At 71.2% G+C, this 51,040-nt stretch carries 55 protein-coding genes and 1 riboswitch (1 of these 56 only partly in view); of the genes, 28 read left to right on the forward strand and 27 right to left on the reverse strand.

Going from position 1 to position 51,040, the window contains the following annotated elements; genetic code table 11:
* Positions 1–68, reverse strand: the start of a protein-coding gene (gene metF / locus DAE25_RS21125; protein WP_107768086.1) for a methylenetetrahydrofolate reductase [NAD(P)H]. Its footprint begins 823 nt before the window's first position; only the first 68 of its 891 coding nucleotides appear in the window; the start codon lies at positions 66–68; its stop codon lies off the left edge, out of view.
* A 62-nt stretch (positions 69–130) separates the two neighbouring features.
* Here metF and DAE25_RS21130 point away from each other — a divergent pair, with 62 nt between their 5' ends.
* On the forward strand, positions 131–1,210 hold the full coding sequence (locus DAE25_RS21130; protein WP_234411185.1) for a polyprenyl synthetase family protein: 1,080 nt from the start codon (positions 131–133) through the stop codon (positions 1,208–1,210).
* A gap of 27 nt (positions 1,211–1,237) precedes the next feature.
* On the opposite strand, the gene DAE25_RS21135 is transcribed toward DAE25_RS21130, so the two are convergent.
* From DAE25_RS21135 to DAE25_RS21145, 3 genes are read right to left on the reverse strand one after another with little or no spacing between them, the layout of a single operon-like run.
* Entirely contained in the window at positions 1,238–1,669 is a 432-nt protein-coding gene (locus tag DAE25_RS21135; protein ID WP_107768087.1) for a barstar family protein, read from the reverse strand.
* Positions 1,666–2,190: a ribonuclease domain-containing protein gene (locus DAE25_RS21140; protein ID WP_234411186.1), complete on the reverse strand. Its 525-nt coding sequence runs from the start codon at positions 2,188–2,190 to the stop codon at positions 1,666–1,668. Before DAE25_RS21140 ends, DAE25_RS21135 begins: the two co-directional genes overlap by 4 nt.
* Positions 2,191–2,209: 19 nt before the next feature.
* A complete protein-coding gene (locus tag DAE25_RS21145; protein ID WP_107768088.1) occupies positions 2,210–2,581 on the reverse strand; it encodes an Rv2175c family DNA-binding protein in 372 nt (123 codons plus the stop codon).
* Positions 2,582–2,773: 192 nt separating this feature from the next.
* On the opposite strand from DAE25_RS21145, the gene DAE25_RS21150 reads away from it, so the two are divergent.
* The 5 genes from DAE25_RS21150 (at position 2,774) to DAE25_RS21170 (ending at position 8,469) form a co-directional block, all read left to right on the forward strand.
* Positions 2,774–3,568, forward strand: coding sequence for a transglycosylase SLT domain-containing protein (locus tag DAE25_RS21150; RefSeq protein WP_159083879.1), 795 nt, complete (start codon positions 2,774–2,776; stop codon positions 3,566–3,568).
* 118 nt (positions 3,569–3,686) lie between these two features.
* Positions 3,687–5,819, forward strand: a complete 2,133-nt coding sequence (gene pknB, locus DAE25_RS21155) for a Stk1 family PASTA domain-containing Ser/Thr kinase (RefSeq protein ID WP_234411187.1) — start codon at positions 3,687–3,689, stop codon at positions 5,817–5,819.
* 17 nt (positions 5,820–5,836) lie between these two features.
* Positions 5,837–6,724 carry a deoxyribonuclease IV gene (locus DAE25_RS21160; RefSeq protein ID WP_199907709.1) on the forward strand — a complete coding sequence of 296 codons (888 nt, stop codon included), beginning with the start codon at positions 5,837–5,839 and terminating at the stop codon, positions 6,722–6,724.
* Positions 6,721–7,611: a DMT family transporter gene (locus tag DAE25_RS21165; RefSeq protein ID WP_107768091.1), complete on the forward strand. Its 891-nt coding sequence runs from the start codon at positions 6,721–6,723 to the stop codon at positions 7,609–7,611. The genes DAE25_RS21160 and DAE25_RS21165 overlap by 4 nt, the downstream gene beginning before the upstream one ends.
* A 48-nt stretch (positions 7,612–7,659) precedes the next feature.
* Positions 7,660–8,469 carry an NADase-type glycan-binding domain-containing protein gene (locus DAE25_RS21170; protein ID WP_159083880.1) on the forward strand — a complete coding sequence of 270 codons (810 nt, stop codon included), beginning with the start codon at positions 7,660–7,662 and terminating at the stop codon, positions 8,467–8,469.
* A gap of 63 nt (positions 8,470–8,532) precedes the next feature.
* Here the strand turns inward: DAE25_RS21170 and DAE25_RS21175 are convergent, their stop codons facing one another.
* Both DAE25_RS21175 and DAE25_RS21180 read right to left on the reverse strand, forming a co-directional pair.
* Complete coding sequence (locus DAE25_RS21175) at positions 8,533–9,351, reverse strand: ABC transporter permease subunit (RefSeq protein WP_107768093.1); 819 nt, start codon at positions 9,349–9,351, stop codon at positions 8,533–8,535.
* A complete protein-coding gene (locus DAE25_RS21180; RefSeq protein ID WP_199907710.1) occupies positions 9,348–10,244 on the reverse strand; it encodes an ABC transporter ATP-binding protein in 897 nt (298 codons plus the stop codon). The genes DAE25_RS21175 and DAE25_RS21180 overlap by 4 nt, the downstream gene beginning before the upstream one ends.
* Before the next feature lie 118 nt (positions 10,245–10,362).
* Here DAE25_RS21180 and DAE25_RS21185 point away from each other — a divergent pair, with 118 nt between their 5' ends.
* Complete coding sequence (locus DAE25_RS21185; protein ID WP_107768095.1) at positions 10,363–10,845, forward strand: GNAT family N-acetyltransferase; 483 nt, start codon at positions 10,363–10,365, stop codon at positions 10,843–10,845.
* Here DAE25_RS21185 and DAE25_RS21190 read toward each other — a convergent pair.
* The 6 genes from DAE25_RS21190 to DAE25_RS21215 all read right to left on the reverse strand — a co-directional run bounded on the left by DAE25_RS21190 (position 10,814) and on the right by DAE25_RS21215 (position 18,113).
* On the reverse strand, positions 10,814–11,824 hold the full coding sequence (locus tag DAE25_RS21190) for a threonine aldolase family protein (protein ID WP_107768096.1): 1,011 nt from the start codon (positions 11,822–11,824) through the stop codon (positions 10,814–10,816). The two genes, DAE25_RS21185 and DAE25_RS21190, sit on opposite strands and share 32 nt — an antisense overlap.
* Positions 11,825–11,849: 25 nt before the next feature.
* Complete coding sequence (locus DAE25_RS23640; RefSeq protein WP_199907711.1) at positions 11,850–13,028, reverse strand: hypothetical protein; 1,179 nt, start codon at positions 13,026–13,028, stop codon at positions 11,850–11,852.
* 164 nt (positions 13,029–13,192) lie between these two features.
* The gene (locus DAE25_RS21200; RefSeq protein ID WP_107768097.1) at positions 13,193–14,533 is read right to left on the reverse strand and encodes a class II 3-deoxy-7-phosphoheptulonate synthase; all 1,341 of its coding nucleotides are present in this window, start codon (positions 14,531–14,533) and stop codon (positions 13,193–13,195) included.
* 78 nt (positions 14,534–14,611) lie between these two features.
* Positions 14,612–16,072 (reverse strand): APC family permease, encoded by a 1,461-nt coding sequence (locus DAE25_RS21205; protein ID WP_107768098.1) that lies wholly within the window; start codon positions 16,070–16,072, stop codon positions 14,612–14,614.
* Positions 16,073–16,155: 83 nt separating this feature from the next.
* Positions 16,156–17,184: a 6-phosphofructokinase gene (locus DAE25_RS21210; protein WP_107768099.1), complete on the reverse strand. Its 1,029-nt coding sequence runs from the start codon at positions 17,182–17,184 to the stop codon at positions 16,156–16,158.
* A 95-nt stretch (positions 17,185–17,279) separates the two neighbouring features.
* Positions 17,280–18,113 (reverse strand): HAD-IIA family hydrolase, encoded by an 834-nt coding sequence (locus tag DAE25_RS21215; protein WP_456093770.1) that lies wholly within the window; start codon positions 18,111–18,113, stop codon positions 17,280–17,282.
* Positions 18,114–18,146: 33 nt separating this feature from the next.
* Here DAE25_RS21215 and DAE25_RS21220 point away from each other — a divergent pair, with 33 nt between their 5' ends.
* The gene (locus DAE25_RS21220) at positions 18,147–18,962 is read left to right on the forward strand and encodes a DUF1028 domain-containing protein (protein WP_107768101.1); all 816 of its coding nucleotides are present in this window, start codon (positions 18,147–18,149) and stop codon (positions 18,960–18,962) included.
* A complete protein-coding gene (glpK, locus tag DAE25_RS21225) occupies positions 18,959–20,431 on the forward strand; it encodes a glycerol kinase GlpK (protein ID WP_107768102.1) in 1,473 nt (490 codons plus the stop codon). Before DAE25_RS21220 ends, glpK begins: the two co-directional genes overlap by 4 nt.
* Here glpK and DAE25_RS21230 read toward each other — a convergent pair.
* From DAE25_RS21230 to DAE25_RS21240, 3 genes are read right to left on the reverse strand one after another with little or no spacing between them, the layout of a single operon-like run.
* Entirely contained in the window at positions 20,421–21,311 is an 891-nt protein-coding gene (locus DAE25_RS21230; RefSeq protein ID WP_107768103.1) for a hypothetical protein, read from the reverse strand. The genes glpK and DAE25_RS21230 overlap by 11 nt on opposite strands.
* Positions 21,308–21,775, reverse strand: a complete 468-nt coding sequence (locus DAE25_RS21235; RefSeq protein ID WP_107768104.1) for a GNAT family N-acetyltransferase — start codon at positions 21,773–21,775, stop codon at positions 21,308–21,310. The genes DAE25_RS21230 and DAE25_RS21235 overlap by 4 nt, the downstream gene beginning before the upstream one ends.
* Positions 21,768–22,445, reverse strand: coding sequence for a response regulator (locus DAE25_RS21240; protein ID WP_107768105.1), 678 nt, complete (start codon positions 22,443–22,445; stop codon positions 21,768–21,770). Before DAE25_RS21240 ends, DAE25_RS21235 begins: the two co-directional genes overlap by 8 nt.
* A 154-nt stretch (positions 22,446–22,599) precedes the next feature.
* Here DAE25_RS21240 and DAE25_RS21245 point away from each other — a divergent pair, with 154 nt between their 5' ends.
* From DAE25_RS21245 to DAE25_RS21255, 3 genes are read left to right on the forward strand one after another with little or no spacing between them, the layout of a single operon-like run.
* Positions 22,600–23,340, forward strand: a complete 741-nt coding sequence (locus tag DAE25_RS21245; protein ID WP_159083881.1) for a DUF4397 domain-containing protein — start codon at positions 22,600–22,602, stop codon at positions 23,338–23,340.
* Positions 23,337–24,026, forward strand: a complete 690-nt coding sequence (locus DAE25_RS21250; RefSeq protein ID WP_107768107.1) for a class F sortase — start codon at positions 23,337–23,339, stop codon at positions 24,024–24,026. The genes DAE25_RS21245 and DAE25_RS21250 overlap by 4 nt, the downstream gene beginning before the upstream one ends.
* Positions 24,023–24,718: a hypothetical protein gene (locus DAE25_RS21255; RefSeq protein ID WP_107768108.1), complete on the forward strand. Its 696-nt coding sequence runs from the start codon at positions 24,023–24,025 to the stop codon at positions 24,716–24,718. Before DAE25_RS21250 ends, DAE25_RS21255 begins: the two co-directional genes overlap by 4 nt.
* 4 nt (positions 24,719–24,722) lie before the next feature.
* On the opposite strand, the gene DAE25_RS21260 is transcribed toward DAE25_RS21255, so the two are convergent.
* From DAE25_RS21260 to DAE25_RS21275, 4 genes are read right to left on the reverse strand one after another with little or no spacing between them, the layout of a single operon-like run.
* On the reverse strand, positions 24,723–25,244 hold the full coding sequence (locus DAE25_RS21260) for a flavin reductase family protein (RefSeq protein ID WP_107768109.1): 522 nt from the start codon (positions 25,242–25,244) through the stop codon (positions 24,723–24,725).
* Positions 25,241–25,624 (reverse strand): thiol-disulfide oxidoreductase DCC family protein, encoded by a 384-nt coding sequence (locus DAE25_RS21265; protein WP_107768110.1) that lies wholly within the window; start codon positions 25,622–25,624, stop codon positions 25,241–25,243. The genes DAE25_RS21260 and DAE25_RS21265 overlap by 4 nt, the downstream gene beginning before the upstream one ends.
* The gene (gene macS / locus DAE25_RS21270; protein ID WP_199907716.1) at positions 25,621–26,784 is read right to left on the reverse strand and encodes a MacS family sensor histidine kinase; all 1,164 of its coding nucleotides are present in this window, start codon (positions 26,782–26,784) and stop codon (positions 25,621–25,623) included. The genes DAE25_RS21265 and macS overlap by 4 nt, the downstream gene beginning before the upstream one ends.
* On the reverse strand, positions 26,781–27,521 hold the full coding sequence (locus tag DAE25_RS21275) for a lysophospholipid acyltransferase family protein (protein ID WP_107768112.1): 741 nt from the start codon (positions 27,519–27,521) through the stop codon (positions 26,781–26,783). The genes macS and DAE25_RS21275 overlap by 4 nt, the downstream gene beginning before the upstream one ends.
* Positions 27,522–27,582: 61 nt before the next feature.
* Between DAE25_RS21275 and DAE25_RS21280 the strand changes: the two genes are divergently transcribed.
* From DAE25_RS21280 to DAE25_RS21290, 3 genes are read left to right on the forward strand one after another with little or no spacing between them, the layout of a single operon-like run.
* Positions 27,583–28,410 carry an alpha/beta hydrolase gene (locus DAE25_RS21280; protein WP_234411188.1) on the forward strand — a complete coding sequence of 276 codons (828 nt, stop codon included), beginning with the start codon at positions 27,583–27,585 and terminating at the stop codon, positions 28,408–28,410.
* A gap of 56 nt (positions 28,411–28,466) precedes the next feature.
* Positions 28,467–28,880: a hypothetical protein gene (locus DAE25_RS21285; protein ID WP_107768113.1), complete on the forward strand. Its 414-nt coding sequence runs from the start codon at positions 28,467–28,469 to the stop codon at positions 28,878–28,880.
* A 28-nt stretch (positions 28,881–28,908) separates the two neighbouring features.
* Positions 28,909–30,135, forward strand: coding sequence for an ornithine cyclodeaminase, nickel-pincer nucleotide-dependent (locus DAE25_RS21290; RefSeq protein WP_107768114.1), 1,227 nt, complete (start codon positions 28,909–28,911; stop codon positions 30,133–30,135).
* Here the strand turns inward: DAE25_RS21290 and DAE25_RS21295 are convergent.
* Positions 30,120–31,091 (reverse strand): ROK family protein, encoded by a 972-nt coding sequence (locus tag DAE25_RS21295; RefSeq protein ID WP_234411189.1) that lies wholly within the window; start codon positions 31,089–31,091, stop codon positions 30,120–30,122. The two genes, DAE25_RS21290 and DAE25_RS21295, sit on opposite strands and share 16 nt — an antisense overlap.
* A 223-nt stretch (positions 31,092–31,314) precedes the next feature.
* On the opposite strand from DAE25_RS21295, the gene DAE25_RS21300 reads away from it, so the two are divergent.
* On the forward strand, positions 31,315–31,701 hold the full coding sequence (locus DAE25_RS21300; protein WP_159083882.1) for a TadE/TadG family type IV pilus assembly protein: 387 nt from the start codon (positions 31,315–31,317) through the stop codon (positions 31,699–31,701).
* Positions 31,701–32,885, forward strand: coding sequence for a TadE/TadG family type IV pilus assembly protein (locus DAE25_RS21305; protein WP_234411193.1), 1,185 nt, complete (start codon positions 31,701–31,703; stop codon positions 32,883–32,885). Before DAE25_RS21300 ends, DAE25_RS21305 begins: the two co-directional genes overlap by 1 nt.
* Before the next feature lie 19 nt (positions 32,886–32,904).
* Here DAE25_RS21305 and DAE25_RS21310 read toward each other — a convergent pair whose 3' ends face one another.
* The 4 genes from DAE25_RS21310 to DAE25_RS21325 are packed head-to-tail and all read right to left on the reverse strand — an operon-like array spanning position 32,905 to position 35,958.
* Complete coding sequence (locus DAE25_RS21310; RefSeq protein WP_234411190.1) at positions 32,905–33,855, reverse strand: ROK family glucokinase; 951 nt, start codon at positions 33,853–33,855, stop codon at positions 32,905–32,907.
* Positions 33,852–34,322: a hypothetical protein gene (locus tag DAE25_RS23320; RefSeq protein WP_159083884.1), complete on the reverse strand. Its 471-nt coding sequence runs from the start codon at positions 34,320–34,322 to the stop codon at positions 33,852–33,854. The genes DAE25_RS21310 and DAE25_RS23320 overlap by 4 nt, the downstream gene beginning before the upstream one ends.
* Positions 34,319–35,488, reverse strand: a complete 1,170-nt coding sequence (locus DAE25_RS21320; RefSeq protein WP_107768119.1) for an ArsA family ATPase — start codon at positions 35,486–35,488, stop codon at positions 34,319–34,321. Before DAE25_RS21320 ends, DAE25_RS23320 begins: the two co-directional genes overlap by 4 nt.
* 26 nt (positions 35,489–35,514) lie before the next feature.
* On the reverse strand, positions 35,515–35,958 hold the full coding sequence (locus tag DAE25_RS21325; RefSeq protein ID WP_107768123.1) for an SRPBCC family protein: 444 nt from the start codon (positions 35,956–35,958) through the stop codon (positions 35,515–35,517).
* Between the two features lie 104 nt (positions 35,959–36,062).
* On the opposite strand from DAE25_RS21325, the gene DAE25_RS21330 reads away from it, so the two are divergent.
* The 11 genes from DAE25_RS21330 to DAE25_RS21380 all read left to right on the forward strand — a co-directional run bounded on the left by DAE25_RS21330 (position 36,063) and on the right by DAE25_RS21380 (position 47,965).
* The gene (locus DAE25_RS21330; RefSeq protein ID WP_107768125.1) at positions 36,063–36,725 is read left to right on the forward strand and encodes a methyltransferase family protein; all 663 of its coding nucleotides are present in this window, start codon (positions 36,063–36,065) and stop codon (positions 36,723–36,725) included.
* Between the two features lie 10 nt (positions 36,726–36,735).
* Positions 36,736–38,532: an AMP-dependent synthetase/ligase gene (locus DAE25_RS21335; RefSeq protein ID WP_107768127.1), complete on the forward strand. Its 1,797-nt coding sequence runs from the start codon at positions 36,736–36,738 to the stop codon at positions 38,530–38,532.
* Between the two features lie 252 nt (positions 38,533–38,784).
* A complete protein-coding gene (cpaB, locus tag DAE25_RS21340) occupies positions 38,785–39,561 on the forward strand; it encodes a Flp pilus assembly protein CpaB (protein ID WP_107768129.1) in 777 nt (258 codons plus the stop codon).
* Complete coding sequence (locus tag DAE25_RS21345; protein WP_107768131.1) at positions 39,558–40,778, forward strand: AAA family ATPase; 1,221 nt, start codon at positions 39,558–39,560, stop codon at positions 40,776–40,778. Before cpaB ends, DAE25_RS21345 begins: the two co-directional genes overlap by 4 nt.
* A 1-nt stretch (position 40,779) precedes the next feature.
* Positions 40,780–42,246 (forward strand): CpaF family protein, encoded by a 1,467-nt coding sequence (locus DAE25_RS21350; RefSeq protein WP_107768133.1) that lies wholly within the window; start codon positions 40,780–40,782, stop codon positions 42,244–42,246.
* Positions 42,246–44,144, forward strand: a complete 1,899-nt coding sequence (locus DAE25_RS21355; protein ID WP_107768135.1) for a type II secretion system F family protein — start codon at positions 42,246–42,248, stop codon at positions 44,142–44,144. The genes DAE25_RS21350 and DAE25_RS21355 overlap by 1 nt, the downstream gene beginning before the upstream one ends.
* A 2-nt stretch (positions 44,145–44,146) precedes the next feature.
* Entirely contained in the window at positions 44,147–45,085 is a 939-nt protein-coding gene (locus DAE25_RS21360; protein ID WP_107768137.1) for a type II secretion system F family protein, read from the forward strand.
* A 68-nt stretch (positions 45,086–45,153) separates the two neighbouring features.
* Positions 45,154–46,668: a histidine kinase gene (locus tag DAE25_RS21365; RefSeq protein ID WP_159083886.1), complete on the forward strand. Its 1,515-nt coding sequence runs from the start codon at positions 45,154–45,156 to the stop codon at positions 46,666–46,668.
* On the forward strand, positions 46,640–47,287 hold the full coding sequence (locus DAE25_RS21370) for a response regulator transcription factor (RefSeq protein WP_107768141.1): 648 nt from the start codon (positions 46,640–46,642) through the stop codon (positions 47,285–47,287). Before DAE25_RS21365 ends, DAE25_RS21370 begins: the two co-directional genes overlap by 29 nt.
* Positions 47,288–47,563: 276 nt before the next feature.
* Positions 47,564–47,737 (forward strand): Flp family type IVb pilin, encoded by a 174-nt coding sequence (locus tag DAE25_RS21375; RefSeq protein ID WP_199907712.1) that lies wholly within the window; start codon positions 47,564–47,566, stop codon positions 47,735–47,737.
* Between the two features lie 81 nt (positions 47,738–47,818).
* Complete coding sequence (locus DAE25_RS21380) at positions 47,819–47,965, forward strand: Flp family type IVb pilin (protein ID WP_107768143.1); 147 nt, start codon at positions 47,819–47,821, stop codon at positions 47,963–47,965.
* Between the two features lie 176 nt (positions 47,966–48,141).
* On the opposite strand, the gene DAE25_RS21385 is transcribed toward DAE25_RS21380, so the two are convergent.
* The 3 genes from DAE25_RS21385 to DAE25_RS21395 form a co-directional block, all read right to left on the reverse strand.
* Positions 48,142–49,305, reverse strand: a complete 1,164-nt coding sequence (locus DAE25_RS21385; RefSeq protein WP_159083887.1) for a hypothetical protein — start codon at positions 49,303–49,305, stop codon at positions 48,142–48,144.
* A gap of 94 nt (positions 49,306–49,399) precedes the next feature.
* Positions 49,400–50,410, reverse strand: coding sequence for a C40 family peptidase (locus tag DAE25_RS21390; protein WP_107768147.1), 1,011 nt, complete (start codon positions 50,408–50,410; stop codon positions 49,400–49,402).
* 26 nt (positions 50,411–50,436) lie between these two features.
* A riboswitch (cyclic di-AMP (ydaO/yuaA leader) is annotated at positions 50,437–50,589 on the reverse strand.
* A 132-nt stretch (positions 50,590–50,721) separates the two neighbouring features.
* Positions 50,722–50,925 (reverse strand): hypothetical protein, encoded by a 204-nt coding sequence (locus tag DAE25_RS21395; protein WP_199907713.1) that lies wholly within the window; start codon positions 50,923–50,925, stop codon positions 50,722–50,724.
* Between the last annotated feature and the right edge of the window lie 115 nt (positions 50,926–51,040).

A 51,040-nucleotide genomic window follows, 5' to 3' on the forward strand; every position in this document is an offset into this window, starting at 1 on the left:
TCGAACGAGAACGAGCGCTCGCCGTCCTCGATGCGCTGGCGCATGCTCCGTCCGCGTCCCTGGATCATGCCCCCAGCCTAGGTTTGCGGCGGGTGCGGGACCGCATCCGTCCACTGGTTAGGCTCCCGGAGTGACCAGCCCGGTGAGCATGCAGTGGGACCCCGCCGACTTCCGCGAGCGGATCCAGAAGGTGCTCGACGCCTTCCTCGACGAGCAGGCCGCCCGCCTCGCGCCCCTCGGGGAGGACGCGTCCCGGCTCATCGCCGAGGCCCGCACCAGCGTCCGCGGCGGCAAGCGCTTCCGGGCGGCGTTCTGCTACTGGGGCTACCGCGCGATCCGGCCCGAGGTGCCCGACGAGGAGGCGCTCGCCCGCGCCTGCGCGGCCCTCGAGCTGCTGCACGCCAGCGCCCTGGTCCACGACGACTACATGGACGCCTCCGACACCCGGCGGGGCCGGCCGGCGGCCCACCGGGCGTTCGAGGCCGAGCACCGAGCCGCCGGCTGGCGCGGTCGTCCCGATCAGTACGGCGCGGCCGCGGCGATCCTGCTCGGCGACCTGCTGCTGGGCTGGGCCGAGGAGCTGCTGCGCCGCTGCGGGCTGCCCGTCGCGTCCGTCGTACCCGCGCTCGAGGTCTTCGACCTGTGCCGCACGGAGGTGATCGCCGGTCAGTTCCTCGACGTGTCCGTGCAGGCCCGGGCACATGCCGACGTCGACACGGCGATGACCGTGCTGCGCTACAAGTCCGCCAAGTACTCCATCGAGCGGCCGCTGCACGTGGGAGCGGCCCTGGCCGGGGCCACGCCCGACCAGCTCGAGGACCTGAGCCGCTTCGGCCTGCCTCTCGGCGAGGCCTTCCAGCTGCGCGACGACCTGCTCGGGGTGTACGGCGACCCGGCGACGACGGGCAAGCCCGCGGGCGACGATCTCGTCGAGGGCAAGCGCACCGTGCTCGTCGCCCTGGCGCTCGACGGCACCGACCGCGAGGCCGCCCGCCGCCTCGACGCCGCGCTCGGCACCAGCCTCGACGAGGCCGCGGTGGCCGACCTGCGCGACATCATCGACCGCTCGGGTGCGCACGCCCAGGTCGAGGAGGTGATCGGGGCCCTCGCCGAGCGCGCGGTCGCGGCCCTCGACACCCCGACCGTCGACGACGCGGCGCGCGGCGTGCTGCGCGACCTGGCTGCCGCCGCGACGCAGCGCACGGTCTGACGCGGGCGCACGGTCCGGGGCTGGCCTTCAGTCCAGGCTGGGCAGGCCGACCACCTCGGGGCCCTCACCGCGCAGGAGCACGGCGAACGGCACGCCCCGGTCGGCGTTGACCCGCGACCCGAGCACGCTCAGGGCGATGCTGAAGGCCTTCTCGTCGTCGCGGGCCAGCGTGGCCCAGCCGTCCCACAGCAGCACCACGCCCTCGGTCCCGTCACCGATGTCGTGGAGGCAGTCGGCCAGGGCGTCGAAGTTCTGGCCGTACCAGTCGGGGAAGCCGAGCGCGTCGCCCACCCCGGCGAGGAAGTCGGCCTTGCCGCCCTCCACCCAGCCGTCGACGTGGCCGAAGCCCCAGCCCGCGTGCTCGACCCCGTGCCGCACGTCCTCGACGTCGAAGGCGCCGTGCCACAGGTAGATGCCGGGGTCGACCCGGCCGGACAGCAGTGCGGCGAGACCGCTCATCGGGCGATCCTCTCGAAGGAGCGGTAGTGGTCCTCGGTCCAGTAGAGCTCGCCCTCGTCGCCGGCCACGATGCGCCGGGCGCCGCGGTCCTGGGAGCCCGGGGTGGGGACGGTGTACTCGGCGTAGTAGCCCATCTGCTCGTCGGGCAGGAGGTCCTCCCGGTTGCCGAACGTGCCGCCGTCCTCGTCCTCCGGGAACGGACCGCCGGCGTCGATCAGCTCCACCGTCTCCGCCGCCTCGGGCGGGAGCTGGGCGAGCAGCACGAACGGCAGCCCGCTCACTGGGTCGGTGCCGGGCTGCTGGCTGGGCTCGGTGACCGGGGTGTTGGTCTCGGTGAAGTCGTGCGTCGGGGAGTCGCTGCGCGACGGGGACGGCGTCCCGGTCGGCGACGGCGTCTGGGACGAAGCGCCGGGGTCGGCCTGGCTGCCGGGGGTGCTGCCGTCGCCCTGGGTCCACCACACGACGGCGGCCATCACCAGCGCGAGCAGCAGTCCGACGATGCTCCGCTGGGGTGTCCGCACGAGAAGTCAGGCTAGTCGGTCAGTAGCCCAGGACCTGGGCACGCCGCTTGACCTCGGAGCCGCGGTTCTCGCGCAGCGCGTCGATCGGGCGGCCCGGCAGGTCGTCGTCGGTGAAGATCCAGGCGATGCACTCGCGGTCGTCGAAGTGGCGGTCGTGGAGCAGGGTCAGCAGGCCGGGCAGGCCCTTGACCACGAGCCCGTCCTGGATGAAGTCCGCCGGCACCCGCGGCCCGGCCCCGGGCTTCGGGACGGCCCCGGCGAGCTCGTGGTCCTTGATCATGGTGCGCACCTTGGCGGGGGTGACGCCGAGGGCCTCCGCGGCCTGGTCCCAGGTGAACCAGTCGTGGACGAGGGTGTCGAGGTCGGCCTCGGACAGGGGTACGTCGCTCATGGGACGCAGTTTTCCACGCACAGGCTCCCCGAGCCGATTCACGCCGTCCCCCGCATCCCGCGCCGACACGCCCGGGGCGGCCGCAACTGGTCTGGACCGGTCGACCTGCGTACCGTCGAGCGCTCGTCGCGACGCCTTCCCCTCGGTCTCCCCGTGAGTCCGGGCGTCGCCACGAGGACGAGGAGAACCCACGTGCGACCACCCCTGCCCGGTGCCCGGGTGCGCCGCGTCATCAGCGCCGCCGCTGCGCCCACCGCCCTCGCGGTCGCCCTGGCGCTGACCCCCGTCACCCCCGCGGCCGCCGACCACGAGCGCCTCCCGCAGGGACGCGACCTGCGGACCTACACCGTCAAGGCCGGGGACACCGTGACCGGCCTCGCAGTGCGCTTCCACGCCTGGACCGCGGAGCTGATCTCCCACAACCACCTCGACTCCTCCGGGAGCCTGCGCGTCGGCCAGCGGATCGAGATCCCGGTGGTCACCAAGGCCCGGGACAAGGACCGTGGCAAGGACAAGGACAAGAACAAGGACGAGGGCGGACAGGGCGCCGGCTCGACCTCCTCGTCGGCCGGTCACCCCTCGCGCGACCGGGTGCGGCGCACGATCACCCGGGCCGCCAACCACCGCGGCGTCGACCCGCAGCTCGCGCTGGCCATCGCCTGGCAGGAGTCGGGGTGGCAGATGCACCACGTGTCCAGCGCCGGGGCGATCGGCGCGATGCAGGTCCTCCCCGGCACCGCACGGTGGATGGAGTACTACGCCGGCCGCGACCTGCGCCTGCGGGTCCTCAAGGACAACGCCACCGCAGGCGTGCTGCTCCTCGGCGTCCTCGACGACCACACCCGCTCGCGCCGGCACATGATCGGCGCCTACTACCAGGGCCTCGGCGCCCTCCGGGAGCACGGCCTGTACGACGAGACCAAGGCCTACGTCGCCAACGTGCTGGCCATCCGCGAGCGCCTCGAGGCCGGGCGCCCGCCGGCCTGAGCGGCGTACCGGAGCAGGCTGCGCCACGCCGGGACCGGGCTCGGGGCCCGGGTACGGCCACCTGATTCGTACGATGGGGCCACCGGATCCTTCCCCGTCCGGCGATGGAGGTCGAGCTGTGGAGCCGAGAGTCGAGCCCCGCGACGAGCCGACCGGGCCCTCCCGCGGCCCGGCGCGCGGTGCTGAAGCGCGGCGCGGTGCTGCCGACGCGCTCGTCGGTCGCCTCCTCGACGGCCGCTACCGCATCGGCGGTCGCATCGCCCGCGGCGGCATGGCCAGTGTCTACGAGGCCACCGACATCCGCCTGGACCGCACCGTCGCCGTCAAGGTGATGCACCCCGGCCTCGGCGACGACGACGACTTCGCCCAGCGCTTCGTGCGCGAGGCCCGCGCGGCCGCCCGGCTCAACCACCCCCACGTGGTGGGTGTCTACGACCAGGGCGACGACGACGGCACGGTCTTCCTCGCCATGGAGTACGTCCCCGGGCACACCCTGCGCGACGTCATCCGCAAGGAGTCGCCGATGGGCCCGGTCCGGGCGCTCGCGCTCCTGGAGCCGGTGGTCTCGGCGCTGGCCGCGGCCCACCGCGCCGGACTCATCCACCGCGACGTCAAGCCGGAGAACGTGCTGATCGCCGACGAGGCGCACGGCGGCGGCGTCAAGGTCGCCGACTTCGGGCTGGCCAAGGCCGTCAGCGCCGACACCCAGCACACCGCCACCGGCGGCGTCCTGATCGGCACCGTGTCCTACCTCGCCCCCGAGCTCGTCGTCGACGGTCGCGCCGACGCCCGCGCCGACGTGTACGCCGCGGGCGTCGTCCTCTACGAGCTGCTCACCGGCCGCAAGCCGCACGAGGGCGAGAGCCCCATCCAGGTCGCCTACCGCCACGTCCACGAGGACGTCCCCGCGCCGTCCGCGCTGCACCCGGACCTCCCGGCGTACGTCGACGCGCTCGTCGCCCGCGCCACCAGCCGCGACCGCACCCAGCGTCCCGCCGACGCGAGCGTGCTCCTCCACCAGATCCACCGCGTCTCCCAGGCCCTGCGCGAGGGCGTCACCGACGACCCCGAGCTCACCGCCGACCTCGCGCCCGTCGCGCCGTACGTCCACGACGAGGACGAGGAGACCGGCGAGGACACCACGCCGGAGCCCTTCGACCCGGTCGAGATGGCCAACCTCAGCGCGCGGCTCCAGCCGCCGCCCGGCGACCCGCGGGCGGAGATCGTCGACGACGGCCACACGACCGCCTTCGACCGCACGGCGGTCACCGCGGTCGCGGCACCGCCCGCGCCGCCGGTCGCCGGTCCGCCCGCCGTACGCCGCCCCAGCGCACCGGCCCCGGTGGTCACCAACGCCCGCAAGCGGTCCGTCAAGGGGCCCCTCGCGCTGCTGCTCACCGTGCTGCTCGTCGCAGCCCTCGGCGGCGGCGCCTGGTGGCTGGGCTGGGAGCGCTACACCGTCACCCCCGGGGTGCTGGGTGTCGACGCCGCGACCGCCACCGCCGAGCTCGACAAGGCCGGCCTGGACGCCGAGGAGGGCGACCCGCGCTACTCAGAGACCGTGGCCGCGGGGCTGGTGCTCGGCACCGACCCCGAGCCCGGCGACCGGGTGCTCGACGGCGGCACCGTCACGCTGGTCCTGTCACTGGGTCCCGAGCGCTACGAGGTGCCCGCCCTCGCCGGGATGACCGAGGACGAGGCCCAGGACGCACTGGCCCAGGGCAACCTCGGCTTCGGCGAGAGCACCGAGAAGTTCTCCGACACGGTGCCGGCCGGCCAGGTCCTGAGGACCCAGCCCAAGGCTGGGGAGGTCCTCAAGCCCGACGCCCCGGTCGACCTGGTCGTCAGCAAGGGCCGCCGGCCGATCGAGATCCGCGACTGGACCGGCGAGGACGCCGAGGAGGCGACCGCCGCGCTCGAGAGGCGCAAGCTGGTCGTCGAGGTCACCGGCGAGGAGTACAGCGACACCGTCGCCGAGGGCGACGTCATCTCGCAGAACCCGACCGTCGGTCCGCTCTACAAGGGCGACACCGTGCAGCTCGTCGTCTCCCAGGGACCCGAGCTCGTCGAGGTCCCCCGGGTCGTCGCGATGGGCGTCGACGCTGCCACCGAGCGGCTCGAGTCGCTGGGCTTCCAGGTCGACGTGGAGAACAGCGACAACTACATCGGCGTCGGCTTCGTGTTCAGCTCCGACCCCTCCGCCGGGACGATGGCGCCCAAGGGCTCCACGATCACGCTCTACCTCATCTGAGCCCCTACCCTCCTCACGTGACACCCGAGCTCCGCAACCCGATCGGCACGCACGTCACCGTCGGCAAGGGGCTCGTCGCGGGTGCCCTGGCGCGGGTCGACGAGGTCGGCTACGAGACCCTCCAGGTCTTCACCGGCAACCCGCGCGGCTGGGCACACTCCCCGGGCCACCCGGCGGAGGACGAGCGCTTCCGCGAGGAGTGCGCGCGACGCGGTCTGCGCACCTTCATCCACGCTCCGTACCTCGTCAACCTCGGCTCCCCCACCCCGCTGACCTGGGAGCGCTCGGTGGGCGTCGTCGCGCACAACCTGCGCCGCGCCGTCGAGATCGGTGCCGAGGGCGTGGTCGTCCACACCGGGTCGTACGTCGACCCGGCCGGGTCCCGCGAGCAGTACGACGCCGCGATGCGCCGGGTGCGCGAGGGACTGCTGCCGGTGCTGGAGGCCCTGGAGGGTGACGGCGCCCCGTGGCTGCTGCTCGAGCCGACGGCCGGCCAGGGGCAGTCGCTGTGCGCCGGCGTCGACGATCTCGAGCCCTACCTCGACGCCCTCGACCACCACCCGCGCGCGGGGATCTGCCTCGACACGTGCCACGTCTTCGCGGCCGGCGCACCCCTCGACGAGCCCGGAGGGGCGACCGCGACCGTGGACCGGATCGTGGAGATCGGGGGGCCCGACCGGCTCCGCCTGATCCACGCGAACGACTCGATGGACGTCCGCGGCGCCTTCAAGGACCGGCACCAGCGCATCGGCGAGGGCCACATCGGCACCGACGCCTTCCGCGAGCTCTTCGCCCACCCGGCGACGGCGGGGGTCCCGTTCGTCCTGGAGACGCCCGGCTCGCGCGAGGTGGGCAACCCCGACCTCGAGGTGCTGCGCTGGCTGCGGGCGGAGGCGGCGGCGTGAGCGAGCGGCGTACCTCCCTGCTGGCCACCCTGGCCCTCCTCGCCATGACCGCGGCATGGGGATCCACCTTCTTCCTCATCAAGGACCTGCTCGACCGGGTGCCCACGCTGGACTTCCTCGCCGTGCGGTTCGCGATCGCGAGCGTGGCGATGCTCCTCGTCGCCCCGCGCGCCGTCGCGCGGCTCTCACCGGTGGTGCGCCGGCACGCCATCGTCCTGGGCCTGCTGTACGGGGTCGCGCAGATCCTCCAGACCGCCGGGCTCGCGCACACCGCGGCCAGCGTCAGCGGCTTCATCACCGGCATGTACGTCGTGCTGACGCCGGTCTTCGCGGCCCTGATCCTGCACACCCGGATCACCGCCGCCACGTGGGCCGCGGTGGCACTGGCGACCGCGGGACTGGGCGTGCTGACGCTGAGCGGCTTCAGCCTCGGGTACGGCGAGGCGATCACGCTGGTGTCGGCGGTGCTCTACGCACTGCACATCGTCGGGCTCGGCGCGTGGTCGACGCCGCGCGACGCCGTCGGCATGTCGATCCTGCAGATCATGGTCATCACGGTCGTGTGCTTCGTGGCCACCGTGCCCGACGGGATCGTGCTGCCGTCCACCGGCCGGGACTGGCTCTCGGTCGTCTACATGGCGCTCATCGCGGGAGCGCTCGCCATGCTCGGGCAGACCTGGGCACAGGCGCACCTGCCACCGACGCGGACCGCGATCATCATGAGCATGGAGCCCGTCTTCGCTGCGTCCTTCGCCGTGTGGCTCGGTGGGGAGGGCGTCACCCCCCGGCTCGTCGTCGGCGGCCTGATGGTGCTGACCGCGATGCTCGTGGTGGAGCTCGTGCCGAGGCGCAAGGTCGAGGCCGAGGTCTCGCACATCGCCGTCTGACCGGCAGAGCCCGGGCGCCGTGAGGGCCCACCCCCTAGGATTTCGCCCATGAGCACCTGTGCACGGTGCGGCCATGAGCTCGGGGTGGGCCGCTTCTGCACCAACTGCGGGCACCCGATCGGCCAGCCCGTCCCCGAGTCCGAGGTGCTCCCCCGCCTCGACGACGCGTCGTACGCCGCCTCCTCCGCCGATCCGGCGCGTCCCGGACGCCCGTCGTGGCTGATCCCGGTGATCGGCGCGGTCCTGGCGCTGGTGCTCGTCGTCGTCCTCGTGGCCTGGCTCGGCGGCGACGACGACGAGCCCACCGGGGCCTCCTCCGGGTCCCCCACCAGCGCCCCCTCCGAGCCGGTTGACCCGGGTCCGGCCCCGCGACCGACCAACGTCGCCGCCACGACCCGCATCGAGGCGCCCGCACCAGCGCCGGCCACCACCGACCTCGACGGCAGCCTGGTCGGCTACGCCGCCGAGCAGATGGTCGACGGCGTTCCGCAGACCGCCTGGCGCACCGGCGGGGACGTGTCCGGTGCCACGATCCTCTTCACGCTGCGCCGCCCGACGACGCTGACCCGTGTCGGGTTGGTCAACGGCTACAGCAAGCAGGTGCCCAACGGGTCCGCCGTCCTCGACTGGTATCCCCTCAACCGACGGATCACCGCCGTCGAGTGGGTCTTCGACGACGGCACCACGGTGGGCCAGGACCTGCGCGAGGTACGCCGCATGCAGGGGGTCCGGATCGACCCGGTGACCACCCGCACGGTCCAGCTGCGGATCCTCGGCGTCACCGACCCCGGGGCGGGCCCGCTGGGCCGCGACTACACCGCGATCAGCGAGGTCGTGCTCTCCGGCACCCGCGCCTGAGGCCCGAGGAGGCGCAACGGCCGGACCCCGATCGGGGCCCGGCCGCGCGTCGTACGACTCGGGTCACTTCACCTCGGACCGCATCACCAGGGCCAGGCCCACGGCGAGCGGGGCGACGAGCCAGATGAGGCCGCTGGTGCCGAGCTGCGCCCAGTACTCCCCCGTCATCGTCTGGTCGAAGAGCCGACTGGTGGCCATGTTGAAGTCGACCCACGGCTGGATGTCGGCGAACCACGACTGGAGGCCGGCGAGCAGCATCAGCAGGCCGGGCAGGACCAGCGAGTAGACGAAGTACGTCACGATCGCGGCGGCCGAGCTGCGCAGCAGCACGCCGAGCATGAAGCCGATGGTCATGCCGAGCACCTGCGCCAGCACGATCTGGGAGAACTCGGTGACGGAGATGTTCCAGTCCGTCGGCACACCGACGATGGCGGAGCCGAGGATGTTGCCGAGGGCGCCGATTCCCAGCGCCACGAACATCGACACCACGCCCACCAGGACCGCGGCGATCCCCTTGGCGGCGATGGTGCGACCGCGGCGCGGGATCATCGTGTACGTCGTGAGGCCGGTGCGCTGGGTGTACTCGCCGGTGACGGACAGGATCGCGATCATCGGCAGGATCACCGACATCGGCACCCCGATCGCGCTGCCGAAGAGCTCGAAGTCGATGTCGGCGTCCGGGGCGAAGAGGATCGCCGCGCCGGTCGCGAGGACCGACAGGATGGCGATGCTCATCAGCATCCAGAAGCCGGCGCGGGTGTCGAACATCTTGCGCAGCTCGACCCCCACGATCCGGCCCATGCCGATCGGCGGGACGACCTTGCGCTCGCGCGCGGTCGCCGTGGTGGGGAGGGTCGTGGGCTGCACGGTCGTGGCGGTCATGCCGCTGCTCCTTCTCGCTGGGTGTCGGACGTGAGCTCGAGGAACATGTCCTCCAGGCCGGCGCCGTCGCCGGACCTCAGCTCGGTGAGGGGGACGCCCGCGCCGAGGGCGACGCGACCGACCAGGTCGGGCGTGGCGTCGGTGCGCAGGCCGCCGTCGACGGCGCTGCACGAGACGCCCGCGGCGGCCAGGGCCCGGCCGAGCACCTCGGCGTCGGGGGTGCGGACGAGGGTGCCGGCGCCGGCGAGCAGCTCGGCCTTGGTGCCCTGGGCGACGATCCGCCCGTGGCCGATCACCACGATGTCGTCGGCGATCACCTCGATCTCGTGGAGGAGGTGCGACGACAGCAGCACGGTGCCGCCCCGCTGCGCGAAGTCGCGCAGCAGGTCGCGCATCCAGCGGATGCCCGCCGGGTCGAGGCCGTTGGCCGGCTCGTCCAGGATGAGCACCCGCGGGTCGCCGATGAGGGCGGCGGCGATGCCGAGCCGCTGCCGCATGCCGAGGGAGTAGTTGCGAACACGGCGGCCCGCCTCCTGCGGCGTGAGGCTCACCAGGTCGAGCATCTCGTCGACACGACCCTTCGGCAGCCCCATGGTGCGCTGGGCGATGGTGAGGATCTCGCGGCCGGTGCGTCCCGCGTGCTGGGCGGACGCATCGAGGAGGACGCCGACCTCGTGGCCGGGGTTGGTCAGGTCGACGAAGCGGGCACCGTCGATGAGGGCGGAGCCGGAGGTGGCCGGCGTGAGGCCGACCATGATCCGCATGGTGGTGGACTTGCCGGCGCCGTTGGGGCCGAGGAAGCCGGTGACCCGGCCGGGCCGGGCGGTGAAGGTGACGTCGTCGACGGCCGTGAAGCCGCCGTACTTCCGGGTGAGTGACTCGACTGTGATCATGGGCCCCACGCTCTCCCGGGGCGGGCACCGCGCACATCGGGGACAACGCTGGGAACGACCACGGCCGCACCCTGAGGTCGTCTCGGGGTCGCCCCCGAGCCGGACCTAGGCTGGTGGCGTGCCGCGCACCGTCATCACCGCCATCACCGAGCCCGCCCAGGTCGCAGCGGCGGTGGAGGTCTGGGCCGCGGCCCGCGAGGCCGTGGGAGGCCGACCGACCCCCGCTCGACGGGCGCGGGTGGAGGCCAAGGTCCGCGACAGCGGCCTCGCCATGCTGGCGACGTACGGCGACAAGCCGGCCGGGATGGTCGTGGCCGAGCCGTACGCCGAGGGCGGGGTCGTCGACCCGACGTGCGGGCACGTGGCGATGGTGTTCGTGGAGCCGGGCTACTGGGGCAGCGGGATCGGGGGCGCCCTGCTGCGCGCCCTCCAGTCACCGCCCGACGGCACCGCCTGGACGAGGCTGAGCGTCTGGACCCGCGCCACCAACCGGCGTGCGCTGCGCCTCTACGGCTCGAGCGGGTTCGTCGACACCGGCGACCGCTCCAGCCTGCACGAGGGCGAGGAGATCATCCGCCTGGAGTGGCGGCGACCCGGCTGAGCACGGCGGCGGCGCGACGCGCGTCGTCGGCGCTGATGTCGAGGTGGGTCACGAGGCGTACGGCGCGTGGTCCGACCGGCGCGACCCGCACGCCCTGCTCCGCGGCATCGGCCACGAACCTGGCCGCGTCGTCCCGCTCGACGACCACGATGTTGGTGTCCACCGTGTCGGGGTCGACCCCGCACGCCTCGGCGAGCAGCCGGGCGTGCGCGTGGTCGTCGGCCAGCCGCTCGACGTGGTGGTCGAGGGCGTGCAGTCCGGCAGCGGCGAGGATGCCGACCTGGCGCATGCCGCCGCCGAGGCGCTTGCGCCACACCCGGGCCTCCCCGATCGCGTCGCGGTCGCCGATGATGAGGGAGCCGATCGGCGCGCCCAGTCCCTTGGACAGGCAGACGGCCATCACGTCGGCGACCGCGCCGTACTCGGCGAAGGGCGTGCCGGTAGCGACGTGGGCGTTCCAGATGCGCGCGCCGTCCATGTGGATGCGGGTGTCGACGCCGTCGGCCCAGGCGCGCAGGGCGCGGAGGTCCTCGACCGGCAGGACCGCGCCGCCGGCGAAGTTGTGCGTGCACTCCACCGAGACCGCCGCGGTGGCCACGAAGAACGGGCCCATGTCGGGGGCGTGGAGGTGCTCGATCGCGGGCAGGTCGACCTGCCCGCGCGGGTGGGTCCAGGTGCGCATGGTCAGCCCGGTGATCGCGCCGTGGGCCCCGAGCTCGGCACGGGCGATGTGCGCGCTGGACTCGCAGAGCACCTCCTGGCCGACGCCCACGACACTGCGTACGGCCAGGACGTTGGCCAGCGAGCCGGTCGGGGTGAAGAGCGCCGCCTCGTGGCCGAACATCTCCGCCACCCGGTCCTCGAGCGCGTTGACCGTCGGGTCCTCGGCGTAGACGTCGTCACCGACCTCGGCGCTCGCCATCGCGGCGCGCATCGCCTCGGTCGGACGGGTCAGGGTGTCGGAGCGGAGGTCGATCATGGCCCGATCCCATCACGACCCGAGGTCAGGGACACACGAGGTACGTCGTCGGCGGACCGTTGCTCGGGTGCGGCGTCACCGTCGTCGGGGTCGGCCGGGCGCACGTCGGCGTCGGGTCGTCGGTCGGGTCGGGCTCCCCCGGTGCCCCCTCCTCCTGCGGCTGGTCGAGCGGCGTCACGTCGGGCAGCGGGGGCTCGGTGGTGCTCGTGGCCACGAGGTCGTACAGCTCCGGGATCGAGTAGCGCACCCACCCCGCGTCCTCCCCCCGGAGGAAGACACCGGCCTGCCCGATGGGGACGACCACGACGGGCTCACCGTCGGTCGGCAGCAGCGCGAGGTCGAACGCCGCGACGTCCGCCTCGTCGCCACAGTCGTCGCCGACCTCCTCGACCAGGGCCTCCACCTGGTCCTGCGTCAGGTCGAGCTCCGACTCCCACGTGCGTCCGCCGTCACGGCTGTGCTCGACCGCGACGCCGTCGTCGTGGATCCGCCAGCAACGCTCCGGATCGGTGGGGTCGCACTGCTGGAGCCCGCTCCCCTCCGCGGACGACAGCTGGACCTCGGGGCGCTCGACCGTCCGCGTCGCGTCGATCGTGTAGCTGATCGAGGAGTGCTCGCCGAGCGTCAGCCGCTGCTCGACCTGGCGGGGGCGTCCCGGGAAGTCGCCCTCGACGCGGGACGCCGAGGTGAGGGCCAGGCCCTCGGCGCAGCTGGTCGCCGCCGTGGCAAGCACCGCGACGGGCAGGACAGCCATCCCGGACGCGAGCGCCACTGCGCGGCGCCACGGCAGCGCCGGTGACCGTCGGACCTGTCGGTCGACCCACCACGCGACTCCGAGCGCCGGCAGCGCCAGGAGGTCGGTCACGTCAGGGCGGATCAGCGTGGGTACGCCGCTCAGGCTCCAGACCGCGCTGGTGGCAGCAGCGCCGGCGGCGGAGGTCTTCGCGACGACGAAGCCGACGCCGGTCAGGGCGATGGCGGTCGGCGCCGGGTGGCGCAGGCCGAGTGCCGCGAGGAGCACCGCGAGGAGCAGCGGCGCCACGACCAGGCCGGCGACGTCGCTCAGCTTGCCGGTCAGGACGCCGGGGTACGCCTGCTTCAGGACGTGGTCGTTGAGGGCCAGCACGACCAGCGCGAGGACGGACACGGGCGCGGCCAGCGCCCGGAGGGCGTGGGCCACCTCGGTCCCCCGTGCGCGCGCCATGGCGCCCAGTGTGGGTCAGGGTCCCGTCCGAGGGGCGGGAACGCCGAGATCCGCGTCGGTCAGGTCGTGCGCGCTCTGTGCCTCGTCACGCCCGTCGCTGGGGCTCGCAGGCTCACCCCAGCGGGGCTGCTCGACCTTGCTCGGTCGCGCCCGACCTTCGTTCCTCAGGTCGTGCGCGCTCGCAGCATCTCGGCGACGAGGAAGGCGAGCTCGAGGGACTGGACGCGGTTGAGCCGCGGGTCGACCACGGACTCGTAGCGGTGCGCCAGCCCGTGCTCGTCGATCTCCTCGCCGCCACCCACGATCTCGGTGACGTCGTCGCCGGTCATCTCGACCATCATCCCGCCGGGCACCGTGCCGAGGGCGCGGTGCACGTCGAAGAAGCCCTGGATCTCGTCGAGCACGTCGTCGAAGCGACGGGTCTTGTAGCCAGTGGACGCCTCGAAGGTGTTGCCATGCATCGGGTCGCTGACCCAGGCCACCTGGACGCCCTCCGCGGTGACCTTCTCGACCAGCGGCGGCAGCCCGTCGCGGACCTTGCCGGCGCCGAAGCGGGTGATGAAGGTGAGCCGGCCGGGCTCGTTCTCCGGGTTGAGGCGGGCGGCCAGCGCGAGGGCCTCGTCGGGGGTCGCGGTCGGGCCGAGCTTGCAGCCGATCGGGTTGCGGATGTGGCGGAAGTACTCCACGTGCGCGCCGTCGAGCTGCCGGGTGCGCTCACCGATCCAGACCATGTGCCCCGACACGTTGTAGGGCAGCTGGGTGCGCGAGTCGATGCGCGTCATCGCGTGCTCGTACTCCAGCAGCAGCGCCTCGTGGCTGGAGTGGAAGTCGACACGGTGGAACTCGTCCGGGTCGGCGCCGATGGCCTTCATGAAGGTCAGGGCACGCTCGATCTCGCCTGCCATCAGCTCGTAGCGCTGGGCGTAGGGCGACTCGCGGACGAAGTCGTTGTTCCAGGTGTGCACCTGGCGCAGGTCGGCGTAGCCGCCGGTCACGAAGGCTCGGACCAGGTTGAGCGTGGCAGCGGACGAGTTGTAGACGTCCACGAGCCGCTGAGGGTCCGGGATGCGCGACTCGGGCGTGAAGTCGAAGCCGTTGACGGCGTCGCCGCGGTAGGCCGGGAGGGTCACCCCGTCGCGGGTCTCCAGGTCGCTCGAGCGGGGCTTGGCGTACTGGCCGGCGAGACGGCCGAGCTTCACGACCGGGACCGACGCGGCGTACGTCAGGACGACGGCCATCTGGAGCAGGACCCGCAACTTGTTGCGGACGTTGTCGGCAGTGACGCCGTCGAAGGTCTCCGCGCAGTCGCCACCGGCGAGCAGGAACGCCTCGCCGCGGCTGACGGCCGCGATCTTGTCCTTGAGCTCGTCGCACTCCCCCGCAAACACGAGCGGCGGCACGGTCCGGAGCCGCTCGACGGCCTTGGTCACGGCCGCCTGGTCGGGGTACGTCGGCTGCTGGGCAGCGCCGATGGCGTGCAACTGCTCGAGGGTGGGGATGCTCACCCCCCAAGGGTACGGCGGCGGGGCGCCGCAGCCCGACTCGTGACCGGTGGGCGGGCCCCCGCCCACCGGCCGCCGGCGTCAGCGGGCGTCGTCCTCCATGTGCTCGATGTCGCGGAACCCGGTCTTCTTCGCGCGGACACCGCGGTTGGTGATCCAGGTGAGGGCCCACAGCACCACGCCGATGCCGACCAGGCCGAGCGCGATCTGGTACTCGAGGATGTCCCGGTCGGAGATCTGCGGGACGATCAGGAAGATGCACAGCGCGCCGGCGATCGCGGGCGTCGGTCCGGGCGAGCGGAAGAAGCCCTCGGCCGGGTCGCGCCGCAGGATCAGGCAGGCCACGTTGACCACGGCGAAGACCGCGAGCAGGAGAAGCGAGGTCGTGCCGGACAGGGCTCCGACGATCGAGGAGTCCGACTGGGTGGCGACGAACCAGATGAGGCCGAGCGCGAGCAGCGTGGAGAAGACGATGCCGACGTACGGCGCGCGGCTGTTGGGCGACACCTTGCCCAGCGACCGCGGCAGGACGTCCTGCCGGGCCAGGCCGTAGAGCAGCCGGCTGGCCATCAGCATGTTGATGAGGGCGGTGTTGGCGACCGCGAAGACCGCCAGGAACGGGAAGATGCGGTCCATCGGGAGGTCGGGGGCTCCCTTGGAGACGACCTCGAGGAGTGCACGACCCTCTGCCTCGTTGATGGTGGCCAGCTCGCTCGGGGTCAGGACGGTCACCACCGCGACGGCGACCAGCATGTAGATGATGACGGCCACGCCGAGGCCGGTGAGCATCGTGCGCGGGAAGATCTTCTGCGGTTCCTGCACCTCCTCGACCATGTTGACCGAGTCCTCGAAGCCGACCATGGCGAAGAAGGCGACCGAGGTGGCGGCCGTGACGGCCAGGAACAGGCCCTTGTCGTCGGCGCCCTCGAAGGTCGTGACCCGGCTGATGTCGCCCTCGCCCTGCGTCATGGCGTAGAAGCCGATGAGGATGACGATCGACAGCGCGGTCATCTCGACCAGGGTGAGGACCACGTTGAACTTCACCGACTCGCCCACGCCGCGCAGGTTGATCAGGGCCAGCAGGATCATGAACGCCATCGCGATCGCGGTGACGACGCCGGTGCTCGGCAGCTCGTCCATCCAGCCGTTGGCGACCAGGCCGCCGGTGAGGTTCTGGGCGAGCACGTTGGCGGACGTGGACGCGCTCGTGATGCCCGAGCAGATCACCGCGAACGCCACGAGGAACGTCACGAAGTGGATGCCGAACGCCTTGTGCGTGTAGAGCGCGGCGCCCGCGGCCTGCGGGTACTTGGTGACCAGCTCGAGGTAGGACAGCGCGGTCAGCGTCGCCACGATGAACGCGACGAGGAACGGGAGCCAGACGATGCCGCCGACGATGCCGGCCATCTGTCCGGTGACGGCGTAGACGCCGGCGCCGAGGATGTCACCGATGATGAACAGCAGCAGCAGCTTGGGGCCCATCACCCGCTTGAGATCGGGCTCTGCCCCGTTGACGTCGGGCTCGGCAGTGCGGCTGCTCATGGCCACTCCCCCTCGGAGTCGTGAGAATTTCCCTCACTCTGGACTCGCGAGGGGGTGATGGCAAGCACCCTCGCGGGCGTCGGTCAGCCGAAGAAGACCTGCGCCTCGGCGTACTCCTCGTCGCTCACGAGCTTGAGCTCGCCGGTGCCCTCGATGAGCGGCAGGCGCTCGATCTTCGTCCCGCGCAGCGCCATCATCGTGCCGAAGTCGCCGTCGGCGACGGCGTCGATGGCCTGCAGGCCGAAGCGGGTCGCGAGCCACCGGTCGAACGCCGTGGGCGTGCCACCGCGCTGGATGTGACCGAGCACGACGGCCCGGGCCTCCTTGCCGGTGCGCTGCTCGATCTCGCCGGCGAGCCGGTCGCCGATGCCGCCGAGGCGGACGTGCCCGAAGGCGTCCTTCTCGCCGCTGACCAGCGTCATGTCGCCGCCGTCGCGCGGGATCGCACCCTCGGACACGACGATGATCGGGGCGTACTTGCTCTCGAAGCGGGTCTCGACCCGGGCGCAGACGTCCTCGATGTCGAAGGGCTGCTCGGGGATGAGCACCATGCTGGCGCCACCGGCGAGGCCGGAGTGCAGGGCGATCCAGCCGGCGTGCCGGCCCATCACCTCGACGACGAGGACGCGGTGGTGCGACTCGGCGGTGGTGTGCAGCCGGTCGATCGCCTCCGTCGCGATGTTGACCGCGGTGTCGAAGCCGAACGTGAAGTCGGTGCCGGACAGGTCGTTGTCGATCGTCTTGGGCACGCCCACGACGTCGACGCCGAGGTCGGCCAGCTTGGTGGCCACGCCCAGGGTGTCCTCGCCACCGATGGCGACCAGCGCGTCGACGCCGTCGCGGTCGAGGTTGGCCTTGATCCGCTCGACGCCGCCCTCGACCTTGAAGGGGTTGGTGCGGCTGGAGCCCAGGATGGTGCCGCCGCGCGGCAGGATGCCGCGGCACTGCTGCACGCCGAGCTCCATCGTGAGTCCCTCGAGGGGGCCCTTCCAGCCGTCGCGGTAGCCCACGAACTCGAACCCGTGGCCCTTCACGCCCTTGCGGACGACCGCCCGGATGACGGCGTTGAGGCCGGGGCAGTCCCCACCTCCGGTGAGCACTCCGACGCGCATCTCTACTCCCTCATCGTTGAAATTTTGATCGATCAAACCCTAGCGACGCGACTCTCTCGTGTGAAGGGGTCACGACCCGACCGGGACACCGAGCGTCAGACGTACTCGGTCGGCACGTCGACCCCGGCGGGAGCGAGCTCGGCGACCATCTCCACGAGGTCGGCCACCGAGTCGACCACCCGGCTGGGCCGGTAGGGGAACGTCTCGACGTCCTCGAGACGCGTGGACCCCGTGGTCACCAGGATCGTGCGCAGCCCGGCCTCGAGGCCGGACACGATGTCGGTGTCCATCCGGTCGCCGACCATCACCGTCGTCTCGGAGTGGGCGTCGATGCGGTTGAGCGCGCTGCGCATCATCAGCGGGTTGGGCTTGCCGACGTAGTACGGCGCCCGGCCGGTCGCCGCGGTGATCAGCGCCGCCACCGAGCCGGTGGCCGGCAGCGTGCCCTGCTGGCTGGGACCGCTGACGTCGGGGTTGGTGGCGATGAAGCGCGCCCCCGCCTCGATCAGCCGGATGGCCCGGGTGATCGCCTCGAAGGAGTAGGTCCGGGTCTCCCCCAGCACGACGTACTCGGGATCGCGGTCGGTCATCACGTAGCCGATGTCGTGCAGCGCGGTGGTCAGGCCCGCCTCCCCCACGACGTACGCCGTGCCGTCCGGACGCTGGTCGGCGAGGAACTGCGCCGTGGCCAGGGCCGAGGTCCAGATGGCGTCCTCCGGCACGTCGATGCCGCTCGCGAACAGGCGCGCCCGCAGGTCGCGCGGCGTGAAGATCGAGTTGTTGGTGAGCACCAGGAAGTGGCGACCCGAGGCCTTGAGCGCCTCGACGAACTCCGCCGCCCCGGGGATGGCGTGCTCCTCGTGCACGAGCACGCCGTCCATGTCGGTCAGCCATGTCTCGATCGGCGCGTGAGTGGTCATGGGCGCCATTGTGTCGCCTTCCGGCCCACTAGGGTCGGTGCCATGACCTTCTCCATCGTGGCTCGCTCCGACGACGGCGAGTCGTGGGGCGTGGCCGTCGCCTCCAAGTTCCTCGCGGTCGGGTCGGCCGTCCCCGCAGCTGTGGCCCGGGTGGGGGCCGTCGCCACCCAGGCCGAGGCCAACGTCGCGTGGAAGTTCCTGGCCCTGGCCCACCTCGACGACGGCGCCACCGCGGAGGTCGCGATGACCCGCCTCGTCGAGGAGGACGACAAGCGCGACCACCGCCAGGCCGGCATCGTCGACTCGGAGGGCAACGCCGCCACCCACACCGGGTCGGAGTGCTTCGACTGGGCGGGCGGGGTGACCGGACCCGGCTACGCGATCCAGGGCAACATCCTCGTCGGTCCCGAGGTCGTCGAGGCGATGGAGCTGTCGTGGCAGGGCTCGGCGGGCCGGCCGATCGAGCGCCGGCTCCTCGAGGCACTGCGCGCCGGCGACGAGGCCGGCGGGGACAAGCGAGGACGCCAGTCCGCCGCGCTGCTCGTCGTGCGCGAGGACGCGGGGTACGGCGCGGGCGACGACGTCGCGGTCGACCTGCGGGTCGACGACCACGCAGCACCCGTCGGCGAGCTCGCGCGGCTTCTCGACCTCAACGACCTCTACCTGACCGCCTCCACCGAGGACGAGAAGGTGGCCGTCACCCCCGAGCTGGACGCGGAGATATCCCGGCTCGTGCAGGCCCAGGGCCACCCCGACCTGCGCTCGTGGGTCGGCAGCGAGAACTACGAGATGCGGGTGGCCGAGGACGGCTCGTGGATCGACGAGCGGGTGCTCGCGATCCTGCGAGGTGCGAAGTGAGCGTCCTCGCCATCGATGCCGGTACGACGGGGGTCACCGCCGTCGTCGTCAGTCCTGCCGGCCGGATCGTCGCCACCGCCAGCCAGGAGTTCGCCCAGCACTTCCCCAAGCCGGGGTGGGTGGAGCACGCGCCGGAGGAGATCTGGCAGGCCACCCTCGAGGCCACCCGGGAGGTGCTGCGCACGGTCGACGCGTCCGAGCTCACCGCGATCGGCATCACCAACCAGCGCGAGACCGTGGTGTTGTGGGACCGCGAGACCCTCGGGTCGCCGCGTCGGGCGATCGTGTGGCAGGACCGGCGGACGGCCGAGATCTGTGAGCGGCTGCGCGCCGACGGCCACGAGGACCGGGTCGCCGAGCTGACCGGGCTCCGGCTCGACCCCTACTTCTCCGGCACCAAGCTGATGTGGCTGGCCGAGCACGAGCCGCACACCTGGGCCCTCGTCCAGTCTGGCCGCTACGCGGTCGGGACCGTCGACTCCTACCTGATCGCGCGGATGACCCGGGGCACCTGGCACGTCACCGACGTGTCCAACGCGAGCCGGACCCTGCTCTTCGACCTCGGCTCCGGCGACTGGTCCGACGAGCTGTGCAGCCTCTTCGGCGTGCCTCGTGACGCACTGCCCGACCTGGTGCCCAACTGGGGCGAGGTCGCACCGTCGGACCCGAAGTCCTTCCTCGGCCTCGAGCTGCCGATCGCGGGCATCGCCGGCGACCAGCAGTCGGCCCTCTTCGGTCAGACGTGCTTCGAGGTCGGCGACTCCAAGTGCACCTACGGCACCGGGTCCTTCATCCTGGCCAACACCGGGACCACCCTGGAGCGCTCCGATGCCGGCCTGCTGTCGACAGCGGCCTGGCGCTCCCCGGCGGGTGAGCTGACCTATGCGCTGGAGGGGTCGATCTTCGTGACCGGCGCGGCCGTGCAGTGGCTGCGCGACGGACTGCAGATCGTGGGGTCCGCGGCGGAGACGGAGGCCGTGGCGTCGACCGTCGACGACACCGACGGCGTCGTCTTCGTGCCGGCGCTCACCGGCCTCGGCGCCCCGCACTGGGACCCGCACGCCCGGGGCCTCGTCATCGGCATCACCCGCGGCACCACCCGCGCGCACATCGTGCGCGCGACGCTCGAGGCGATCGCCTTCGAGGTGCGCGACGTCCTGGAGACCATGCCGGACATCGCCTGCCTGCGGGTGGACGGTGGTGCCGCCGCCAACGACATGCTCTGCCAGCTGCAGGCCGACCAGGTGGGCCTGCCCGTCGAGCGTCCGGAGATCGTCGAGACCACGGCGCTGGGAGCGGCCTTCCTCGCCGGGCTCGGCACCGGTGTATGGGAGTCCACCGACGACCTGCACGAGACGTGGGCGCTGGAGCGCCGCTTCGAGCCGGTCGCAGAGCGTGCCAAGGCCGACGCGGCTCACGCCCGCTGGCGCGACGCCGTCGAGCGCTCCAAGGGCTGGGCTACCGACTGAGCCGGGCCAGCTCCGCCTCCGCGGCGGCGACCGCCCGCGCGGTCTCGGCCGCGCTCTCGTCCGCCTCGGCACGCACGTCCTCGGCGTCGGAGAGCTCGTCGTCGTTCTCCTCGAGGTCGGCCTCGAGCTGGGCGATCTTGCCCCGTAGCTCGTCCACCTCGGCCTGGAGCTGGAGGGATCTCGCCTGGAGCTGCTCGACGTCCGTGGCCGCGGCCGCGGCGGCCACGCTCGCCGCCTCGTGCTCGGAGGTGGCGGCCTCGAGCCGCTCCTGCGCCGCGTGCCGCGCCTTGGCGTCGGCCTCCGGGTCCGGTACGACGTGCAGCTCGGGCCGGCCCACCGGCTCCGGCTCACGCTCGGCCGCCGTGAAGCCGAGGGCCTCCGGTGCGGCCAGGGCCGGGGCCACGTCGACCTCGCCCACCCCGGTCGCCGCGAGCGCCGCGACGAGCAGTCCGCTGCGCACCGCCCGGGCCGCCCCCTCGTCGACCATCGCGGCCGTCAGGGTCGCCTCGACCTGGTCGGCCACGGCGGGGGTGACCTTGACGCCCTCCTCGCGGGCGAGGCCGCGGGCGCGCGTGGTCACCGCAGCGGTGAGCTGGCGGCGCTGCCGGGTCAGGGCCCGCAGCTCCTCGCCGTCGAGGTTGGTCTGGGCCTCACGCAGCGCCGCACCCACCTCCAGCACCTGCTCCACTTGCGCCGCGTCGCGGCGTACGAGCAGGTTGACGACCCAGGCGGCGAGCGACGGCTTCTTCAGCGCCTTGAGCCGCGCGGCCAGGTCCTTGTCGGCCTTGTGCTCCTTGACCAGGGCGTCGCGCGCCGGGGTGAAGTCGGCCAGCGGCAGCGCGTAGAGCCCGTCGGCGAGCTCGAGGAGCGGGTCGGTCACGCCGGCGATCCTACGAACGCGTACTCGAGCTCGGTCGGGTGCGGCACCCACGGGCACTCCTGCTCCACCCCGGTCGCACTCCAGCCGAGCCGCTCGTAGAGACGGCGCGCCCGGTGGTTGGCGTCGAGCACCCACAACCGCCGCGCACCGTGGGCGACGGCCCGGGCGACGCCGGCGCGGGCGAGACCGGTCCCCCAGGCGTCCGGGTGGACCGCGAGGTGGCGCAGGTTGTCGTCGTCGTACGCCGCGAAGGCCAGCAGGCCGCCGTCACCGTCGACGACCTCGACCACCACCTCGGGGTCCTCGAGGACGAGCGCCCAGCGCGCGAGCACGTCGTCGTCGGGGAAGGGGAACCGGTCGGCCGGGAACACGTGCGCGAGGCCGACGAGGTTGGCGGCCCGCTCGAGGTCGCGCAGCGCGGCCACGTCGCCGGGGCCGGCCGTGCGCCAGGACGCGTCAGTCATCGTCCAGGCCGTGCTCGATCGCCCAGCGAGTGAGCTGGACGCGGTTGTTCATCTGGAGCTTGCGCAGCGTGTTCTGCACGTGGTTCTGCACGGTGCGGTGGGAGATCACGAGGCGCTCGGCGATCTGCTTGTAGGACATGCCCTTGGCGACCATCTTGAGGATCTCGGTCTCGCGGTCGGTGAGCTCGTCGCGCGGGTCGTCGGCCGGGCCATCGGCCATCCGGCGGAACTCCCCCAGCACCAGGCCGGCAAGGCCGGGCGTGAAGACGGTGTCGCCGGCGGCGACGCGGCGTACGGCGTCGAGCAGCTCCTCGCGCGACGCGCTCTTGACGAGGTAGCCGGTGGCGCCCGCCTTGACCGCCTCGAGCACGTCGGACTGCTCGCCGGACGCGGAGAGGATGAGGACCCGCGCGGACGGGTCGTGCTGGAGCACCTGGGCGGTCACCTCGACCCCGTTGGGGCCGGGGATCTGGAGGTCGAGCACCACCACGTCGGGTCGGGAGGCGGGGAAGCGCGCCAGCGCCTGGTGGCCGTCCGCGGCGACCGCGACCACCTCGAAGCCGGCGGCGGCCAGGTCCCGCTCCACCGCGTCGCGCCACATCGGGTGGTCGTCGACCACCATCACCCTGGTCGGTCCGCCGGTCGTCCCCTGGTCCTGGCCGCTCGTCATGCCCGCGAACCTACAGCGGGTGGACTGCAGGCTTTACCCCAATCGTGGGGTTGTCCGTCCTCGGGCCCGATGGTGTCGTGGGGGCCGTGGCTCGGGATGCGGGCCGTCATCTGCCCGGGGGAAGTGTCGGATGCGTCGAGCACTGTCAATGGTCATGGCTGCGTCGTCGGCCCTCCTGCTGCCCCTCCTGACCACCGGGACGCCCGGCCAGGCGGCCGGCCCCGTCAAGGCGCAGGCCAACGTCACCGTCATCCAGGCCGTGCCGGGTGCCACGGTCGACGTCTCCGTCGACGGCCGGTCGGTCGCGACCGGGGCCGAGGTCGGCGACATCCTGGGCCCCTTCGAGCTGTCCCCCGGCGGTCACGAGGTGACCTTCACCGGCCCCGGCGTCGACGTCGCCTCCTCGCTCGACGTCGCCACCGGGGCGAGCACGGACGTGGTGCTGCACCTCCCCGCCGAGGTCGGTGGAGATCCCGTGGTCCACTCCTACGACGCCCCGACCGGCGCGATCGGTCCCGACAAGGCCCGGGTCGTGCTGGCCCACACCGCCACCGTGGCGCCGGCCGACGTGCGGGTCAACGGCGAGACCGTCTTCACCAACATCGCCAACGGCGAGTTCGCCGAGGCGGAGGTGCCGGCGGGCACCCACGAGGTGGCGCTGCTCCCGTCGGGCAGCACCGCCGACCCGATCCTGGGCCCGCTCGACGTGGCGCTCGAGGCACGCACCCTGTCGATGATCTACGCCTACGGCAACCCGCGGGACGGCTCGATGAACGTCATCGCCCACACCTCCACCCTGACCGCGGACGGGGCGGTGCGACCCACCACCATCGACACCGGGTCGGCGGGGCTGGCGCGCGGCATCGCCGTCACTCCCTTCCTGCTGGGCGGATGAGCGCGTCGGGCGGCGGTGCCACCCCGCTCCGCGGGGTCGTCCCGGCGCTCGTCCTGCTCGTCCCGCTCCTGGCCGCCTGCAGCGGCCAGACCGCCACCGACGCACGCGACGCCCGGGAGGCAACGCGCGGCCCGGCGTCGCCCTCCGCGTCGTCCTCTGCGTCGTCGTCGGCCGTGCCCGTCACCCCCGCGCAACGCGCCACGTCGGTGGTCCGACCCCAACGACCGGTCGCCGTGGTGCTGCCCGGTGACGTCGTCGTACCCGTCCGGACGGCGTCCACGACGGCCGACGGCCTGCTCGACGTCCCGGCCGACACCGGTTTGGCCGGGTGGTGGGACGGCGGGGCCCGGATCGGGGACCCGTTCGGCTCGACGCTGGTCGCCGCCCACGTCGACTCCCGCACCCAGGGCCTCGGTCCCTTCGCCGCACTGCTGCGCCTCGAGGGGGGCGAGCGCGTGCGCCTCCGGTCGCCGGGGCTGGTCCAGGACTTCGAGGTCCGCTCCCTGCGCCTGGTGCCACAGGGTCCCCTCACCGAGCGCACGGGCCTCTTCGCCCCGAGCGGTCCGCGCCGGCTGACCCTGGTGACCTGCGCCCCGCCGTACGTCGCGAGCAAGGGTGGCTACCAGAACCTCGCGGTCGTCACCGCCGTGCCGGTCGGCCCTCCGTCCCAGGGGTCGCGGCCATGAAACGCCCCGACCCCAGCCGCGCCTCCCGCCTGCTCCTGCTGGGCCTCGTCTTCCTCGTCCTGCCGGCGATGACCATCGCCCTGGTGGCCAGTCGCATGGACGGCGAGGGATCGTCGGCGGCGACGCTCAGCAGCGAGGGACGCGGTGCTCCCCCTCCCCAGCCGTTGGCGCCCGACGAGTCGTACGTGCGCACGGTGGTGCTCCCGTCCGGCGACCTGCGGGTGACCCACTGGATCGAGAGCAGCGCCACACTCCTCGACATCGGCCTCTCGCTGCCCGCCGTCACCGGGGCCGCGGGCGTCGAGGCCCGCAACGTGCGGGTGCTGGCCGACGGCCGCCGGGTGTCGGGCACCGCCCGGATCACCACGGTCCCCGCGAGCTATCCGCTGCTGGGTGCCCGCTCGGTCCAGGTCCGCTACCGGTTGAAGGGCGCGGTCGAGCGGAGCGGCGCGTCGGCGCCCGGCCGGGCCCTCGCCCTCGTGACGGCGCTCGACGTGACGCACGAGCCGCCACCGCAGCGCGTGGTCCGGGCCATCCTCGCCCCCGAGGTGCTGTCCCTGGCCTGCGCGCCGGCCGTCGCGGAGGGTGCTCCCGAGCCGTGCGGTGCCCTCGGCCCCGACGGCGGCTGGACCGTCGAGCGGGCCGGCGCCCGGGTGGACGACCGGGTGCTCGCGCAGGTGTCCCTGCGGTGAGCGCTCAGGCTCGCGTGTCGGGTCGGACGTAGCGACCGCGGCGGTGCAGCAGGGGCTCCTCGTCCGGGCCGAGCTCCGCCTCGTCGAGCGAGCAGACCACCTCGAGCGACCAGCCGAGGAGCCGGGTGTCGGTGACGGTGCAGGTCGCCCAGGTCGACGCCGAGGCGAGCCGCGGCCCGGCCGGCGTCTGCTCCCAGGTGGTGCCGGCGAACGGCCCGCCCGGTGCCGGCATCAGGCCGGCGAACTGCTCCGCGAGGTCGCGGTGCTCCCACTCCAGCAGGTGTACGACGACCCGGTCGCCGACGTCGAGGCTCTCGCCGAGTGACGAGTCGGGGTCGAGGAGACCGACCACCAGGGGTGGCTCGCCGCCGACGACCAGCATCGACGAGACGGTCAGCCCGACGCGCTCGCGGTCGGCGCCGGTCGTCCAGAGGCCCACGCGGGCCGAGAGCCTGCCGCGCAGCCGACGGGCGGCGTCGCGCGCGCCCTCGGGATCGGCGAAGGGGTGCTCGGAGTGGATGGTCATCGACTGCGCCTCCAGCGGTGGTCGAGCGGCGGCTGCGGCCCGCCGATCGCGCAGGTGCGCGAGGACGCGATCCGACGGTAGACGCGGTCGCCGACGGTCCGGACCGGAGGAAGCCACAGCAGCGGCGCCGTCCAGAACGTGATGGGTGAACGGGCCAAGAGACGCCTGATCGCGTCGTAGCCCTCGAAGCGGCCCCTCGGGGTGAGCAGCTGGAGCGCGCGGTAGGCGTCCTCAGCGGTGACGCGAGGGTCGTTGAGGGCGTCGAGCTCGGCGGAGCCGACGAAGACGTGAGAGCCGGTGACATCGATCCACGTCAGCACGGTGGCCCAGCGTCGACAGAAGGAGCAGTGGCTGTCCCAGATCACTGTGCGGTCGGTCATGTGTCCCCCTCGATCGGCACAGTCAGCTCCCACTCGGTCCCCCAGGTGCCGGTGTCCAGCCGGGCGGTGCCACCGAGGTCGGCGAGGCGACCACGGATCGACTGACCGACCCCGAGACGGCCGGACGCGGCAGCGGCCTCGAGGCGACCGTCGGGGATGCCCGGCCCGTCGTCGCGGACGGAGACGGTGACCTCGCCGGGGACCGCGTCGAGCAGGACCCAGGCCGGGGCGGTGTCGCCGACGTGGGCGCGGACGTTGTCGAGGCAGGCGGACACCGCGGCCACCAGCTCCTGCGCCACGTGGGTGGGCACGGGCACGGGGGTGCCCGGGGTGGCGACGTCGACCCGGCCCGCGTGCGCGGAGCCGAGGCGCTCGAGGGCCCCGGCCAGGTCGACGGTCGAGCCGGTCGGGGCGGTGACCGTGTCCTGCTGGCGGATGAGCGACCGCAGGTTGCGCTCCTGCTCGCCGGCGAGCTGACCGAGCCCGGCCAGGTCGCCCCCCGCCTCACCCGCCCGGCGCTGCACGAGGGACAGCACCTGGAGCACGCCGTCGTGGACCGCCCGGGCCAGCCGGGTGCGCTCCTCGGCGGCCGCCGCGGCCCGCTGGGCAGCGTCGCGCTCGACCGCCATCCGCTGGAGCGAGGCGCACATGTAGCCGACGATCGGGCCGCCGATCATGAGCAGGAAGACGTTGCCGTAGTTGGCCTGGTCGATCGGCTGGTCGACGGACACGCGGATCACGATGTCGGCCGCGGAGAGGGCCACGGCAGCGGCCAGGCCGCCCTTCCAGTGCCAGTGGACCGCCCAGGCGAGGAGGGCGCCCATCACCCAGAAGCCGGGGATGGTGGCGTTGAAGTCGGCCCCCTTGGCGAGCGGGGTCAGGAGGATCGCGCCGACGGCGATCGCGAGGTCCGCGCCGAGCAGGAGCGGCGTACGACGTCGTGCGGACGAGTACGCCCACAGTGCGACGCCGGTCCAGACGACGGCCACGGTGACGACGGCGGCGCCCAGGGCCGGGTTGTCGTAGTTGTCGCGGCGCCACAGGTTGAGGGCGACCATGTTGACGGTCACCACGACCCGGACGAGCGCGAGCGCCCGGTGGAGGCGGTCCTCGACCGCGACCGCGGCCCGCTCGTCGACGGGCGGGGCGGCGCCGGTCAGGACGCCTGCTTCTGGGGTGCCTCGTCGTGCGGGGCCTGGTCCTTCGACGCCTTGGCCTGCTCCTTGGAGAGCTCCTTGGCCTTGGCGGCGTACATGTCGACGTACTCCTGCTCGGAGAGCCGCATGATCTCGTACATGATCTCGTCGGTGATGGACCGCAGGATGTAGCGGTCGTTCTCCATGCCGTCGTAGCGCGAGAAGTCGAGCGGCGGGCCGAAGCGCACGATCGGGCGCGTCCACGAGCCGAAGATCTTGCCGGTCGGCGCGACCACGTCGGTGCCGACCACCGCGCACGGGACGACCGGGGCGCCGGTCTCGAGCGCGAGCCGGGCGACGCCGGTCTTGCCGCGGTAGAGCTTGCCGTCGTGCGATCGGGTGCCCTCGGGGTAGATGCCGAACAGGTCGCCCTGGTCGAGGATCTTCTTGGCGGACTTCATCGCGCCCTCGGCCGCGTTGGCGCCCGAGCGGTCGATCGGCACCTGGCCGGCACCGGAGAAGAACTTCTTCTGGAACCAGCCCTTGATGCCGGGCGAGGTGAAGTACTCCGCCTTGGCCACGAAGGTGACGCGGCGGTTGAGGGTGAGCGGCATGAACAGCCAGTCGGCGTACGAGAGGTGGTTGCTCGCCAGGATCGCGGCGCCCTCCTCGGGGACGTTGTCGACGCCGAACGCCTTCGGGCGGAAGATCACACGGAGCAGCGGGCCGAGCGCCACCGACTTGAGGAACCAATACAGCACGGGGTGAGCCTAGCCCCGAAAGCCCCTCCCCGGTGTCCCCCACGTGGTGCACACTTCCCCCGTGATCAATCCCCTGAAGCGAGGCGGCCCGGCCGCGCCCGTCGAGCCCACCGACCCCGAGGTCCCGCGGCCGTTCACCGCGGTCGCCAAGCCCGAGCTCACCGACGGTCGGCGCATCGGCGTGCTGCTCCAGCACGGCTTCACCGGCTCGCCCTACTCGATGAAGCCGTGGGGTCGCGCGCTCGCCGAGAAGGGGTACGCCGTCGAGGTGCCGCTGCTGCCGGGTCACGGCACGCAGTGGGAGGAGCTCAACTCGCTCGGGTGGAAGGACTGGTACGCCGAGACGTCGCGGGCCTTCGAGAAGCTCCGCGACGAGAACGACGCGGTCGTCGTCGGCGGCCTCTCGATGGGCGGCTCGCTGGTGCTGCGCCTCGCGGCCGACCACCCCGACGCCGTGGCCGGGATCGTGCTGGTCAACCCGGCCGTCAACACCGCGCGGCTCGACGTCCGGGCCCTGCCGGTCCTCAAGTGGTTGGTGCCGTCGTTCCCCGGCATCGCCAACGACATCAAGAAGCCGGGTGTCGAGGAGCTGGGCTACTCGCGCACGCCCCTCAAGGCGGCCGACTCGATGATGCGCGAGGGCTGGAAGCCGCTGCGCGCGGACCTGGCTCGGATCACCGCTCCGCTGCTGTTCTTCAAGTCGACCGTCGACCACGTCGTCGACCCGACCTCGCTGGAGATCATCCGGAGCAACGTCTCGTCGCGGGACTTCACCGAGCGGATGCTGTCCGAGAGCTACCACGTGGCCACGCTCGACAACGACGCGCAGGCGATCTTCGACGAGTCCGCCGAGTTCGTCCGCAGGGTCACCTCAGCCGACGCCGGCTGAGGAAGCACGGACCAACGACCCTCTCCAAACCACCGCAGGCGGGCTACGGTAGGTGTGTGAGCCCACGCGGAGACGACGAGCGGCGGACCCGCGAGGACGCGGCCTGGCGCGAGATCGTGGACAACTACGGTGAGCGCTTCGAGGTCGACGACGCTCCGGTGTCCGAGCCCCAGCCGGTCACGGCCGTGGTGCCGGAGCCCGAGGTCGCCGTCGTACGACCCGTGGACGAGGAGCGCTTCGTGCCTCCGCCGCCGCCCCCGCTCCCCCGGCCGGCGCCCCCGCGGGCCATCGCCTGGGCGGGTGTCTTCGGCGTACCGATCGTGCTGCTCGTGTGCCTCATCGCGACGCTCGACCTGCCGACGCTGCTCGACTACGCACTGCTGACGTGGTTCGTCGGCGGGTTCGGCTACCTCGTCGCCACGATGTCGCGCGAGCCCCGCGAGCCCTGGGACGACGGCTCGCGTATCTGACCGGCGCCGCGGGCGCTATCGTCGGCCCGTGAGTGTGAGCGAGAACGTCGAAGTCACCGGCCACCTGATGGACAGCGGCATCCTGTCGCGCGTCCTCGACGACATCCGCCAGTACGGCGCCGACTGGGTCATCAAGGACATCGACCTCGGTCACGAGCAGACCGACACCAGCCACGCGACCATCACCGTGATGGCCGAGGACGACGACGCGCTGCAGCGGCTCCTGATGCGGTTGCAGACCCACGCCGTCAACCAGACCGACCCAGGTGAGGCCAGCATCGCCGTGGCCGACATGGACGGGGTCTTCCCCGACGGCTTCTACTCCACCACCAACCTCCCCACCCGGGTCCGCCTCGAGGGACGTTGGTACGACGTGGACAACCCCGAGATGGACTGCGGCCTCGTCGTCGAGGGCGAGCGGATCTTCACCCTGCCGATGTCCGACGTGAAGATCGGGATGCAGGTCGTCACGGGCGCCTCGGGCATCCGAGTCAGTGCGCCCGTGGTCGACAAGTCGAGCGACGCCTTCGGCTTCATGGAGTCGGACGTCTCGTCGGAGAAGCCGCAGGCCGTGCTCGTGCGCCAGGTCGCCGACGGCATGCGCGAGGCCAAGGCCGAGGGCAAGAAGGTGCTGTGGGTCGGTGGTCCCGGCGTCGTGCACACGGGCGCCGCGCCCGCCATGGTGGCGATGGTCAACGCCGGGTTCGTGGACGTGCTCTTCGCGGGCAACGCGCTGGCCACCCACGACATCGAGTCCTCGCTCTACGGCACGAGCCTGGGTGTCGACCTGGCCAAGGGCCAGGGCGTCGAGCACGGGCACGAGCACCACATCCGCGCGCTCAACACGATCCGCAAGGCCGGCTCGATCAAGGCGGCCGTCGACTCCGGCGTCCTCACCGGCGGGATCATGCACGCGATGGTCACGCACGAGAAGAAGTTCGTGCTGGTCGGCTCGGTCCGCGACGACGGTCCCCTGCCCGACGTGCACACCGACGTGATCGTCGGCCAGCGCGCGATGCGCGCCGAGCTCACCGATGTCGGCTTCTGCCTGATGGTGGCGACCATGCTGCACTCGGTGGCGACCGGCAACATCCTGCCGGCGTCGATCCCGCTGGTGTGCGTCGACATCAACCCCGCCACGGTGACCAAGCTCGCCGACCGCGGGTCGAGCCACGCCAAGGGCATCGTGACCGACGTGGGGCTCTTCCTCGAGCAGCTCGCGGTCGAGCTCGTCCCGGACTACCGCCGCGCCTGAGACGCCCGACGGGCCAGCTCGGCAGCGCCCACCAGGCCGGCCTGCGGGCCCAGCTGAGCCGCGACCAGCGGCGGCACCTGCCGGTGTGCCGCGCCCACGAGGGAGCGCACCAGCGCGGTGCGGGCGGGCTCGAGCAGCCGGTCACCGGCGGCTGACACCCCGCCGCCGATGACGACCACCTCGGGGTCGAAGGCCGCCACCAGGTTGGCCACCCCGACGCCGAGCCAGTCGCCGACGCTGGCGAAGGCCTGCCGGGCCACCAGGTCGCCGTCCTCGGCTGCCTCGGTGACCATCGGGCCGGTCACCAGGTCAGGATTGCCGCCGGTCGCCTCCTCGAGCACGGAGGGCTGCTCGCCCATCCGGGCCCGGGCGAAGCGGACGAGAGCGTTGCCCGAGGAGTACTGCTCCCAGCACCCTCTTCCCCCGCACTCGCACGGCTGCCCACCGGGCACCACCTGCATGTGCCCGAACTCGCCCGCCATGCCGTTGGCCCCCCGCACGAGGTGGTCGTCGATGATGATGCCGCCGCCGATGCCGGTGCCCATGGTGACGACGACTGCCGACCGCGCGCCTCGCGCCGCGCCGTACGTCCACTCGGCGACGGCGGCGCCGTTGGCGTCGTTGTCGAGGGTCACCGGCACGCCCCAGCGGTCGGCCAGCCGGTCCCGGACGTCCTCGCCCTGCCAGGGCAGGTGCGGGGCGAACATCACCCGGCTGCCGCTCGCGTCGACGAACCCGGCGGCGGCCACGCCGACTCCCGCGATCGGTGAGCCGCCAGCCACCTCCAGCACGGCCTGCACGAGGGCGTCCTCGACGCGCACGGCGTCGACCCGCCGACCGGGCGTGGCCCGACGTGCGGTGCGTACGACGCGTCCGTGCTCGTCGACCACCCCGGCCAGCACCTTGGTGCCGCCGACGTCGACGCCGACCCAGACGGGCTCCATCGCGGAAGTCACGGACCGATCCTGTCGTATACGCGCTGTCCAGACCGTCGGGGCCCGCCGCATGGCCCGAAAGGACTAGGCGCGGTGGTCACCCGGGTCATTTCGGGTCACAAGGCTGCCGGGTGCTCCCGGCGCTCCCTAGTCTCAGGCTGATATCCGCCGGAGATGTGATCGAGGGGTCGTCATGCGCACACTGCTCGCACGTCGTAGGCGTGGTGAACGCGGGGCTGCAGCCGTGGAGTTCGCGCTCATCGTGATCCCGCTGCTGATGATCATCGCAGGAGTGGTAAATCTGGGCATCGCGTTCGCTCAGCAACTTGCGTTGGATAACGCGGTGCGTCAGGCAGCACGTGGTGGGGTCGTAGACACCGGCAAGGACACAACGTCTGAGGTCACGACTGGATTCGACAACACGGCGCTGGCGCGGTCGCTGGCAGGAGCTGCTGCCGTCTCATATCCAGGCCCAATCGCGACGTGCGAGGGCAGCACCTTCGGTCAGAACCTCGTGGTGCGAGCCCGAGTCGAGACCAGGTTCCTGTTTCCGTGGCCGCTACCGGGGTCGGTCGTACCCAACAAGGTCACCCTGACCAGTCAGGCGGAGTTTCAATGCGAGTACCAGTGATGCGATTCCGACAAGATGATGGCGGAGCGGCCGCGGTGCTGGTGGCGTTGGTGAGTGTCTTTCTTGTTGGGCTGTCGGCCTTCACCGTTGACTTGGGCGCCGCCTACGTAAGCACGCGCAATCTCCAAAAGGCAGCAGACGCCGGAGCACTGGCCGGGGCTCAGGCGCTTGTCAGCATTCCGGGCAAGTGCGACACAATCGCCTCCAGCACCGCTGCTCGCACCGCCGCTCATAATGCCGCCGTGGCCATCGCCATGAAGAACTACCCCGACCCGAGTTGGGCCGAGGTAGGAGTGCTAAGGGTTGAGTGCGACCCTAATCTGAAGGTGCTCTTGGTTACCTTCGCCAATCGAGGAACAACGAAGTCCAACTTCGCCCCCGTGTTCGGCGGCGCCTCGGTTGTGACGACGACGAAGGCGGCAGAGGCCACGGTCGACGTCGCCACCGGCGTCAAGGAGGGAATGCGCCCGCTGGCCATCTGCTCCACGCTCCTCGATCCCGCCTATGCGGACCGCTCGGGTGACTTCATCCGAGTGCACTTCCCCGGCGCCGGCCGCGTCCCGCCGTCGGCGTGCCCCGTGAGCGTGTCCGGCAACTGGTGGCTCACCGACTGTCCCGGCGAACGTCAGGGATCGGCCAGCGGACTGCTCAGCCAGATCCTGGACGGCTGCCCGGAGCCGGTCTCCGTCATCCCAGGTCAGGAAGACGCGACAACACCCGGTCAGCTCACGGTCGTCCTCACCGACGCCTGCCCGACCGCCGCGCTTTACTCGGAGACTTGCATGAGCGGCAACCCCGGCAACATCTCCCAGGGGCAGACGCCTGGAGCGTGGAGCGACCTGATGGCTCTGCAAGAGGACGTGGTGTTCCCCATCTTCTGCGCCCCGCCCCGGTGCAGCGGATCCACCGCCACGGGCAACGGCACCAATGCGATCTTCCCCGTTTCGAGTCTCTTCGCCGCGAACGTCTGCGGCTACCACTTCAAGAGGGGCGTGGCTGCCGGGTCCTCCACCGGCAAGTGCACCGGCAACCCGTTCTCCCCGACGAGTGACAACTCTGATGCCAACTATTTCGTGTTCAAGTCGATCAGGATCCGCACGTCCGGGTCCAACGAGCAGTCGGAGTGCGCGCTCGGCGACGTCTCGTGCGACGGGGGCCTGCGCCGCACCCGGCTGACCGGCTGACCTCCGGCCGGGCGCCCTCTCAGCGGCGGGCGAGATCGGCCGCACCGATGAGCCCCGCCTTGTTGCCGAGCTCGGCCAGCACGATGTCCGCCACCGGCCGGTGTCCCCGTCCGGTGAGCTGACGGGTGAAGGCCGTCCGGATCGGGCCCAGCAACAGGTCGCCGGCCTCGCTGACCCCGCCGCCGATGGCGACGGTCGCCGGGTCCAGCACGGCCGCGAGGGACGCGATGCCCTCCCCCAGCCAGGTCCCGAGGTCGGAGAGCTGGTCAACAGCAAAGGGGTCACCGTCCTTCGCAGCCGCGGTGATCAGGGGGCCGTTGATCGCGGCCGGGTCTCCCCCGGCTCGGTCGATCAGGTCGCGCGCCAGCAGCGAGCGCCCGTCAGCAGCCTCCCTGGTCGCGCGCACGAGCGCCGTACCTGAGCCGTAGGACTCGAGGCAGCCGCGGTTGCCGCAGCCGCACATCATTCCGCCGGGCACGACCCGCATGTGGCCGATCTCGGCCGCCACTCCGAACGCTCCCCGGTGCAGCTTGCCGTCCAGGACGATGCCGCCACCGACGCCGGTGCCGACGGTGACCAGCAGGAAGTCGTCGACGTGCTTGCCCGCTCCGAAGGTGAACTCGCCCCACGCCGCGGCGTTGGCGTCGTTCTCGATCACCACCGGGAGGTCGATGTGCTGCTCGAGCTCGGCCTTGAGGTCGATGTCGCGCCACGCGAGGTTGGGGGCGAAGTAGACGTGCGACCGGGTGCTGGAGACGTACCCCGCGGCACCCACGCCCACGCAGGTGACGTCGTGGCGGGAGCTCAGTTCGTTCACGAGCCCGGCGATGACCTTCTCGATGGCGTCGACGTCCTCTGCCGGCGACTCGACCTTGAGCTCCTCGACGATCCGACCCTCGGCGTCGACCACGCCTCCGGCGATCTTGGTACCACCCACGTCGATGCCGCAGGCCAGTCCGCTGGTGCTCACGAGTCCTCCTCGGGCCAGTCCTCGTCGAGGACGATCTTCTCCACTGGTTCGGTACGCCGTCCGCGGCCGCGCGGTTCCGGATGGCGCGGGTCGCCGTCGGCACCGCCCTCGGGGTCGGGCACCACCGTGGCCAGCACGCCGGCCGCGGCCTGCACCAGCGACGAGGCTGCCACGGCGAGGTGCGCCTTGACCTCGGGGCTCAGCTGGCGGACGACGTGCACCGTTCGGCAGATCGGGCAGACGGTGCACTCGGGGGACCCCGTCGCGAGGTGCTCGTCGACCTGGTGGGCGGCCGTGCTGACCTGCTCCACGAGGTGGTCCGCCATTCCGCCGGCCCCGTGACCCACATCGGCACCGTGCTCACGCGCCCAGCCCGAGAGCGCACCGAGGAGCTTGGCCGTCTCCTCGGCGAGGGTCCCCACCTCGGGAGCATCGTCGCCTGCGGGTTCGCCGTCCTGCCGCGTCACGCCGTCTCCTCTCCGAACCTCACCTGCAGCACCCCGTCCTGCACGCGAGCCCCGGCCACCCGGTGACGGGCCAGCCCCGGCGGAAGGGTCAGGAGGCGACGATACGACCCCACCGTCACGACGAGCTCGTCGCCGTGGCGGGCGAGGTCGACGTCGGCGCTGGTCACGTGCGGCAGCGACAGCCCGAGCGTCGGCCCGGCCGGCGTGCGGCTCACCGTGAACGGCCACCTGCCAGCCGGTACGGCGAGCGGGTCGGTGCCGGCGTACACCTCGCCGGCCAGCGACCGCAGGGCGTCGACGCCCACCGGTTCGCCACCGCGGTAGACCGAGCGCCACAGGGGAATTCCTGCGAAGGACTCCACAACCTCAGCCAGCACGGTCTGTTGGGAGCGGACCCACCCGGCACGCCACTCGTCCGCCTCGGCGCTCGGAAAGATGCGGTTGACCACGACTCCGTCCACCCGGTAGCCGAAGAGGGACAGCGAGGTCAGCGACCGCCTGGCCTCCGCCAGGACCACGGACTCCGGGGTGAGGACCACCCGGACGCTCGCCTCCGGCCCGGTGAGCAGGGCGTGCACCTCGTCGAGCTCGTCGTGCAGGCGCTGCATCGCGTCGAAGACGGTGTCGTGCGGCATCGGCACGCCTGCGGCCCGGCTCAGGACAGGGCGGAGGGCCTTGACGATGCGTCGCTCCACCGGGAAGACGCGCTCCATGTACCAGCCGAGGGCCTCGGGCAACGCGAGCAGCCGCAGCGTCTCGGCGGTGGGTGCGCAGTCGACGACGATGACGTCCCACTCCCCCGACAGTGCGTGCACCCGGAGCTCGAGGAGGGCGAGGACCTCCTCGGCGCCGGGCAGGACGGCCAGCTCCTCGGCAGCGACCCGGTCCACCCCCGCGACGTCGAGCACGCTGAGGAGGTAGCCCTGGATCTCGGCCCATGACTGCTCGAAGCGCAGCTGGGCGTCGACCTGCTGGACGAACAGGTCGTCGGCGACCGGCGTCGGCTCGGCGCCCACCTCCACGCCGAACGCATCCGCCAACGTGTGGGCTGCGTCGGTGGACAGCACCAGTGTCCGCAGGCCGGAAGCGGCGGCGAGGGCCGCCGTACCGGCCGCGACGGTCGACTTGCCGACGCCACCCTTGCCGGTGAAGAGGAGAATGCGCACCGTGGTAGGTGGGGGTCGAGGCGCGCTCAGCGCGTCTCGACGCGCTTCTTCAGCCCCTTGAGGGCGGTGTCGATGAGGATCTTCTCGCCCTTGCGCTTGAGCATGCCGATCAGCGGGATCGACACATCGAGGGCGAGGCGGTAGGCCACCTCGGTCGAGCCGTTGCCGAGGTCCCTCAGCTCGTAGGCGCCGTCGAGCGCCTTGAGCATCTTCCCCTCGACGAGGGTCCATGTGACCTCACGGTCACCGTCCCAGTCGTAGGCGAGCGTGTACTCGTCCTTGATGGGCGAGACGTCGAGCTCGAAGTAGACCTGTTCGGCCCGGGCGCCGCCGAGCGGGTCGGGCTCCACCACGCGCGCGGTCTTCACACCCTTGGCCCACGAGGGGTAGGAGTCGAAGTCGGCGATGACGGCCATGATGGCCGCCGGTGCGGCATCGATGACGATCGACGATGTGGTCTGCTCGGCCATGAGGGCAACCTACCCGACGGCGAAGTCCGCAGAAACGCCTCCGACGCTCCAACGGCGCCACTACCCTTCGTCGCGAGCCAAACCCCGCAACGAGGAGACCGACAATGGACCACGACCCGGCGCCTCAGGACAGTCGGCGCATCGACGTGGGACGGGTGGTTGCGGTCACGGCTTTCACACTCCTGCTGACCCTGAACGTCCTGCGCCTCGCGAGCGGGGAGCCCTTCAGCCACGCGTTCATGGTGGTCAACACCGGACTCGCGCTGGTCTTCTACCTCCTGCTCATCGCCGCCTACCTCCGGCGGGTGCCCAGCTCCCGGACCGACAGGCGCTGGAGCTCCTGGCTGGTCGCCCTGCTGGGTACGTGCGCCCCGTTCGCTATCCCGCTCGTCTCGCAGGGCCCACGCGAGGGCGGTCCTCTCGCGCTGGTAGCTGCCGTGGTGCTCGGGCTTGGACTTCTTGCCATGCTCTGGGCACTCGGTTCGCTCGGAACCAACATCAGCGTCGTTCCCCAGGCCCGCGCAGTGGTCAGCCACGGTCCCTATGCACGCGTGCGCCACCCGCTCTACGCCGCCGAGCTCGTCAACGTGTTGGGATTGTGCCTTGCCTCGACGGGCCCCGGTCCCTGGGTCGTCATGGCGGCCCTCATCACCTTCCAGGTGGTGCGCGCGCGGCGGGAGGAGGAGCTGTTGTCGCGCGAGCTGCCCGGGTACGCCGACTACAAGAGCCACACCCCTATGCTCGTGCCGGCACTCGGCCGCAGCTAGGAGGTTCCCCGTGCGTGAGTTCTCCACGCCCCTGACCATCGAGATTCCCGCCACGGGCAACCTCACCGACGATGTCGTAACGAATGCCCGAGAGGCCGCCGACGCCGTGGTCTTCAGCCGCAAGGTCGACGGCGAGTGGACCGACGTCACGGCGGCCGGGTTCCTCACCGCGGTCAGCGCCGTCGCCAAGGGCCTCATGGCCGCCGGCATCGAGCCCGGCGACCGGGTCGCGCTGATCTCCAAGACCCGCTACGAGTGGACCCTTCTCGACTACGCCATCTGGTTCGCCGGCGCGGCCACGGTCCCCGTCTACGAGACCTCCTCGACCGAGCAGATCGGCTGGATCCTCGCCGACTCGGGTGCCAAGGCTGTCGTCGCGGAGGGCAAGGAGCACCTCGCCCGCGTCAACGAGGCGCGACAGTCGGGCGCCGGAGACGACCTCAACCACGTCTGGTCGATCAACGACAACGCAGTCGGCGTCCTGACGCGCCTCGGACAGGACATCGCGGACGAGGCACTCGAGGCGCGTCGTACGACGGCCACTCCCCTCGACCTGGCCACGCTGATCTACACAAGCGGGACCACCGGACGGCCCAAGGGCTGCATGCTGACCCACGGCAACTTCATGTTCGAGCTCGGCGTCGCGACCGACGAGCTGCACCCCCTCTTCGACGGCGAGGGCGCCTCGACGCTGCTCTTCCTGCCGCTGGCCCACGTCTTCGCCCGCATCATCCAGGTCGGCGCGGTCAAGAAGCGGGTCCGCCTCGGCCACAGCGCCGACATCAAGAACCTCCTCGGCGACCTCGAGGTCTTCAAGCCGACGTTCATCCTGGCCGTCCCCCGTGTCTTCGAGAAGGTCTTCAACAGCGCCTCTCAGCGCGCCACCGCTGACGGGCGGGGCAAGATCTTCGACCGGGCCGCCGAGACCGCCATCGCGTGGTCCCGTGCCCAGGACGGCGGACGCGTGCCGATGCGCGTCAAGGCGCAGCACGCCGTCTTCGACCGGCTCGTCTACGGCAAGCTCCGCACAGCCTTGGGTGGCAACTGCCGGTACGCCGTGTCCGGGGGCGCCCCGCTCGGCGACCGCCTTGGTCATTTCTACCGCGGTATCGGGGTGACGGTGCTCGAGGGCTACGGACTCACCGAGACCACCGCCGCTGTCACGGTCAACCTGCCTGAGGCCCAAAAGATCGGCACCGTGGGTCGTCCCATCCCCGGCACGTCCGTACGTGTGGCCGACGACGGCGAGCTGCTCTTCCGCGGCGGCCAGGTCTTCGCCGGCTACTGGCGCAACGAGGACGCGACCCACGAGGCGCTCACCCGCGAGGGCTGGTTCCACACCGGCGACGTCGGCGAGGTCGACGACGAGGGCTTCGTCCGCATCACGGGCCGCAAGAAGGAGATCCTGGTGACCGCGGGCGGCAAGAACGTCGCCCCCGCCGTGCTGGAGGACCGACTGCGGTCCCACGCACTCATCGACCAGTGCATGGTCGTCGGCGACGGGCAGCCCTTCATCGCGGCGCTCGTCACCATCGACCGCGAGTCCTTCCCCGCCTGGGCCGAGACCCACGGCAAGTCCGGCGACCTCGAGCGGCTCCTCGACGACCCCGAACTCAACGCCGCCATCGAGGCAGCCGTCGAGGACGCCAACAAGGCGGTCTCCCGGGCGGAGGCAATCCGCAAGTTCACGATCCTTCAAGAGGAGTGGACCGAGGAAGGCGGGCACCTGACGCCCAGCCTCAAGCTCAAGCGCAACGTCGTGATGCGCGAGTTCCGCGAGGACGTCGAGGCCCTCTACCTCAGCTGAGGCCTCGTCGAAACGCCGCAAAACGGCCCCGCGACGAAATCCCCCAAACGGACTAGGAATGACGGGCGTGGTGTAGTCATATCGGGTGGCGTCCGGGCCACCTCTGGGCCGTTTGTTCGGTTTAGCCCACGAGTCCCTCGTGCCGTACCTAGATTCGCGCACTGGGAAGGGATCTGGGACCTCTCCCACAGGGCACCACTACCTGAGCAATCCCCCAGAACCCCCGGTCACTGCTCTGCGAAGGATCGCCTCATGGCCCGTCGTTCTGTCCTCCTCATCGTCGCCGTCCTCGTTGCCCTGGTCGGCACCTCCCTGATCGTGCTCTACGTGCAGGGCATCGACTCCCGGGCCACAGCTGGCCAGGAGCTCGTCGAGGTGCTCACCGCCACGGACACCATCGATCCGGGCGAGGAGGTCGCTGCCGCCCAGGAGGCGGGCAAGTTCGAGAAGTCGGAGGTCCGCCGCGAAGACCTCGTCGAGGGCGCTCTCACTTCGACGAGCTCGATCACGGACTTGGTTGCCGTCAACACGATCTATCCCGGCGAGCAGGTCCTGGCCAAGAAGTTCGGCAACCTCGGCGCCGCGGAGAACCTCATCATCCCGGACGACAAGATGGCGGTCTCGGTCGAGTTGACCGACTTCGAGCGCGTTGCCGGCTTCGTCAACCCCGGCTCGGAGATCGCAGTCTTCGCCACTGCGCTCTCCCCCGTGCGACTCACCCCAGACGGGAAGGAGATCAAGCTCGGGAGCGTCACCAGGATCGTCCTGACCCGAGCTCCGGTGATTGGTGTCGGCACCACCAGCGTGACGTCACGGACGACCAAGACCGAGGAGGGAGAGGAGACCGCAGAGGTCGCCCAGACCATCCTGACCCTGGCCGTGACCCAGGACGAGGCCGAGAGACTCATCCAGGCCGACCGCGGCGCAGACCTGACCTTCGCCCTGCTGACCGACGAGACGAAGACCGAGGACGGCCCGGGCGCCACCCCCGGTGACATCTTCCCCGAGACCTTCCGGAACGTCCCGTGACCACCATCCTCGAGCCGGATGTCGCGCAGCTCGGCATCATGAACGCGATGCTGCACGGCTCCACGGCCACGACCAGCATGGCCGAGCTGAAGGCGCATCTGGACGCGAGCCCGCACGAGTTCGCGGTGGTGCTGGGGCCATCCGTGGCCGTCAACGATGCGATGGACTTCGCCCGTCACGCACGCATCTCCCGCCCCGACCTAGGCGTGATCTTGCTTCGTCATGGCGTGGACAGTGAGACCCTCACCGCAGCGCTTCGCAGCGGCATGCGCGAGGTTGTCGAGGCACGCGACCTCGCCGGTCTCACGACGGCGGTCCACCGGGCCCGCAGCGTCGCCAAGGAGATCTCCCAGGCGCTCGAAGAAGACGCACGAGCAGCCGCGGACGCAGCCATCGCCGAAGCCACGGCCGCGCAGGCCGCGGCCCAGGCCGCCGCGGACGCCCCGCAGGGCAAGGTCATCACCGTCTTCTCGACCAAGGGCGGTGTGGGCAAAAGCCTGGTGGCGACCAACCTCGGCGTGAGCCTCAGCGACCTGGGACACCAGGTGTGCCTGGTCGACCTCGACGTCAACAGTGGTGACGTCGCGATCATGCTCCAACTGACGCCGACCCGCACGATCAACGACCTGGTGGCCTTCGGTGGCCAGTTCGACCCCGAGGCGCTGGCGTCGATCCTGACCAAGGCGTCCGACCGACTCTCGCTCGTCGCCGCGCCGGTACGGCTGGACTCGCCGGACCATGCGGCCGCCACAGACGTCGGCGCCATGATCGACGTGCTCAAGAGCATGTTCGACTTCATCGTCGTGGACACCTCCGGCGTGTTCGACGACAACGCACTCACCGCGCTCGACCGCACCGACTCCATCGTGCTGGTCGGCACGCTCGACATCCCGGCGCTCAAGGCCCTCAAGCTGGCGACCGGCACCCTCGACTTGCTCAACTTCGGTCGGGACAGCTGGAAGTTTGTCCTCAACCGCGCCGACGGCAAGGTTGGTCTGACCGTGGGCGAGTTCGAGTCCACCCTCGGGCTGAAGGCCGACGCGACCCTCGTCTCTAGCCGTGAGGTTCTGGCGGCGGTAAACCGTGGCGAGGCCCTGGTGAAGGCATACCCAAACCACGCGAACAGCAAGGCCATCGTTGAGTTCGCCAGGACGTTCGCTAGCTCCGACGCCGTGTCGGTCAAGAAGGGCGCCCGTCGTCGTTTGAGGAAGGCATGACATGAGTCTCACGGACAGGTTGGCGGCCGCCCAGCGCTCGCGCTCGCAGAACCTCACGCTCGACGCCCCCACCGCATCACCCGGCTCGCCTGCGGCGCCGGACCCGAAGCAGGCTGCGGGGGTTCCCGCACCGACGGGCACGTCCCTCGCCGCTCGCACGTCGGCCGAGGCCGGGAAGCGCGCCGCCGGACGGGACCCGTTCGGGGACGTCAAGCGCATCGTGCACGCCCGCCTCGTCGAGACGCTGGGCCCCAAGTTGTACGACGCCCACATGACGCAGTCCGAGCTCGAACAGCAGGTGCACTTCGCGCTGCAGACAGCGCTGGCCGAGACCGACCAGCCCATGTCTAGCGCCGATCGCGCCCGCGTCTCCCAGGAGATCGCTGACGACATCCTGGGCTACGGACCCATCGAGCCCCTGCTGCGTGACCCGGACCTGTCCGAGGTCATGGTCAACGCATTCAACAGCATCTACATCGAGCGCAGCGGCAAGCTGGTCAAGACCGAGGCAGCATTCAACGACGAGGCGCACCTGCGGCGCACGATCGACAAGATCGTCAGCAAGATCGGTCGACGCGTCGACGAGACGAGCCCCATGTGCGACGCCCGTCTTCCGGACGGCAGCCGGGTCAACGCCATCATCCCGCCGCTGGCCCTGGACGGCTCCAAGCTGACCATCCGTAAATTCTCCGAGGACCCCTACACCGTCGAGGACCTCATCAACTTCGGCTCCCTCACCCGGCCTTCTGCCAACCTGCTCGAGGGCTGCGTGCGCGGACGCCTCAACATCCTGGTGTCCGGCGGTACGGGTGCGGGGAAGACCACCACCCTCAACGTGTTGTCGTCGTTCATCCCCGAGGACGAGCGGATCGTCACCATCGAGGACGCGGCCGAGCTCCGGCTCCACCAGGACCACGTGCTCCGGCTCGAGTCGCGCCCGGCCAACATCGAGGGCAAGGGCGCCGTCACCATCCGCGACCTCGTCAAGAACTCGCTTCGCATGCGCCCCGACCGAGTCGTCGTGGGTGAGATCCGTGACGCCGCCGCGCTCGACATGCTCCAGGCCATGAACACCGGTCACGACGGGTCCATCTCGACGCTCCACGCCAACACCCCACGCGACGCACTGTCTCGTCTCGAGACCATGGTGCTGATGGCGGGCATGGACCTGCCGGTCCGCGCGATTCGTGAGCAGGTGGCCAGCGCGGTCGACCTCATCATCCAGCAGACCCGTCTCAAGGACGGCACCCGCCGGATCACCGCCATCACGGAGATCGTGGGCATGGAGGGTGACATCATCACCACCCAGGACGTCTTCCTCTTCGACTACGCCGCCGGCGTGGACGAGAACGGCAAGTTCAAGGGCGGCCTCAAGTCCATGGGCCTGCGACCGCGCTTCCTTGAGCGCCTGACCGACCACGGCGTCCACGTCGACCCGTCCGTCTTCGCCACAGGGGGCGGGCTGTGATGTCGCGGGCGCGGCGCCTCGCCGCTCCGCTCCTCCTCGCCGCCGCCCTCGGCTCGATGCTGTACGCCGCGCCGGCCCACGCCGAGGACGAGATCACCATCGACCACGTCGAGACCGCCGACGGCACCGTCTCCATGGTGCTGTCGGTAGACGGTGTCCCCAACGGCACCGTTGACCAGTCGAGCGTCGTGGTCGAGGTGGACGGGCGCCAGGTCGAGTCACAGGCCAAGACTGTCGCCGACGGTGACATCTCGCGGTCGACGGTGCTCGTCCTCGACGCCAGCAACAGCATGGCTCAGGGCGGCAAGTTCGACTCCGCCAGAGGCGCCGTCGGCGCCTACCTCGACGCCGCGCCTGAGGACGTGACGATCGGCCTGGTGACCTTCGCCGGCGAGGTGGTCAATTCCATCGAACCCACCCTCGATCACGCCTCGGTGGCCGAGGCGCTCGGCCAAGTCTCCCTGAGCCAGGGCACCAGCGTGTACGACGCGATCCGTGCAGGGATCGAGATGGCGGGCAGCGAGGGATCGCGGTCCTTGCTGGTCCTCTCCGACGGCGCCGACACCGGTAGCGACGCGACCCTCGAAGTGGCGATCAACGACGCACGCGAGACCGGGGTGGTCGTCGACGTGGTGTCCATCGGCACGGCCGCGAAGGGCCGGGCGCTGTCGGAGCTCGCCGACGACACCGGCGGCTCCGTCATCCCAGCCGACCCGGCGGCCCTCGGCTCGGTCTTCACGGCCCAGGCAGATGCCCTAGCGGAGCAGATGTTGCTGACGTTCGACTCCCCCACCGACGTCGACGGGGAGGCCACGATCACTGTCAGCGCCGACGCCGCCGGGTCGACGTACGTCGACTCGGCCTTCGTGACCCTCGCGGACTCAAGATTTTCGGTACCCGAGGTTATCGAGCCGGGCAAGGCACTCGTCAGTCGACCGGTGATGCTGCTCGGCGCCGTCGCGCTGTTCTTCGGCATGCTCGTTCTGCTGACGATCGTCCTCAGCCCGGGTCGGTCCCACGCCGAACGTCGTCTCGACGCCTACTTCGAGGGGGGCAAGGACGGTGCGCAGCCCCGACGCCGTCGTTCCTCGGGGAACGGCCCCACCGACCTCAAGGAGTCGGCGGTGGCGATGACCTCCAAGGTCGTAAACGCCGATCTCGAGACGCGGATCTCCCAGCGCCTGGCGGGGGCCGGGTCCGCACTCACCGCATCGGAATGGGTGCTGCTGCACGCGGGTCTGGTGGTTGGCGGCGCAGCGGTGGGGTTCATCATGGGTGGCCCCCCAATGACAGTGCTCGGGCTCGTGCTGGGCCTTGTGATCCCGTGGGTCTACCTCAAGTGGCGGCACCGCCGCCGTCTCAGCCGCTTCAACGCCCAGCTCGCTCAGACCCTCGGGTTGATGGCCGGCGGTCTCCAGGCGGGGTTGTCGCTGCCCCAGGCCGTCGACAGCGTGGTCCGTGAGGGTCACGAGCCGATGGCCGGCGAGCTGCGGCGGGCCTTGGTCGAGCAGCGGCTCGGCATCGACATCTCCGACGCTCTCGAGGGAGTCGGCGAGCGGATGGACAGCGAGGACTTCGGCTGGGTCGTCATGGCCATCCGCATCCAGCGCGAGGTCGGAGGCAACCTGGCCGAGATCCTGCACACGGTGGCCGAGACCCTCCGAGAGCGGGAGTACCTGCGTCGCCAGGTGAAGGCCCTCAGCGCCGAAGGCCGGCTCTCCGGCTACATCCTGACGGGTCTGCCGCCCTTGATCGGCTTGTACATGTACTTTGCCAACCGTGCCTACCTGGAAGTGCTCTACACAACCACCGTGGGGATGATTCTGCTCGCCGTGGCTTTCGTGTTCCTGAGCGTCGGCGCATTCGCGATGTCACGCCTAGCGAAGGTTGAGGTCTGAGCATGTCCAGCACCATGATCCTCCTCCTCGGCGCCGGCCTCGTCTTCCTCGCACTGACGCTCTCGTTGGCGACCATCGGGGTCGCGACGAGCGAGCGCCGGGGAGTGGCACGGTCCGTCGCATCCATCCAGGCCCTCGACTCGGCGCCCGACGTCCTCACGGCCGAGCTGAACAAACCCTTCGCCGAGCGGGTCCTAGGCCCTCTGGGCGACCGCCTCGTCAAGACCGGTGTCCGCCTGGTCCGCGCCGACACCGCTGAGAAGCTCCAGCACCGGCTGGACATCGCCGGCAACCCCCCCGCGTGGGATGTCAACCGGATCATCGGCCTCAAGGTGCTCGGGCTCGGTACCTTCACCGTCGTCGGCTTCCTCTACATCTCAGGAACCGACTGGCCCTTCTATCGCGTCGTCTTGGGCACCGTGGCCGCGGCTGCCTTCGGCTACGTGCTCCCGAACATCCTGCTGTTCAACGCGGGCCAGAAGCGCGAGACCTTGATGCGCAACTCCCTGCCGGATGCCATCGACCTGCTCACCGTGTCCGTCGAGGCCGGCCTGGGCTTCGACGCAGCCGTGGCCCGAGTGGCCCGCAACACGACCGGACCACTGTCGCAGGAGTTCGCCCGACTGCTGCAGGAGATGCAGATCGGGGTGGGCCGCACCCAGGCCATGAGGGCCATGGCCGAACGGTCCTCGCTGGCCGACCTCAAGTCGTTCTGCCTCGCGATGGTGCAGGCCGACAGCCTAGGCATCCCGATCGGTCGCGTGCTGCGCATCCAGAGTCAAGAGATGCGCACAAAGCGCCGGCAACGCGCAGAGGAGAAGGCCCAGCAGGTTCCGGTGCGGATCATGATCCCCCTGGTCCTCTTCATCCTGCCGTGCCTCTTCATCGTGATCCTTGGGCCCGCCGGTATTCAGATCGCCGACACCTTCGCCAACCTGTGACCATGCGGGCTCGGGCGCTCCAGCAACCTCACGAGTACGTCACGTCCCCCTCACTCGGGCCGTGGAGGGTGACGACCGCAGCGCGCGCATTTGCGCTCGCGCTGATCGTCGGCACCTTGTTGGGCGAGGAGTCGGCGACCGAGGCCGCCCCGCTCCTCGTTGCCCTGGTGGTGATCGGAGCCGTCTCGACGGCATTGGAGTGGAACGCTCCCGCCCACAGCCGTCCTTGGATCCCGATCGGCGAGGCGTTCCTGGTCGCCGTGCTGCTGGCTAGCGCCCCGCTCCAGCCCAGCCTGCTCGTCTACCTCGCGGTCCCCCCGATCGTGGCGGGCGTACGGCACGGCTGGGTCACCACGATCAATGCCGGCTTCGTCTCAGGGGTCACGACTCTCGCCACCCTCGCGCTGGTCGCCGATACCGGGGTCGCTCCCGACCGTGTGGCCGAGTCAGCACCGTGGGTTGTGGTCGGTATGGGCGTGGGACTGCTGGCGAGCTGGCAGTCCCGCTCGATGCGCGACGTCGAGGCACGAAATGCTCCGTACGCCGCCGCCAACCAGCTCCTGTCCCAGCTGCACAATCTCGCGAGCCGCGGCAGCGTCGGCCTGGACAGCGTGCAGCTCGCCGCCGAGTTGGAGACGACGCTGCGGGCCGAGACCGGAGCGATCAGGTCCGCCGTCTTCATCCACGGGAGGCGCTCCGATCCAGACTTGTTGTCGTCGTACGGCGCGCAGACCCCCCCTCCTCCGAGCGATTCCTCTGCGTCCGACCCGATGGTGGAAACCGTCTGGCTCCATGGTGGCGGGCAGCGTCTCGGCTCGGTCGTCCTGGCCCGCGATGCCGCATGGACCGACGAGCTGAAAGCTCGTGCACAAGCCGTAGCTACCGACTTCGTGCTCCGCCTCGACACCGCCGTGCTGTTCGACGACGTGCGCCTCATGGCGACCGCGGAGGAGCGCAACCGGATTGCCCGCGAGATGCACGACGGGGTGGCCCAAGAGATCGTCGCGCTCGGCTACATCGTCGACGAGATCGAGGCCGCCTCCGACCAGCCCGAGACACAACAGCTGGCCGCTTCGTTGCGCGAGGAGATCAGCAGGGTGGTGACCGAGCTGCGCTTCTCCATCTTCGACCTCCGCCACCAGATCGCCGAGCACCGCCTCTCCGGCGCACTGGCCGAGTACGTCCGTGAGGTGAGCCACGGGACCGACCTGCGGGTCCACCTGCTCCTCGACGAGTCCGGGCCGGCGCTGCCTTCCCGCACCGAGATGGAGCTCCTCCGGATCGCCCAGGAGGCCATCGGCAACGTCCGTCGGCACGCCCGTGCATCGAACCTCTGGGTCACCTTGGTGTCCGACGGGTCGTGCGTACGCCTCGAGGTGGAGGACGACGGGGTGGGCAACGCCACGCCCAAGGACCGCCACTGGGGGCTCCAGACCATGCGCGAGCGAGCGGCCACCATCGGTGCCGACCTGCGTATCTTGTCCCGGCATGACGGTGGCACCGTCGTCTGCCTCCAGACCCGACAGCCCACCGCCCCCGAAGGGAACCGCTCACATGAGCACCACAGTCCTGCTCGTCGATGACCATGAGCTGATCCGCCAAGGCCTGGCGCGCGCTTTCGAGCGCGACCAGGACATGACCGTGATCGGCCAGGCCGGCAACGTGGCCGAGGCACGACAGGCGTACGCGGATCTCCGTCCCGACGTGGTCGTGACCGATCTGCAGCTGCCCGACGGGCACGGCCTCGAGATAGTCCGATCCGTGCGCGAGGTGAGCGACACGACCGGCGTCGTTGTCCTCACCATGCATGCCGGCGATGACCAGATCTTCGCGGCCATGGAGGCCGGTGCGTCGGGCTTCGTGGGCAAGGACAGCCGGGCTGCCGAGGTCATCAGCGCGGCAAAGCATGCCGCTGTCGCACCGCGTACCTTCCTCTGCTCGGGACTGAGCGCGGCCATGATGCGACGTGCCTCCGCACCCGTCACCCCCAGGCTCTCCGGCCGGGAGGAGGAGGTGCTGGCGCTCCTCGCCGACGGCCTCGGAACCGGCGAGATCGCCGGTCGCCTCTATCTGAGCGAGTCGACGGCCAAGACGCACATCACCCACATCTACCAGAAGCTAGGGGCGGCCAACCGGGCCCAGGCCCTCGTGACAGCGATGCGCATGGGACTCCTCGACCACCTGTCCCCACAACGGTTCTGACGGCCCGAGCCGGCTCGCCGATGGCGCCCCGATCCCCCAAGGGAGACGGGCGCCTTTACCATTCCCCGGGCCCTTCCGCGGGGGTTCCGGGAGAGCCGCCCCAGCGGGTCATCCGCCCGTTCCGGAGGGTGGTGGAGCACTAGTCACATGGGACTAGCGACGTACGGCCGATCACCCGATCCGCAGGCGTCGCCAGCAGACCATGATTCTTCTTGACGGGTCCACATGGGGCTCGGACACATTCGGACCCATCCTTCACGAAACAGGGGTATCACCATGATCCAGTTCCTCTCCCTCATGCTCAACGCTCGTCGCGACGACGAGAAGGGCGCCACCGCCGTCGAGTACGGCCTGATGGTCGCGCTCATCGCCGTCGCCATCATCGGCACGGTCCAGGCCCTCGGCGGCGGCCTCAACACCCTCTTCGGCACGGTCACCTCCAGCCTCTGAGCTGACGCGCCTCGAGGCCGGCGCCGCGGATTCGCGGCGCCGGCCTCTGCATCCCCCCACCGCACGATCAAGGAGGTCGCCATGGGACCACACGATGTCGAGGACGGAGCAACGTCCGTCGAGTACGCGCTCATGTGCACGATGATCACCGTTGTCATCTCGGGCAGCGTGGCTCTGTTCGGCGCCCAGATCGCTGCCCTCTTCGGCCCGGTCCTGACCTCGCTGTAGCGCCGGCCCCCGGTGTCGGCCGCAGGCCACGTCAGCGCCGCGCCAGTATCGCCCGTTCCAGCATCGTCGGGGTCGCTCCCCACCACCATCACCACGACTACCACCACCGTGACCACACCGGTGGGATGGGTCCGCGATCGACGGCAGCACTGGCGTGCGCTACATCGCGACCCGGTTCACGACGAAAGCGATGCCAACCGGTCCCGCCACTGGCCGACGAGGACCTCGACGGTGGTGCCGCTGCGACGCAGCGCCGCTTCGACGGGAGTGCCGTCGGAGGCGCGGGTGTAGACGTCCAGCAGGGCCCGCTCCCCGACCTCGTCGGCGAGGGTCGCACAGGCCAGCCAGGCCAGCTCGTAGGCTGCCTCGAGGTCCGTGGCCAGGGTGTCGAACTGCGCCGGTCCGGGCAGCTGACGGGGTGGACCATCACGACGCACCCGGTCGATCGCCCGTGCGGCGGTCGTGGACAGCGGAAGCGGTACGTCGCGCAACGCGACGTAGTCGGCAAACCCCTCCAGCAGCCACAGGTCCACGGCACTCGTCGCGGCATCCGTGGCCACGTGCACGAGCTCGTGGCTCATCACGACCTGGGCACCGGCACCGCGGAGGCCGCGCGTCACGTCCGGGTTGACGAAGACGTGGACAGGAGCGTCGGCGCTCCCCGACCCGTCGACAGTCGTGGTCACGGCGGCGATGCCGGCGTACGTGCCCTCGGCGGCGTCCAGGGTGGCGTCCAGGGCCGAGGCCGACGCCGGGACCTCGATGACGGCCGACGGCTTCCAGTCCGTCAGCACACGCCGCACCACCCGGGCACCGCGGGCAACTCGCCGGGCGTACGTCGCCGCCTCACGCCCGGCACCAGGCCGCGACGCAGCGACCATCACCAGCGCCTGGCGGGAGCGGCGTACCTCAAGCGGACCCTGGAGCCAGAGCGGCTCGACACCGTCACCGACGCCGCCGAAGCGGCGGATCGCCACCGCGTCCCCGTCCGGCACGAAAGTCACCGCGACCTCCGCGGACGCGGGCTCGCGATCGAACCCCTCGAAGCCCCAGGTCAGGACCACCTGCGCCGTCCACGAGCCGTCATCGGCGCCGGCGCCGGTCTCGTCGACGTAGCGCGCCGAGAAGTCGACGACGTCGAGCGCCCCGGCGTTGTCGGCGACCGAGCCCATCAAGCTGGCGGCCGCGGCGTCGCCCGCGGGAGCCAGGCCGCGCGCTGCGTCGGGGTCGTGCGACTCGACCGCCTCCTCGAGGAGATGGAGGGTCGAGGCCGCGGGGCCCGGACGAGGGCCGGCTGCGGTGATGCTGCCGGGCGTGACCCGGTGCGTGTCGTCGCGCATCCATACGAGGAGGGCGGCGAGGACCACCAGCCCCGTGAACAACGAAAGACCGGCCACCCACCTGCGTGGGCGACCGGTCCTCGGGGTCGGGCGATCAGCCAGGGCGGACCGCGCCGACGTACGGCATCGAGTAGAGACCCGTGACCTGGACGCCGGTGCTCGGGTTGGCGGCGTGCACGATCATGCCGTTGCCGATGTACATGCCGACGTGGCTGATCGGGCTGTAGTAGAAGACGAGGTCGCCTGGCTGCAGGGCGCTGGCGGCGATGTGCGCGCCCGAGCCGTACTGCGCGCTCGACGAGTGCGGGAGGCCGACACCGGCGGCTCCCCAGGCGCGCATGGTGAGGCCGGAGCAGTCGAAGGCGCTGTCGCCGGTGGCGCCGTAGACGTAGGCGTCGCCCACCTGGGCCATGGCGTAGCTGACGGCGGCGGCAGCACGACCCGAGGCGGGGACGGAAGCTGGCATCCGGGTCGCGCTGGTCGAGCGCGACGTGGTCTCGTTCGAGGTGGCCAGGAGTCGCTCGCGCTCCTCCTCCTCGAGGGTGGCGAGGAGCTCCTTGGCCTCGTCGAGCTTGGACTCGACGGCGTCCTTCTCCTCGGCGAGCTGCGCGGTGGTGGCGGCGATGTCGGAAGCGCGGTCCGCGGTGGCCTCCTCACGCAGAGTGAGAGCCTCGACCTCGGTCGAGTAGTCGGTGAAGAGGGAGTCCTGGAGCTGGCTGAACGACGACATGGTCGACATCTGGCCGAGGAAGGCAGCCGGGTCATCGGAGACGACGACCTGGCCGACGGTGGAGATACTCTCGCCCTCGAACTGGCGGCGGACGGAGTCGGTGACCTGCGCGCGGACGGCCTCGAGGCGGGCGTCCTGGCGGCGCTCGTCGGCGCGGAGGGAGCCGAGCTCGCGGCGCAGCTCGGTCAGGTCGAGCTTGGCGTCGTTGTAACGCTCCTGCGCCTGCTCGGCCTCGTGGTAGAGGCGTTCGACGCGCTCCTTGACGTCCGCAATTTCCGGCTCGGCCTGAGCGGGAGAGGCGGGGACGAAGCCGATGGCGGCGATGGCCGTGATTCCGAGCAGGGCGCTGCCGAGTCGCTTGCGGTCGTACGTCACGAGGCGGGGGGTCCTTCGCTGTCGTCACGTCTACCGGGTGAGCTGACGGGTTCGGGCAACGACATGCCCTACGACCCCTCCACAGCGGTGGCTGCTCTCGAGGCCGATTCACCCCAGGTGGGAAGTGGTTCCCCGGCTCCTGGCACCCCGGCTCGCACCGGTGGCGTGTGGATTAGACGCGGTCTGCGCATGGACCCGTGTGGCCCATTGCCACGCACACCAGCGGACACTGTAGACCGGGCGATGGGCACCGGCCAATCCCTGGTCCACAGAGTTGAAACGTGTCTTGCGTGTGAGGTCGACCACGGCGGTCAGGCGGACTCGACCACCGGCCCCGCTACCGGCTCGACGAGACGGAGCGGCGGGACGAGCCCGCCCTGGGCGAGCACGGCGAGCGCCGCGCGCTCGTCGTCGTCGAGGGTGAGCTCGGGGGGAGGTCCGAGCAGCACGGTCACCACACAGTCGTGGCAGGCCAGGCCGCGGACCACACAGGTGTCACAGTCGATGCGTGTCATGAAGCGCACCGTGACAGGCCCCACCGACATTTAGGTTGGCAGCAGGTCAGCGGGCGGTCCGAACCACCGACCGGGACACGGTGTGATCCCTGACCGTTGAATGGGCCGCCCGCAG

It is taken from the genome of Nocardioides terrigena, assembly GCF_003047265.1.
Lineage (GTDB): Bacteria > Actinomycetota > Actinomycetes > Propionibacteriales > Nocardioidaceae > Nocardioides > Nocardioides terrigena.

Excerpts from the sequence above, each read along its gene's own strand:
- DAE25_RS21210 (WP_107768099.1), bottom strand. The coding sequence starts at position 17,184 with ATGCGCGTCGGAGTGCTCACCGGAGGTGGGGACTGCCCCGGCCTCAAC.
- DAE25_RS21305 (WP_234411193.1), top strand. The coding sequence starts at position 31,701 with ATGCGATTCCGACAAGATGATGGCGGAGCGGCCGCGGTGCTGGTGGCG.
- DAE25_RS21180 (WP_199907710.1), bottom strand. The coding sequence starts at position 10,244 with ATGATCACAGTCGAGTCACTCACCCGGAAGTACGGCGGCTTCACGGCC.
- DAE25_RS21385 (WP_159083887.1), bottom strand. The coding sequence starts at position 49,305 with ATGCGCGACGACACGCACCGGGTCACGCCCGGCAGCATCACCGCAGCC.
- DAE25_RS21235 (WP_107768104.1), bottom strand. The coding sequence starts at position 21,775 with ATGACTGACGCGTCCTGGCGCACGGCCGGCCCCGGCGACGTGGCCGCG.
- DAE25_RS21215 (WP_456093770.1), bottom strand. The coding sequence starts at position 18,113 with ATGGCGCCCATGACCACTCACGCGCCGATCGAGACATGGCTGACCGAC.
- DAE25_RS21265 (WP_107768110.1), bottom strand. The coding sequence starts at position 25,624 with ATGACCGACCGCACAGTGATCTGGGACAGCCACTGCTCCTTCTGTCGA.
- DAE25_RS21350 (WP_107768133.1), top strand. The coding sequence starts at position 40,780 with ATGAGTCTCACGGACAGGTTGGCGGCCGCCCAGCGCTCGCGCTCGCAG.
- DAE25_RS21360 (WP_107768137.1), top strand. The coding sequence starts at position 44,147 with ATGTCCAGCACCATGATCCTCCTCCTCGGCGCCGGCCTCGTCTTCCTC.
- cpaB (WP_107768129.1), top strand. The coding sequence starts at position 38,785 with ATGGCCCGTCGTTCTGTCCTCCTCATCGTCGCCGTCCTCGTTGCCCTG.
- DAE25_RS21255 (WP_107768108.1), top strand. The coding sequence starts at position 24,023 with ATGAAACGCCCCGACCCCAGCCGCGCCTCCCGCCTGCTCCTGCTGGGC.
- DAE25_RS21395 (WP_199907713.1), bottom strand. The coding sequence starts at position 50,925 with ATGACACGCATCGACTGTGACACCTGTGTGGTCCGCGGCCTGGCCTGC.
- DAE25_RS21135 (WP_107768087.1), bottom strand. The coding sequence starts at position 1,669 with ATGAGCGGTCTCGCCGCACTGCTGTCCGGCCGGGTCGACCCCGGCATC.
- DAE25_RS21375 (WP_199907712.1), top strand. The coding sequence starts at position 47,564 with ATGATCCAGTTCCTCTCCCTCATGCTCAACGCTCGTCGCGACGACGAG.
- DAE25_RS21205 (WP_107768098.1), bottom strand. The coding sequence starts at position 16,072 with ATGAGCAGCCGCACTGCCGAGCCCGACGTCAACGGGGCAGAGCCCGAT.
- DAE25_RS21250 (WP_107768107.1), top strand. The coding sequence starts at position 23,337 with ATGAGCGCGTCGGGCGGCGGTGCCACCCCGCTCCGCGGGGTCGTCCCG.
- DAE25_RS21240 (WP_107768105.1), bottom strand. The coding sequence starts at position 22,445 with ATGACGAGCGGCCAGGACCAGGGGACGACCGGCGGACCGACCAGGGTG.
- DAE25_RS21220 (WP_107768101.1), top strand. The coding sequence starts at position 18,147 with ATGACCTTCTCCATCGTGGCTCGCTCCGACGACGGCGAGTCGTGGGGC.
- DAE25_RS21325 (WP_107768123.1), bottom strand. The coding sequence starts at position 35,958 with ATGGCCGAGCAGACCACATCGTCGATCGTCATCGATGCCGCACCGGCG.
- DAE25_RS23640 (WP_199907711.1), bottom strand. The coding sequence starts at position 13,028 with ATGGCGCGCGCACGGGGGACCGAGGTGGCCCACGCCCTCCGGGCGCTG.
- DAE25_RS21330 (WP_107768125.1), top strand. The coding sequence starts at position 36,063 with ATGGACCACGACCCGGCGCCTCAGGACAGTCGGCGCATCGACGTGGGA.
- DAE25_RS21355 (WP_107768135.1), top strand. The coding sequence starts at position 42,246 with ATGTCGCGGGCGCGGCGCCTCGCCGCTCCGCTCCTCCTCGCCGCCGCC.
- DAE25_RS21370 (WP_107768141.1), top strand. The coding sequence starts at position 46,640 with ATGAGCACCACAGTCCTGCTCGTCGATGACCATGAGCTGATCCGCCAA.
- DAE25_RS21380 (WP_107768143.1), top strand. The coding sequence starts at position 47,819 with ATGGGACCACACGATGTCGAGGACGGAGCAACGTCCGTCGAGTACGCG.
- DAE25_RS21245 (WP_159083881.1), top strand. The coding sequence starts at position 22,600 with ATGGCTGCGTCGTCGGCCCTCCTGCTGCCCCTCCTGACCACCGGGACG.
- DAE25_RS21190 (WP_107768096.1), bottom strand. The coding sequence starts at position 11,824 with ATGATCGACCTCCGCTCCGACACCCTGACCCGTCCGACCGAGGCGATG.
- DAE25_RS21175 (WP_107768093.1), bottom strand. The coding sequence starts at position 9,351 with ATGACCGCCACGACCGTGCAGCCCACGACCCTCCCCACCACGGCGACC.
- DAE25_RS21170 (WP_159083880.1), top strand. The coding sequence starts at position 7,660 with ATGAGCACCTGTGCACGGTGCGGCCATGAGCTCGGGGTGGGCCGCTTC.
- DAE25_RS21260 (WP_107768109.1), bottom strand. The coding sequence starts at position 25,244 with ATGACCATCCACTCCGAGCACCCCTTCGCCGATCCCGAGGGCGCGCGC.
- DAE25_RS21145 (WP_107768088.1), bottom strand. The coding sequence starts at position 2,581 with ATGAGCGACGTACCCCTGTCCGAGGCCGACCTCGACACCCTCGTCCAC.